General features: G+C 54.7%; 59 protein-coding genes and 1 tRNA gene (1 of these 60 only partly in view). 17 read left to right on the top strand and 43 right to left on the bottom strand.

Translation table 11 applies throughout. From position 1 onward, the window contains the following. From ACMZPQ_RS02400 to ACMZPQ_RS02365, 8 genes are all read right to left on the bottom strand, one after another. Nucleotides 1-57: the start of a hypothetical protein gene (locus ACMZPQ_RS02400; protein WP_154329509.1), read on the bottom strand. The gene continues 534 nt to the left of window position 1, outside the view; only the first 57 of its 591 coding nucleotides appear in the window; it begins with the start codon at nucleotides 55-57; its stop codon lies off the left edge, out of view. A gap of 35 nt (nucleotides 58-92) precedes the next feature. Then, entirely contained in the window at nucleotides 93-557 is a 465-nt protein-coding gene (locus tag ACMZPQ_RS02395) for a hypothetical protein (RefSeq protein WP_154329510.1), read from the bottom strand. Between the two features lie 200 nt (nucleotides 558-757). Beyond that, complete coding sequence (locus tag ACMZPQ_RS02390; protein ID WP_197649825.1) at nucleotides 758-1,261, bottom strand: hypothetical protein; 504 nt, start codon at nucleotides 1,259-1,261, stop codon at nucleotides 758-760. A 77-nt stretch (nucleotides 1,262-1,338) separates the two neighbouring features. Beyond that, entirely contained in the window at nucleotides 1,339-4,374 is a 3,036-nt protein-coding gene (locus tag ACMZPQ_RS02385; RefSeq protein WP_414485991.1) for a TraM recognition domain-containing protein, read from the bottom strand. After that, nucleotides 4,374-4,826: a hypothetical protein gene (locus ACMZPQ_RS02380; RefSeq protein WP_197649823.1), complete on the bottom strand. Its 453-nt coding sequence runs from the start codon at nucleotides 4,824-4,826 to the stop codon at nucleotides 4,374-4,376. Before ACMZPQ_RS02380 ends, ACMZPQ_RS02385 begins: the two co-directional genes overlap by 1 nt. Before the next feature lie 79 nt (nucleotides 4,827-4,905). Then, nucleotides 4,906-5,727 (bottom strand): flagellar basal body-associated FliL family protein, encoded by an 822-nt coding sequence (locus ACMZPQ_RS02375; protein WP_197649822.1) that lies wholly within the window; start codon nucleotides 5,725-5,727, stop codon nucleotides 4,906-4,908. 19 nt (nucleotides 5,728-5,746) lie between these two features. After that, entirely contained in the window at nucleotides 5,747-6,355 is a 609-nt protein-coding gene (locus tag ACMZPQ_RS02370) for a YMGG-like glycine zipper-containing protein (protein WP_197649821.1), read from the bottom strand. Between the two features lie 31 nt (nucleotides 6,356-6,386). Further along, entirely contained in the window at nucleotides 6,387-6,812 is a 426-nt protein-coding gene (locus tag ACMZPQ_RS02365) for a hypothetical protein (protein WP_197649820.1), read from the bottom strand. 383 nt (nucleotides 6,813-7,195) lie between these two features. On the opposite strand from ACMZPQ_RS02365, the gene ACMZPQ_RS02360 reads away from it, so the two are divergent. Then, nucleotides 7,196-8,272 carry an HNH endonuclease signature motif containing protein gene (locus ACMZPQ_RS02360; protein ID WP_414485990.1) on the top strand — a complete coding sequence of 359 codons (1,077 nt, stop codon included), beginning with the start codon at nucleotides 7,196-7,198 and terminating at the stop codon, nucleotides 8,270-8,272. On the opposite strand, the gene ACMZPQ_RS02355 is transcribed toward ACMZPQ_RS02360, so the two are convergent. The 7 genes from ACMZPQ_RS02355 to ACMZPQ_RS02325 form a co-directional block, all read right to left on the bottom strand. Beyond that, nucleotides 8,262-9,020, bottom strand: coding sequence for a DUF4942 domain-containing protein (locus tag ACMZPQ_RS02355; protein ID WP_082746559.1), 759 nt, complete (start codon nucleotides 9,018-9,020; stop codon nucleotides 8,262-8,264). The genes ACMZPQ_RS02360 and ACMZPQ_RS02355 overlap by 11 nt on opposite strands. Nucleotides 9,021-9,086: 66 nt before the next feature. Then, on the bottom strand, nucleotides 9,087-9,410 hold the full coding sequence (locus ACMZPQ_RS02350; protein ID WP_065868166.1) for a hypothetical protein: 324 nt from the start codon (nucleotides 9,408-9,410) through the stop codon (nucleotides 9,087-9,089). Between the two features lie 175 nt (nucleotides 9,411-9,585). Next, on the bottom strand, nucleotides 9,586-10,101 hold the full coding sequence (locus ACMZPQ_RS02345; RefSeq protein ID WP_062167824.1) for a hypothetical protein: 516 nt from the start codon (nucleotides 10,099-10,101) through the stop codon (nucleotides 9,586-9,588). Nucleotides 10,102-10,105: 4 nt separating this feature from the next. After that, a complete protein-coding gene (locus tag ACMZPQ_RS02340) occupies nucleotides 10,106-10,930 on the bottom strand; it encodes an abortive infection family protein (protein WP_180845979.1) in 825 nt (274 codons plus the stop codon). 12 nt (nucleotides 10,931-10,942) lie between these two features. Further along, the gene (locus ACMZPQ_RS02335) at nucleotides 10,943-11,122 is read right to left on the bottom strand and encodes a hypothetical protein (protein WP_154329517.1); all 180 of its coding nucleotides are present in this window, start codon (nucleotides 11,120-11,122) and stop codon (nucleotides 10,943-10,945) included. A 126-nt stretch (nucleotides 11,123-11,248) separates the two neighbouring features. After that, entirely contained in the window at nucleotides 11,249-12,079 is an 831-nt protein-coding gene (locus ACMZPQ_RS02330; protein ID WP_197649817.1) for a hypothetical protein, read from the bottom strand. Between the two features lie 102 nt (nucleotides 12,080-12,181). Next, entirely contained in the window at nucleotides 12,182-12,919 is a 738-nt protein-coding gene (locus ACMZPQ_RS02325) for a hypothetical protein (RefSeq protein ID WP_414485989.1), read from the bottom strand. A 185-nt stretch (nucleotides 12,920-13,104) separates the two neighbouring features. Between ACMZPQ_RS02325 and ACMZPQ_RS02320 the strand changes: the two genes are divergently transcribed. Beyond that, on the top strand, nucleotides 13,105-13,488 hold the full coding sequence (locus tag ACMZPQ_RS02320) for a hypothetical protein (protein ID WP_197649815.1): 384 nt from the start codon (nucleotides 13,105-13,107) through the stop codon (nucleotides 13,486-13,488). Between the two features lie 85 nt (nucleotides 13,489-13,573). Here ACMZPQ_RS02320 and ACMZPQ_RS02315 read toward each other — a convergent pair whose 3' ends face one another. From ACMZPQ_RS02315 to ACMZPQ_RS02305, 3 genes are all read right to left on the bottom strand, one after another. Continuing rightward, nucleotides 13,574-13,927, bottom strand: coding sequence for a hypothetical protein (locus tag ACMZPQ_RS02315; RefSeq protein WP_197649814.1), 354 nt, complete (start codon nucleotides 13,925-13,927; stop codon nucleotides 13,574-13,576). A gap of 13 nt (nucleotides 13,928-13,940) precedes the next feature. Further along, entirely contained in the window at nucleotides 13,941-14,159 is a 219-nt protein-coding gene (locus ACMZPQ_RS02310; protein WP_197649813.1) for a hypothetical protein, read from the bottom strand. 91 nt (nucleotides 14,160-14,250) lie between these two features. After that, nucleotides 14,251-14,484, bottom strand: a complete 234-nt coding sequence (locus tag ACMZPQ_RS02305) for a hypothetical protein (RefSeq protein WP_197649812.1) — start codon at nucleotides 14,482-14,484, stop codon at nucleotides 14,251-14,253. Nucleotides 14,485-14,828: 344 nt separating this feature from the next. Here ACMZPQ_RS02305 and ACMZPQ_RS02300 point away from each other — a divergent pair, with 344 nt between their 5' ends. Beyond that, nucleotides 14,829-16,064 carry a HEPN domain-containing protein gene (locus tag ACMZPQ_RS02300; protein WP_197649811.1) on the top strand — a complete coding sequence of 412 codons (1,236 nt, stop codon included), beginning with the start codon at nucleotides 14,829-14,831 and terminating at the stop codon, nucleotides 16,062-16,064. A 51-nt stretch (nucleotides 16,065-16,115) separates the two neighbouring features. Here the strand turns inward: ACMZPQ_RS02300 and ACMZPQ_RS02295 are convergent, their stop codons facing one another. The 5 genes from ACMZPQ_RS02295 to ACMZPQ_RS02275 form a co-directional block, all read right to left on the bottom strand. Next, nucleotides 16,116-17,012 (bottom strand): ankyrin repeat domain-containing protein, encoded by an 897-nt coding sequence (locus ACMZPQ_RS02295; protein WP_197649810.1) that lies wholly within the window; start codon nucleotides 17,010-17,012, stop codon nucleotides 16,116-16,118. Nucleotides 17,013-17,204: 192 nt separating this feature from the next. Next, the gene (locus ACMZPQ_RS02290; RefSeq protein ID WP_197649807.1) at nucleotides 17,205-18,206 is read right to left on the bottom strand and encodes a hypothetical protein; all 1,002 of its coding nucleotides are present in this window, start codon (nucleotides 18,204-18,206) and stop codon (nucleotides 17,205-17,207) included. A 116-nt stretch (nucleotides 18,207-18,322) separates the two neighbouring features. Beyond that, the gene (locus ACMZPQ_RS02285; protein ID WP_197649806.1) at nucleotides 18,323-18,835 is read right to left on the bottom strand and encodes a hypothetical protein; all 513 of its coding nucleotides are present in this window, start codon (nucleotides 18,833-18,835) and stop codon (nucleotides 18,323-18,325) included. A 384-nt stretch (nucleotides 18,836-19,219) separates the two neighbouring features. Next, entirely contained in the window at nucleotides 19,220-19,810 is a 591-nt protein-coding gene (locus ACMZPQ_RS02280; RefSeq protein WP_197649805.1) for a nucleotide-binding protein, read from the bottom strand. Then, entirely contained in the window at nucleotides 19,807-19,977 is a 171-nt protein-coding gene (locus ACMZPQ_RS02275; protein WP_197649804.1) for a hypothetical protein, read from the bottom strand. Before ACMZPQ_RS02275 ends, ACMZPQ_RS02280 begins: the two co-directional genes overlap by 4 nt. Before the next feature lie 150 nt (nucleotides 19,978-20,127). On the opposite strand from ACMZPQ_RS02275, the gene ACMZPQ_RS02270 reads away from it, so the two are divergent. Continuing rightward, nucleotides 20,128-20,274 (top strand): hypothetical protein, encoded by a 147-nt coding sequence (locus ACMZPQ_RS02270; RefSeq protein ID WP_161771324.1) that lies wholly within the window; start codon nucleotides 20,128-20,130, stop codon nucleotides 20,272-20,274. Nucleotides 20,275-20,750: 476 nt separating this feature from the next. Here ACMZPQ_RS02270 and ACMZPQ_RS02265 read toward each other — a convergent pair whose 3' ends face one another. Then, a complete protein-coding gene (locus ACMZPQ_RS02265; protein WP_414486262.1) occupies nucleotides 20,751-21,671 on the bottom strand; it encodes a hypothetical protein in 921 nt (306 codons plus the stop codon). 491 nt (nucleotides 21,672-22,162) lie between these two features. On the opposite strand from ACMZPQ_RS02265, the gene ACMZPQ_RS02260 reads away from it, so the two are divergent. Both ACMZPQ_RS02260 and ACMZPQ_RS02255 read left to right on the top strand, forming a co-directional pair. Next, a complete protein-coding gene (locus tag ACMZPQ_RS02260) occupies nucleotides 22,163-22,627 on the top strand; it encodes a hypothetical protein (protein WP_197649802.1) in 465 nt (154 codons plus the stop codon). A 33-nt stretch (nucleotides 22,628-22,660) separates the two neighbouring features. After that, nucleotides 22,661-22,900, top strand: a complete 240-nt coding sequence (locus tag ACMZPQ_RS02255) for a hypothetical protein (protein WP_197649801.1) — start codon at nucleotides 22,661-22,663, stop codon at nucleotides 22,898-22,900. Between the two features lie 55 nt (nucleotides 22,901-22,955). Here ACMZPQ_RS02255 and ACMZPQ_RS02250 read toward each other — a convergent pair whose 3' ends face one another. Next, nucleotides 22,956-23,141, bottom strand: a complete 186-nt coding sequence (locus tag ACMZPQ_RS02250; RefSeq protein ID WP_197649800.1) for a hypothetical protein — start codon at nucleotides 23,139-23,141, stop codon at nucleotides 22,956-22,958. A 220-nt stretch (nucleotides 23,142-23,361) separates the two neighbouring features. On the opposite strand from ACMZPQ_RS02250, the gene ACMZPQ_RS02245 reads away from it, so the two are divergent. The 3 genes from ACMZPQ_RS02245 to ACMZPQ_RS02235 are packed head-to-tail and all read left to right on the top strand — an operon-like array spanning nucleotide 23,362 to nucleotide 25,162. Further along, nucleotides 23,362-23,580 carry a hypothetical protein gene (locus ACMZPQ_RS02245; protein ID WP_197649799.1) on the top strand — a complete coding sequence of 73 codons (219 nt, stop codon included), beginning with the start codon at nucleotides 23,362-23,364 and terminating at the stop codon, nucleotides 23,578-23,580. Further along, entirely contained in the window at nucleotides 23,577-24,617 is a 1,041-nt protein-coding gene (locus ACMZPQ_RS02240; protein WP_197649798.1) for an ArdC family protein, read from the top strand. Before ACMZPQ_RS02245 ends, ACMZPQ_RS02240 begins: the two co-directional genes overlap by 4 nt. Beyond that, nucleotides 24,614-25,162, top strand: a complete 549-nt coding sequence (locus ACMZPQ_RS02235) for an ankyrin repeat domain-containing protein (protein WP_197649797.1) — start codon at nucleotides 24,614-24,616, stop codon at nucleotides 25,160-25,162. Before ACMZPQ_RS02240 ends, ACMZPQ_RS02235 begins: the two co-directional genes overlap by 4 nt. Before the next feature lie 19 nt (nucleotides 25,163-25,181). On the opposite strand, the gene ACMZPQ_RS02230 is transcribed toward ACMZPQ_RS02235, so the two are convergent. The 5 genes from ACMZPQ_RS02230 to ACMZPQ_RS02210 form a co-directional block, all read right to left on the bottom strand. Then, entirely contained in the window at nucleotides 25,182-26,519 is a 1,338-nt protein-coding gene (locus tag ACMZPQ_RS02230; protein WP_197649796.1) for an RES family NAD+ phosphorylase, read from the bottom strand. Then, complete coding sequence (locus ACMZPQ_RS02225; protein WP_495495819.1) at nucleotides 26,516-28,363, bottom strand: GmrSD restriction endonuclease domain-containing protein; 1,848 nt, start codon at nucleotides 28,361-28,363, stop codon at nucleotides 26,516-26,518. The genes ACMZPQ_RS02230 and ACMZPQ_RS02225 overlap by 4 nt, the downstream gene beginning before the upstream one ends. 156 nt (nucleotides 28,364-28,519) lie before the next feature. Next, nucleotides 28,520-31,114, bottom strand: a complete 2,595-nt coding sequence (locus tag ACMZPQ_RS02220) for an AAA family ATPase (protein WP_197649794.1) — start codon at nucleotides 31,112-31,114, stop codon at nucleotides 28,520-28,522. Nucleotides 31,115-31,272: 158 nt separating this feature from the next. After that, nucleotides 31,273-31,851, bottom strand: a complete 579-nt coding sequence (locus ACMZPQ_RS02215) for a hypothetical protein (protein WP_197649793.1) — start codon at nucleotides 31,849-31,851, stop codon at nucleotides 31,273-31,275. Between the two features lie 32 nt (nucleotides 31,852-31,883). Continuing rightward, nucleotides 31,884-32,108 (bottom strand): hypothetical protein, encoded by a 225-nt coding sequence (locus ACMZPQ_RS02210; RefSeq protein WP_164084982.1) that lies wholly within the window; start codon nucleotides 32,106-32,108, stop codon nucleotides 31,884-31,886. A gap of 137 nt (nucleotides 32,109-32,245) precedes the next feature. Between ACMZPQ_RS02210 and ACMZPQ_RS02205 the strand changes: the two genes are divergently transcribed. Genes ACMZPQ_RS02205 through ACMZPQ_RS02190 form a run of 4 tightly spaced genes read left to right on the top strand, consistent with a single transcriptional unit; the run spans nucleotide 32,246 to nucleotide 35,681 of the window. Then, a complete protein-coding gene (locus ACMZPQ_RS02205) occupies nucleotides 32,246-32,701 on the top strand; it encodes a LexA family protein (protein ID WP_197649792.1) in 456 nt (151 codons plus the stop codon). Beyond that, nucleotides 32,701-33,585, top strand: coding sequence for a hypothetical protein (locus tag ACMZPQ_RS02200; RefSeq protein ID WP_414486228.1), 885 nt, complete (start codon nucleotides 32,701-32,703; stop codon nucleotides 33,583-33,585). Before ACMZPQ_RS02205 ends, ACMZPQ_RS02200 begins: the two co-directional genes overlap by 1 nt. Nucleotides 33,586-33,587: 2 nt before the next feature. Then, the gene (locus ACMZPQ_RS02195; RefSeq protein WP_164084979.1) at nucleotides 33,588-34,850 is read left to right on the top strand and encodes a Y-family DNA polymerase; all 1,263 of its coding nucleotides are present in this window, start codon (nucleotides 33,588-33,590) and stop codon (nucleotides 34,848-34,850) included. Between the two features lie 51 nt (nucleotides 34,851-34,901). After that, nucleotides 34,902-35,681 carry an NYN domain-containing protein gene (locus ACMZPQ_RS02190; RefSeq protein WP_062167874.1) on the top strand — a complete coding sequence of 260 codons (780 nt, stop codon included), beginning with the start codon at nucleotides 34,902-34,904 and terminating at the stop codon, nucleotides 35,679-35,681. Between the two features lie 97 nt (nucleotides 35,682-35,778). Here ACMZPQ_RS02190 and ACMZPQ_RS02185 read toward each other — a convergent pair whose 3' ends face one another. From ACMZPQ_RS02185 to ACMZPQ_RS02145, 9 genes are all read right to left on the bottom strand, one after another. After that, a complete protein-coding gene (locus ACMZPQ_RS02185; RefSeq protein ID WP_197649790.1) occupies nucleotides 35,779-36,924 on the bottom strand; it encodes a hypothetical protein in 1,146 nt (381 codons plus the stop codon). Nucleotides 36,925-37,958: 1,034 nt separating this feature from the next. Continuing rightward, nucleotides 37,959-38,381 carry a hypothetical protein gene (locus tag ACMZPQ_RS02180; protein ID WP_414486227.1) on the bottom strand — a complete coding sequence of 141 codons (423 nt, stop codon included), beginning with the start codon at nucleotides 38,379-38,381 and terminating at the stop codon, nucleotides 37,959-37,961. Nucleotides 38,382-38,477: 96 nt separating this feature from the next. After that, complete coding sequence (locus tag ACMZPQ_RS02175) at nucleotides 38,478-39,209, bottom strand: hypothetical protein (protein ID WP_197649788.1); 732 nt, start codon at nucleotides 39,207-39,209, stop codon at nucleotides 38,478-38,480. 55 nt (nucleotides 39,210-39,264) lie between these two features. Next, the gene (locus tag ACMZPQ_RS02170; RefSeq protein ID WP_154329545.1) at nucleotides 39,265-42,573 is read right to left on the bottom strand and encodes an Eco57I restriction-modification methylase domain-containing protein; all 3,309 of its coding nucleotides are present in this window, start codon (nucleotides 42,571-42,573) and stop codon (nucleotides 39,265-39,267) included. A 65-nt stretch (nucleotides 42,574-42,638) separates the two neighbouring features. Further along, nucleotides 42,639-43,595: an IS1595 family transposase gene (locus tag ACMZPQ_RS02165; protein ID WP_154329546.1), complete on the bottom strand. Its 957-nt coding sequence runs from the start codon at nucleotides 43,593-43,595 to the stop codon at nucleotides 42,639-42,641. A gap of 130 nt (nucleotides 43,596-43,725) precedes the next feature. After that, nucleotides 43,726-44,100: an H-NS family nucleoid-associated regulatory protein gene (locus ACMZPQ_RS02160; RefSeq protein WP_185805952.1), complete on the bottom strand. Its 375-nt coding sequence runs from the start codon at nucleotides 44,098-44,100 to the stop codon at nucleotides 43,726-43,728. A gap of 103 nt (nucleotides 44,101-44,203) precedes the next feature. Beyond that, on the bottom strand, nucleotides 44,204-45,667 hold the full coding sequence (locus ACMZPQ_RS02155) for a site-specific integrase (RefSeq protein WP_154329694.1): 1,464 nt from the start codon (nucleotides 45,665-45,667) through the stop codon (nucleotides 44,204-44,206). 86 nt (nucleotides 45,668-45,753) lie between these two features. After that, nucleotides 45,754-45,843, bottom strand: a tRNA-Ser gene (locus ACMZPQ_RS02150). A gap of 104 nt (nucleotides 45,844-45,947) precedes the next feature. Continuing rightward, nucleotides 45,948-46,940: a LysR family transcriptional regulator gene (locus tag ACMZPQ_RS02145; protein WP_005410175.1), complete on the bottom strand. Its 993-nt coding sequence runs from the start codon at nucleotides 46,938-46,940 to the stop codon at nucleotides 45,948-45,950. Between the two features lie 127 nt (nucleotides 46,941-47,067). Here ACMZPQ_RS02145 and ACMZPQ_RS02140 point away from each other — a divergent pair, with 127 nt between their 5' ends. Together ACMZPQ_RS02140 and ACMZPQ_RS02135 are read left to right on the top strand one after the other, a co-directional pair. Then, entirely contained in the window at nucleotides 47,068-47,655 is a 588-nt protein-coding gene (locus tag ACMZPQ_RS02140) for an FMN-dependent NADH-azoreductase (RefSeq protein WP_053450174.1), read from the top strand. 137 nt (nucleotides 47,656-47,792) lie between these two features. Then, nucleotides 47,793-48,143 (top strand): SH3 domain-containing protein, encoded by a 351-nt coding sequence (locus ACMZPQ_RS02135; RefSeq protein WP_197581079.1) that lies wholly within the window; start codon nucleotides 47,793-47,795, stop codon nucleotides 48,141-48,143. A 205-nt stretch (nucleotides 48,144-48,348) separates the two neighbouring features. On the opposite strand, the gene serS is transcribed toward ACMZPQ_RS02135, so the two are convergent. Continuing rightward, nucleotides 48,349-49,629 carry a serine--tRNA ligase gene (gene serS / locus ACMZPQ_RS02130; RefSeq protein ID WP_197581082.1) on the bottom strand — a complete coding sequence of 427 codons (1,281 nt, stop codon included), beginning with the start codon at nucleotides 49,627-49,629 and terminating at the stop codon, nucleotides 48,349-48,351. Nucleotides 49,630-49,742: 113 nt separating this feature from the next. Here serS and ACMZPQ_RS02125 point away from each other — a divergent pair, with 113 nt between their 5' ends. Both ACMZPQ_RS02125 and ACMZPQ_RS02120 read left to right on the top strand, forming a co-directional pair. Next, nucleotides 49,743-50,381 carry a TonB family protein gene (locus tag ACMZPQ_RS02125; RefSeq protein WP_197581085.1) on the top strand — a complete coding sequence of 213 codons (639 nt, stop codon included), beginning with the start codon at nucleotides 49,743-49,745 and terminating at the stop codon, nucleotides 50,379-50,381. A gap of 118 nt (nucleotides 50,382-50,499) precedes the next feature. Further along, the gene (locus tag ACMZPQ_RS02120) at nucleotides 50,500-51,072 is read left to right on the top strand and encodes an energy transducer TonB (protein ID WP_197581088.1); all 573 of its coding nucleotides are present in this window, start codon (nucleotides 50,500-50,502) and stop codon (nucleotides 51,070-51,072) included. A gap of 173 nt (nucleotides 51,073-51,245) precedes the next feature. Here ACMZPQ_RS02120 and aroA read toward each other — a convergent pair whose 3' ends face one another. From aroA to serC, 3 genes are all read right to left on the bottom strand, one after another. After that, nucleotides 51,246-52,553 carry a 3-phosphoshikimate 1-carboxyvinyltransferase gene (gene aroA, locus ACMZPQ_RS02115; RefSeq protein ID WP_197581091.1) on the bottom strand — a complete coding sequence of 436 codons (1,308 nt, stop codon included), beginning with the start codon at nucleotides 52,551-52,553 and terminating at the stop codon, nucleotides 51,246-51,248. 78 nt (nucleotides 52,554-52,631) lie between these two features. Further along, complete coding sequence (gene pheA / locus ACMZPQ_RS02110) at nucleotides 52,632-53,831, bottom strand: prephenate dehydratase (RefSeq protein WP_197581094.1); 1,200 nt, start codon at nucleotides 53,829-53,831, stop codon at nucleotides 52,632-52,634. Between the two features lie 51 nt (nucleotides 53,832-53,882). Then, nucleotides 53,883-54,968: a 3-phosphoserine/phosphohydroxythreonine transaminase gene (serC, locus tag ACMZPQ_RS02105; protein ID WP_197581097.1), complete on the bottom strand. Its 1,086-nt coding sequence runs from the start codon at nucleotides 54,966-54,968 to the stop codon at nucleotides 53,883-53,885. Between the last annotated feature and the right edge of the window lie 166 nt (nucleotides 54,969-55,134).

The following is a 55,134-nucleotide window of genomic DNA, read 5'->3' as shown; positions in this document are numbered from 1 at the left end:
GATCAGCCCTTCGTCATAGTCATGACGAAGGATCCCAAAGCCGTCCCAGATGGACACCCTACTCGCATCAATCAATCTACTAAGGAGGTTCCTCATAAGCGCACAGGCTTTTTAACAGCCACTTGAGATTTCGGCACTTCTGCCTCCAACGCCGAGCGATCAATAATCGAGTTCAGATGATCTGATTCGTAGTCAATGTGCTCCGGGTTTACCATCCAATAGATCGGCAAAATCATAGCTTTTGCGGCCTCAGGTGATGCATTTGCGCCATGGTTGAAGGCTTTTATTGCCAGATCAGGGATGTCTTCACTAACTGACTTCCACAACTGGTAGCGATTTTCAGCTGTAAGAACGTCCATGAGATTGCGACCATTACTTAAACGAGCATTTAGGTCCGCTTTGCCGATCAACCTGGTGAGCTCATCAACATATCGAGATGAATCATAGCGATGATCGCCAATCCATTCACTGGGATGATCGAGCATCGACAAGTAATGCTTGAAAGTAAAGGTGCTGATGTCTTCATTTACCGGCATGCCCACCTTGTGCAAGTTCACGGAATTAGCAACATTGACAAGCAAGACTTGCCATGGATTTCCGCGCGCCTGCATTGCAATCAGTTCACGACTAAGAACAGGGATGCGCCTTAATATAGTAATCACTGGATCTCCGAGTATTTGAGTTACCTACAATACAAAGGCCATATCTATTACTTGTCAATTAACTATAAATAAAAAAGGCCCCGAAGGGCCTGTTTTTACATGGACTGTGCTTTGGGCTTTTGCTCCCAAGGTTTTTCAGACTGAGTGATCGTGGGCTTGGCAGTAAATTTCTCCATTTCGCCCTCGACAGGAACGCGTCCCTTCTCACGCATGAATGCATTGAACTGTTCCTCATGTTGCCTGGACTCGTCGATTCGCTCTCTCGTAATGAATTGCCGTTGATAAGCGCTCTCACCTTGGGTTTGACTTTGCTCCTGACTTAGACGACGCATTGCGATACGCGACTCAAAGGAATCTGCCATTTTGGCCTCTACCTTTTCAAGATCGGGTTTGACGTAAGCGCCTTGCATCTCTTTAAGCTTGGATGGATCACTCTCGTTTCTGATCGACTGTCGCGTCTGTTCTATCGAGGCTTTAACACCCTGCCCCATCTCGATCAAATCAGCTTCATATGCCTTACGATGTATATTGAAGACCTGGGGCTGGGGATTGTTGGCGTAGAACGCATTTCGCTTATCCAACTGCTCTTTTAAATTCATATCATCTCCTTTATTGGTGAATAGACAAGTTGTAAGGCAATTCAAGAAAAAGAAAAGGGGGCAAGCCCCCAATTCTTTTACGCAGCCTTGCCATATCCTCTCTTCTCTAGGTAATCATCCACCTCATCAAAGTCCAGGCCAGACACCTCACAGAAGTCTGCCTTGAGAGATCCCGCCCGATTGAGGATGATCAGAGCTCGACCCCGGAATAGATTTTTAGAGAAGTCATCTTCACTCAGCACATCCTCCAACTGCTTGCCTGACGTTTTTTGCAAGCGGAAGCCCTGAATTTGCTTGATCTCTTCATAGCTTGTGAAGCTAACATCGCTATCCATGCTGTTGTTGTGGAAGGTGCTCTTCTCACCGCTCGCGCCAGCATTCTGAATTTTTCCGACGCCCATAAGGCGGAGCTCTTGCATTTCTTTGTAGCGTGGATGGTGCCGGTCATGGAGCGGTGACGCTGCATAGCTTCTAGATTGAGCCAGATAGTTGATGCCAACAGGTGCCGTCTTGAAGTTTGTCAGTCGTTCCTTGCCCAGCAGATTCCGATAATAACCGTAGGTCTCAGGACTCGCAGCGTTGAAGAAACAAACGTTGTTAGAGAAGTTCGCCAAAAATTCTTTTGCTTGACTCTCACCCAGCGCGTTAAAGAAGCTATAAATGTTCTGAGTGTATAGATTGAAGCTAAATCCTTTGCTTCTAGACGTAGAGATCAACTTGCGATCTGATTGACCAACCATCAGGTGGGCTTCATCAAGGAAGTAGTAAATGAAGGACTGACCGATTTCGAGCCAATTGTTGGGACGCATCTTTACGTATCGGAAAACACGCTGCTTCACCAACTCGGCAACCATTTCACCGGCAAATCCATGGATATCGGTGGGAAGATCAACACCTACCCAATCCCCATACAACACACCACGAAGATCAACACCTTTTTCAATAGCCGTCCAGGGCACTCCATGTTCGTTCTTCAAGTGCTCACCACGGAAAAGAGCTTGGATCATCACCGCCAAATTGAAGGTGATGCTGGTGCGCGTCTCCGGGGCCATTGGTGCCCACTCGTTTTCAAAGTAAGCAATGGATCCGGTAATCTGAGCGCTGTTTGTTGCAACGTCCAGGTAGCCTGATTTGATGATTGCTACGAAAGCTCCACGGACATACGCATCGAGCTTTGGCACACCCCCTACAACTCGAATCGCATTCAATTTTTCAATGAATCGCTGATGATTGTCTACGATCCAGTGGCAATCGCGCTCAGTCCGTAGATGAGCCTCAAACAGCCCAATGTTCTTCTCAACTCTTGCAATCGTTTGGTCAAACGCATCACGCTCTTGTGGATACAACGCTCGATCAACTTCGAGACGAATGAGACCCTGCTGCAATTCGCTCAACTGCTTGGCAGAGTTCTCACGGGTGAAGATCTCACTCTTGTAAAGCGCATAGACGATGGTCAATGCATGGTCATAGACCATATTAGCGGCCTTATCCCAGATGCCATTGGCCCCATCTTTGTTCGTGCTCGTGTTTTTGTCTAACGCTTCTTTAATCGATTGCACAAACTCAGACGGATTTAGGTCTTCGCAGAGAGCAAAGTCAATGCCTGGACGAATGGCCTTGTCGATGATCCTACCCATCTCTGCAACAAGCACATTCTTTGCGTCTGCAACCAAGCCGCCAATGCGCGTTTCGATGAACTGCTGTGATTCAAGACACACGTCTTCTGTGACATGCAAGATCGTGGGTCTATTAAGAGGCACGCGCACACGGGCACACTTGACGTCTGCCATTTCTTTGCGAGCAATGTAAGTTTTGCCCGACCCCACCTGTCCCGTTGTCAGCTTATGCTTGGAATTATCGAGCACTGTAAGGCCCATGACGTCACCCGTCGCAGCGTGCCGATAGTCTTTTAGATGTAGGTAACCAGTTGGCTTACCCAATGCAATGAAAGGCGTTTTGTCCTTCATCGCGTCTTTAGCCTGTTGCTCACGAAGATCGCGACGTCGATTCTTATCCGCCAGATCATAGTCACCCATGCTGTTGTCGTTGCCATTTTGGGTCAGAATCACATCGCGATTTAAGTCAAGCCGCTTGATGTAGACCAAAGGACAAAGGCACGCAACTGCATAGACGAAGATGATGTTGACGGGGAAAGGCATATAAAGAAAGACAGCGAGAAAGACTACGAGATAGATTTCAAGCTTTAAAGCACGCTTGAAAGCTAAGATCTTCCCATTCCATCCAGCACCTCCCCAGATGATTGCGTAGAACGCTGCAATAAAAATTGAGATCGACACAAATCCACCTAGTGCTATGCCTGCACCAATAAGGGCGGTGCTTGGGTCACTCAGTGCGTTAGCTGCAAGAGCGTTACCAGCAACCGCTGCCCCGCCTGGTATTCCACTAGCTTTAAGCCTTGCGACACTCAGCAAGAACGGCAAGAACAATGCGAATACCGCTGCGCCGAGAGCCTTTTTGCCACCGTCCTCTTGCTTGATCGATATGAGGTAAGGATAGGCGCACGCCAGGATCGCAAGGCCTGCCAAAGTTCCGAGCATGCCCGGGAGCACCAACCAAGCCATCAAGGCAACGCATGAAATCACCGTTAGCATCCCGAGGAACATGGGCATAACAGAACTTTCTGAGCCCGACAGACTGTCTTGGCTTAGGACATATCCATAAATTTGCTCACCGCTCTTTGTTGTGCTTGTTTCGATTTGTTTGTAGGCCAAATCACGTGGAACTTTGGGAAACCACGGCTTAAATGGCTCTAACACCTTGATGCTGTCGGGAACTCGCCAGTTCTTAACAGCACCCATTTCGAGCCACTCATCATCGCTTGACGGCATGCCTATTCCATCAGCTTGGATGGTTTCGAACTTCGCATACGGAAGATGCCAGGCTTTAACTGCACCCAAGGACTGAACTTCCCGCTCTTCTTCTGGTAAGACATCCTCAAGCAGCCGTCCTGGCAATCGCTCCATGTTGTCGAACGATCCAACAACTTCGTTTGCTTCATAGACAGTCTCTTCCATGATGCGAGATTTGACATCCACGAATCTTTTAAGACCGGGAAGTTTTCCCGCAAACTGCATAAGATCAAAGAGAGTCATCATAATCGGTCTCCATATGCATCTTTCAATGCCTGACGACACGCTTTGGACTCAGGATCTACGCAAGGATTTTCGATTTCTTGATCACTGCTCAGAGCTCTCTTAACCGCGCTTGTGCCCTTTCCCACCAGAACAGCGCTACTGAGCAGCATCAAAAGACCAAAGCAAACAAGGCCACTCGCCAACGTGCTGACCAGCGCAACATAGCGCCTTTGATTACGTCGATAGATATCTGCGAGTTTGCAGTCTTCGCGCCATTGAGGCTTCATGACATCGCGCGGAATTGATGGGATGCGATCTAGATGAGAGTAGTAATACGTTTTTATAACATCGGGGTGTAGAGGACCAAGCTCATCGAATGCGCCAATGAAAAGTCGCCCATGGAAGTGATTCCACTTGGATGCAAATGAAAGCCCGGCCTTTCGACTGAACTGCGTGAGTAGTGACAACATGCAAATCTCCTTAGTTGTTTGAGTTCCTTACCAATAAGCCAAAACAAAAAAACCGCAAGTCCAACTCGCGGTTTTTTCTTCACTCAAGTTGCTTAGCAAATTGGTCTAAGTCATCGCTTGCTTTGTCCACCCAGTCACTTTGTCTTTTCCCAGGTGCATCTGGTTTTACTTTTGGCTCTGATCGTTTTTTAGGAATTACCGAATTGGACGGAGGTGCGTTCAAAGGTTTAGGCCATGAGTCTTCCACCCGGTTCTGCTCTTCCACCGCTGGCAGCGCTGACGTCTCTACCACTTGCTGAATTGACTCAGTGACCTGGACAGAGTCAGGCGACTTTGGAGCCTCACGAATGACAGAAGGCGGCGCAGATCTCTCTGGCCCTAAGTCGTATTCGCGAGGTGGATCTGGTTCCGCCGCACGCTCCTGATGCATCAGGAACCACACCCCGCCCACTGAGAGCATCAAGACTAAAACGATAGATGCCAAGATCACTGGCTTCAACCTGGAACGGCCTTCGACCATAGCTTTGGTCTCTTTGATAGTTCTTCTCTCAGAAGCATGGATGACGGGACACCGCGTTTGGTTGATCTCTAGCCCTCCCTGGTGAGGTTCCCGTGCTTTGACCTCAGGCCGCTTCGACACTTCCTGCTCGGCTCGCTCTTGTGCTCGACCCGCTTTGATTGCCTCAGCCTTGTGCTGTGCTTGATCGATGCCGGCAATCGCTGCTGCTGCAACCGTTTTGGCGAACCGACCAGTGAGCTTGGCTGCGTGTTGAAGCGCCGCCTTTTGATGATCTGAAACTAACTTTGTCTCATCCTGTTCGTTCTTCTGCTCCAACTGAGTTTGAGCAGCATTGGATTGCTCCAACGCTGCTCGCCGGCGTCGTCGTTCAAATTCGCTCATGCTCATTGAACTTCCTCCGTCATTTCAAATCAGGCAAAGGCGAAATCAAAATTCGGTGAGATGGAACCTTCCCGCACTGATTGTCGAGCTTGTGATTTGTCAAAGCACCTCTGCCGTTCAACTCGCCGACAACAGCCAAGCACCCTGCTCCACCTTCCGTTCGAACGGTCAGTTCGTTCTTGGATGACTTCAAGATCGTGCTGAGCTTGTCAAAGAAAGCCTTAGTTTTCTGGTCAGGATTGATCACAGATGCAGGGTCATATTCGACCACCAGGCCCTGAAACTTTTCAACAGCCTTGCCTTCTGCTGAGGTCTCGGTCTTTGTGTCCACCGTTGCTCGCATGCCTGCCAAGCGAGCCGCATTGGCTGCCTCCTGCGCTCTTGCGATCTCTTGCTTGTAAGCCATGCCCCCGCCGATTAGTCCACCCGCAGCGCAACCTTTCATCGCGCCGTCGTTGCCAGCGAAGATCGCGCCTAGTGCCCCACCAGCTACGCAGCCGATGCCCGCCCCTTTAGCGACTGTGCCCTTGTTGATGTCTGAACCTCCACCTGAGAGCTGGTCAAGCGTTGCGCAGCCTGAGAGCATGGTGATCAATGAGGCAGTTATAATTAATTTAGTTTTTTTCATAGATTTCTCCTTAGTTGATGAATGAAATGGGTTAGCGATTTTTCAAAGCCTGACCGATGATGTCGTCGGTCTCGCTAAGGCTCGTATTCGTTTTCGGGTTGAGCGCAACTTCATCCCCACCCAACACTGCCGATAGATTTAAGACAAATGTTTTCGTGAGATCAGTAGACCTTTCGATGTGTCGCTCTGACTGTTGGTTGAATGCACTGACGCCTGCTTTAAAATCGAGCATCAGCTCTCTCCGCGCCTCAACCAATCGCCGCTCTTCCCTATCAGCAAATTCTTTCAGCTCACACATCGCTTTTTCGCTGAATTCCTTGAACAGCTGATCGTTCAACAGTCCATCGACGGCTAGCCGCACGAGCTCATTAACACTTGTTCTTTTGCGAATAGCCATCTCCGCAAGCGACCTCAATTGTTCCCCCTCAAGCAATACATTTCTTTTGATCAGCTTCATAAATTCTCCGTTTGACATAAATTGACCGTAAGGCGATTCGGTGAAATGGCAAGGGGGCTGCTGATAAATACTTAGAGAAAGTTGATAAGGGTGATTGAAGGCATTAAAAAAGCCCCTACTCGGGGGCCTCTTTAAATCCTTACGATGCAAAGCTCTCAAACGCTCTACACAGGGCGCGCGGGGATCAGCGCGGAACACCCAAAGGTGCGTCATGTGTATGATCTAGACTTGTGAAAATGACGATGCCTTTGCCGTTCCGCCAGCCGACGCTTCTGCCTTTTCTTTTCGCTCCTGGTCGTTCTTTTCGATGCTGACTCTTGCGCCGATCTCAATTTCTGCTTCACTGAAATGAGATCAAGCAAGAACGGGAGACGACAAATTTTATGGAGACGACAGACAAAAGTAGGATCGAGCAAGTGAACGAAGCGAAGCAAAGTTCTCTTGATGATCCGATTGCGATTTTCAGCCAAGCCATCTCTGAACTATCAGCTCGACAGTCATTCAATCTGCCAGCAAAGCTTCGCCAGCAGTTGAGATCGATGCAGACCTCCTGCCCCATCTGCGCATGTGACTTCTCCCAGCAATCATCAATCGTCGTTGCTCAGATCGTTCCCGTTGAGCTTGGCGGACCAGACGACTTCTCCAACTGCTTCCTGTGCTGTGAGCGCTGCAATCGAAGGCGCGGCACTTCAGATCTGCTCAGCCTTGGCGAACCGTTCTGCAGCCCAGCTGCTGCCCCACCCCTTCCATCGCACGGCCGCGTCCTGGGCTTTTCCCCAACGGACCTGATGCATAGCCGCTTGGAGCTGTTAGCACGCTCTGCCAACCACTGGACGCCTCACACCCGCAATTCGATGAAGTGCACTGTGCTGAGGCACCTGGCTAAGCGGTGGGCTGAGCCGCGCTTTCGTGTCTTCGCACACCAATCTTCTGACCTGGCCCTGATCGGCTTCGGGGCGCGCTCAGGTGACGCTCAGAGCTTGGGTGCTGCTCGTGTGCTGACCAAGTTTCAGGGTGCCCGCCTAGCGCTGGTGGGAGAAGCCGTGAGCGTCTACCAGGTAGATCCAGGGCGCTTCCTACCCTTGATCTGGTCACTCATCGAGCTCAACGCACTCGTCGTGCCTGTGCCCCTCCCAAGCAATGACGCGGTAGCTCCCGGTAGCGAGTGGCAAGACTTCTGGCCGGACCATGTTCGGTCAGTCGCTGCACTCAGGTCCCGCCTGAGGCCTGGTCATGCCAGCAAGTTCGGTGAGCTCGCCCGCTGCCCTGATGCAACACGCGCGCTATCTAACAAGCCTGACGCACTGCGGAAGCGTCGGAAAAGTGCCGCAAAAGTTGAGACCAACCGCAGCCAGCGGCTCGCTCTCTATCACCAAAATCGGATCAAGGATGCTCTCCAAGACGGCGCTTGCGCCGTCCTGGAGGCTCGGCTAGTAGCACTTCAAGACCTCATAACTTAATTTCGGGAGGCAGTGCATTGGAAAAGACCCTCCCAATCTCATTATTCAATCTTTCTAATAGATCCAGTCGCTTAAACTTGATATGTCCGTTCTTGTTTTTGAATACCTTCAATGAGAAGTAATCATTCCAAGGTGCGTCCTCCCAGCAATTCTGTGTAAGCATCCTAAATGTAGTGATTCGATGATCGAACTCCGGCTTTCCATCAAGTGAGCACATGACCCTTGCCAGATCATCGATAACATTGACACTTGATTGATCAAAGCCACCAGTCCAGTCAGACAACTTAACAATGCACTTTTCCGCGAGATAGTGATGCTCATTGCACTTATAATCACGACTAAGTTCCAAAAAAATATCCCTTAGTCCGTCGTCTCGCATTTGCTCCCGCGATTCATAGTATTCGCGAAAAGTGGCCTCAACATTATCTGAACTGAACTCAGGAACTGGATCATACCCACCCAATCCTCGCGTCCATTCATCGCGCCTTGCATCATTAAGAAACGACCAAAGTCCACTTTGTTCCATCAAGTAGCGCCATGCTGACCGATCAATAGTGTCGATCAGCTCGCTCTCTGTGCGACTGAGATATCGTTTGCCCTCGTGCAATCTCCGATCAAAAAGCTTGCCATCCTTGGCCATTTTTATCGCATCTTCAATTTCATCAAAGCCTCTCCTAATCCTGTTGCAGATCTCGGCCCTGCCTTGGATGTAGCCGGAAAAATCAAGCCCTGGGAGCAACTCATTCATGCTCCCCCCCTTTTTTCAGAGTCAAAATAAGCTTTAGTTCGCCCTTGCAGAAGAGCAGCGGTCGAATTACTCAACATACATGACCTCCTCCAACTCGACAGTCATGGTCATCGACTCCCCAAAAGCATCGTTATCAACTACCGTCACATTGATTTTCACAAGTGCAGTCCCAATTTGGGTATAGAAGGAAAATGAAAGGTCCGCACTCTCATCCGATGTGCATCGAAGCTGCTCAAGAGCTTTCATACTGACAATGATGAAAACCTGCGAATACTCCAACTGAATATCGTCTCCATAAGAATAATTCTGGACCACGTGTGCAAGCTCCACGTCCATCAGAATGTTATTCCTGCCGGTTGAATCAAGTTCACTCAAATTGATGTAGCTCATTAAGCTCTCCACTTATCTGACGCCATGCCAGACTTCGATGAGAACTGTATTTTCATTGGAGGTTTTGGTCCACGTGAAAGGCGTCCCTTTCCATAAATGCTTGTTCAGCATCGGCACCCGGCATAAAAAAGCCCCGCAAAAGCGAGGCTATCAGCTCAGCTGGAAGGCTGAAAAACTACTGTGGCTGCAAATTTCTCGCAGAGATTTGATCAATCCAAGTTGCTTGGGCAATCCCGGCAACTGCTTCAATCGGGCAATCGACATAGCGAACATTGATGTGCTCTGTCCCCTGCTTTTCCAATGTGACCAACCCGAACGGACCATCCACTCCGAAGAGGTGGAAGTCGCCCTGGATAGCACCACACGCTTGGCAACGGTTGACCAGATAGCGCGTGCCCGATCCCTTCGTCGTCGCCATAAGCATCCAGGGCGCAGCTGCTGAGATGTGCTGCGCGGCTGGAAGGTTGATCGACTCCACAAATCTGAGAACGGCTGCGTCTGCGACGGACAGCTCTTCGTCGTCATCAAAGCGCTCAACGAAGCTTGGCACCCAAAGAGCGCTGACCGATGTCGCTGCCACGCATGTCCAGCACTCGTGATCTGTCGTCAGCACTGCAAAACTGGGGCTTAGGATGACTGAGCTGAGCTCCGGCAACGCCGCTAATACTGCTTTTCGGTCTGGTTCGATCATGTCCCTATCTCCCCTTGGCCAGGGCTTTCCGGGCCTGCCAAGTTTCCACCACAAACAGGCACAAAGAATGAGCTGAGTGGACAACAAGACGTGCGTGCCTTGGAGCGACCTTGTAGGCGCGTTTGTGCTGGCCGTGGGCACTGCCCGCATGCGTTCGATAAGCACCGAGGCCATCAATGATAGAGCTTAGCCCCGACAGCACACGCTTCAAGTCATCGTCTTCCAGCTGCTCAGGCGACAGCTTCAAGTGCTTAGCAACGACAACCCACAGGGGCTTCACTGTCTGACTCGTGGGTAGATCCAGGCGCTCAGTAGCGATGTAGTGCTTACAGAGAGCTTCGACAATGGCGCATGCTGCCGTGACGGCAGCAGCCGGATCACTGTCAATGAATCTCACCGCTCGCTCAAACTCTTCCTCCACTTCTGCGACCGAGAAGTCCTTCAAAGCATCGCCGAACGCCTTGCTTGGAGCTGTGACAGAGTGAGCGCCCAGAATGCGGCCGCCAAATCCATAGGACAGTTGATAGCGAGCAAGAATTTCGTTGATTCGCTTGCGAGCAGTGAGCTCTTTGTCGGGGTCCCAGGTCGAGACCTCACCATCCATCAGCGTTTCAATGAGCTTGCCAAGGATCGTGAAGGCCTTAGAGACATCCTCCTTCCCTTCTCTCACAAGCCAATTTTGAACCTTATCAACGCAATTTCCCTCAGGAACATCGCCAGAAGCGCCTGCTTCATAAAGCATCGTCTCCAAGCGTCGGTGACTGTAGTAGTAGGAGCCAACGACATCACCAATGGTGGCAGCCAACGGCTTGGGGAACTCTTTCAGCATGACTTGGTCCGGTCAGTAAGGGGTTGGCATGGCCGATAATGCAGCCTGTCCGTAGAGCATAAATGCAGCGCCGAGCGCATAGATCAGCCATCCATATGCTGGGCGCACAAACGCGACAAGAATCAACCCGAAGATCATCGGGATCGCCGTGATCCCGAGGTAGTAGCCCCAAGTTGACGGAATCGTGCTCACCGAACTTGGCGACTCCTGGAACTCCACAAGTAGCCCGAAGGCGAGCCAAGACGCGAGAGGCCCCAAGAACAGAAGAGCTAGCCCGTGCACGAACCGCGTTCGCCTGCGAATTTTAGACTGTGGCATCTAGAGCACCTGCCGATAGACCACACGCTTGTGCTCGTCGTTGGTGTAGCAGACCAGTGATGTCATCTTGCCAAAGACGCCTATCTTTTCTACGTCCCATTCGTTCTTATATTCCGGATAGGTGTGCAGATGCATGGTGTCTCCCTTGACGAAGTCAGGTCGCTCAAAGGTCACACCGTAAGCCATGGCAATCGGGCCGTAATTTTTAGCTTCCTCTACTGCCACTGGACACCTCGAGGGCAACGCATAGCTTGCGTATTGGGAGGAACGCTTAGCGATCTTACGAACATCTTGTGGGGACATGAGCACCGAATACTCGGTGTCTGTCTTCTTCTCAAACAGTTGGGTCTGTCCGTAGACCTCCCGCCTGTTGACTAGCGGCGCACCCTCGACACTAGCCAGGCGGCAAGCCAATGTGTTCTTCAAGGTGGTGAAATCGTAGTCCGTGCAAAAGCTTGGATCCGCTGTATACGCCCCTTGATCAGCATCATATTTGACCTTCGTCGTGAATTCGAAGAGATAGACTTTGCCGGCATCAATGCCAACAGGTAGAGATAGCTCCGCTTTCCGCTTCTCATAGTCCGCGGTGGTTTCGAACTCGCCTTTTGCCACCTGGTTGCGCGCCCGGATGAGTTCCTGGTAGAACCGGATGGGAGGATTCAAACGAACCGTCTCACCATCGAAGGCTTTGCCTACCCAAGGCTCCTCTGTAATGACAATCGGAGGCTTGTTTGCCACGTGACCGGAGGTTGTTGAAGCCGCGTCCTGCTGACAACCTACAAAAAAGACGCATAGTGCGGCCAGGACGGCCGGTGAAATGGTAGAGCGCACGAACTTCCCCTGTTCCCTTGACGACAACCGCATTGTAAGCGCTACGTGAAGACTAGGGGTGTCAGAAAAATCTGACACTCGGCCGATGCACCGTGTGCTAGCTCAAAGACGACGGGAACTGGTGACTCGCGTTACAGATGCCGGACCAAGACTATGCTGGCTTGCAACGCATTCCTTGAAGCTCGGGGGAATTTCCACTGAGTTTGTCTGGAACTCTTTTTGGGTCAACGTAGACTCATCAGCGCCTTTAGTATGTGAGCACCTTTCCACGACACGCCACTGATCCTCCATGTTCTCGTCATCGTATTCGACTCGATCAAGCCGAAGGTTGCTATCTGAGATGATGTATGAAGTTCCGTTCTCATCTGAAATCACAGCTCCGGCCAGACCAAGATGATAGGCGGTTCGGCCGCGTATGCTCTGCAAATCCCAGGCTGGATCTTCTCCATTGGCATATTCAATAAGCTCATCGTTGCCACTACAGTCGTCAAACTCAATCGCGCATGTCCACAGGTTCTCCCACTGTTCTTTATCGTAATCGAATTCAAGGCAGGCTTTTTCGAACGCAGACCTAATATCTTCCTCTCTAACAATTAACGGGTTTCCATGCCTGTCAGACATGTAGTCAATAGAATTGGTTGGTGATTCATCCAGGTTATGAAGCATATCGGTAGTGAGCATACTCCACTCATCTTTAAGCTCTATTCGATACGTTACGTCACCAAAGTGATCTAGAGCGTTATCAGAAAAGCACAGTCCACGAATGACGTTATCCTTCGTAAAATCATCTAATGGAATTTTGCAAAGATTTTCATTGTCAGTGCAGTGATATAAAAACATGAGATCTCCTAATTATTTGAACAACCTCATTAAAACGCAAAACTATTCTTTAGCAATGGTTTTTAGCGCTTTCTCTCAAGAATTCGCTCGCCATAGGTGGCATCGCAATGAGCGCTCACGGCGGTAGACTGCTGCACATGCAATGAGTGATCTACGCACCTAATTCAGTCCGCCCAGGAGGGCAGATGTCTGTCATTACAATGATCGCGGGTGCTGTCAGCACCGCTTCGCTTATTGCCTTGATCCACTACGTTTGCAGTGCTCACTTCGAGCCTGAGGCGTTCGTTCGCCGCGCCCACATCCAGTCGGGCATGTCACCCCTAAAGTGGACCTACTTTGGCCTGGCGTGGCTGGGACTTGCGATCATGATATATGGAGGCACCCAGAGCGCACTCTTCTGGATGCCGGACGATTGGGGCTGGACAGACGAAGACGGAGATGTGCAGCCACTTAGATCCTACTTCGCGGTTGCGGCAGCAATGCTGCTGACGTTTCCTGCCTTAGGCTTCATCTACCGTGCGGCAGCAGATCGATGGGATGCCATTGAGCGGAAGAAGCCTGGTTCGTGAGCAAGCGACTCGGGCCCGTCTGGGGCGATCATTGATCGCGTGCGAAGCACCCAAGGCGCGGTGGGCCAGCGGCCCATGATCCTGGTCAAGCCGCTCGAAGCTCTCGAGCGAAGTCCATCCTTGATTTGATGAGCTGCCGGACATCCCAGCGCCGGCGTTCCTCTCTCTCTACCAGCCTTTGCTTGACCCTTTCAACAGCGCGCCATTTATGGTCGTCAATCGCTTGGCTCTGCAAGAAAAGTGAGCCTTTTCCTGAAATCAGCACCGTGTCGCGTCCGTAGACATTGACCAGCCCCTTGCGTGCCGCTCTGTCAAAAGCATGATCAAAATCAGATTGAGCATAGCCCGTTAGTTGGTGAAGGAATTCAGCTGGAGAGCAAAGACCAAAGCTCTCTTTAGCTGCAAGGCAAACTTGGACATCAGAAATATAAGCGTTCATGAGATCTCCAGGATTAGACGAATCGGCGGACGGATTTGGTGCCATCGAAGCAGCAGAACTCAACACGAGTCTCTATTTGCGCCTCACTTGTCCGGTTGGTCGTCATCAGTCCTTTGAAGCGCTTCCAATAGATCCCCAGCGAAAGTTTGGGAAGTCCTAAACCGTCTTTTCCGATGCGCTCTCTCAGCTGTTCGGGTGTGGTGATGTCTTTGAGTTTGATTTGAGTGTTCATAAGTGATCTCCTTACCTTGTATTCATTGAAAGGCAGATCGAACTTTTGTCAATAGATGCAGCAATTAAAAAACCGCCTTTCGGCGGTCTTTTTATACATAGCAGTTGAGCTCTCGCTCTGGCTTTTGACCCAATGGCATAAACAGCCCTTTTTCTGTGTAGATCCAAAGCTCTTCGTCTACGACATTTGTAGACGCTGCCTCATCCCAGACAAGCAATTTCTCCTTGATGCTTGCTCCAGTTGAAAGAAAGACTCCCTCTTTGATCGAAATAACTCCGGCCTCACGAGTCTTGCAGATGAGTCTTTGAATTGCGTTGATTTTCATGTGATCTCCTTAATTTGAGTGGATGACTCAAGCAAAAGGCAGATCAAGCTTTTGTCAAGCCTTTAAGGTCGAATTAGCGCCCTTAACTGGGCGGGCTGGGGCTCGCTCAAATCACAGCCAGCTCCTGAGAACGTGGGTGCAGGAAGACCAAGGGCTCTTGCCACCCCATATAAATCATATAGCTCGCAACGCCAGCTCATTGTGCAATCTGTCGTCTTGATATGCACCTGAGTGACGTAATGGCAATGCAACTTATGACGTGGCAAGATACACGCAAATTTCGACTCCAATGTGCATAAAACCCTTAACACTGGATCTCCAAACCGAGCAAAAGGACGTTACAAATGGCTCAAAAAAATAAAAACGAAAACACCGTGGACACTAAAATGCTCTTAGATTCCGCCATGGACTTAATCCATGAGTGCAGCCCGCATGAAGCAGTCCACTCAAAGAAATTTACCATTGATACAAAAAACAATAAAGCGTATTGCGTCAACGATGTCATTTCATTTTACATTTCACTGGACTCAATCTACAGCGGACACAAAAAAATCAGCTCACGATTCAGTCGAGCAACGGCTTTAAAAATCATTGAAAAGGCAATCTTTGATAAAAAAGTCGCGGGAGAGTATTTCTCGGACACCGGCACCGTGGAGCTCCTCAAGGTTTTTACAGATGCTCAGCCAGACGACGTAAAGGTAATTGCCCCGATATCAGGAATAAGGATTGATTCAGAAGGACCACTTGTCATCGGTCCGTTCGAAATTGGACATTCACAATCGCTGAAGTTCCCCATATCAAATGATAATGAATATTACATAAGCTCAGCCATTAAAGACAGCTATGACAATGAAAAATCCATAGCAGTCGCGCATGACGAATTTGAAGAATTTATCAACTTAATTTTCCTCATCGCCGGCAAAAAAGACAATTCAGTATTCATCAAAACTGACCTGCCCTCATACAGAAGCATGTCGCATCAGCAGATGTATGTTGATACAACCTCCTATCAAGTTCATAAGGGAAAAGTAGATTTTCCATGCGCCTCAATTAAAAATAAGATTGTTGAAAAGTTGCCTGTAGACAATGAATTCTTCGCAGCGAATGATAAATTCAATGCCCTATGGGATCTATATAAAAAAAGAAAAAATAAAGAGCGCATTTCCGACTTTGAGTCAAGGATATTGAACTGCTCAATCTCGCTTGGCGAAGCACTTAAAAGTCAAACAGAAAAAAACTCAGTTATCCACACCTGCATTGCCCTAGAGATCTTACTGTCCTACGACGAAGGAAGCCTCTTCCAAAAGAGCATCGGGGATCGACTGGCCGAAACATTCGTTTTCATCGTTGCAAAAGACAAAGAATCAAGAATTCAGATGGGCGCCTTACTAAAACAAGTGTATCGGATGAGGTCCGCTCTTGTTCATGGGGGGAATAAGGAGATTGATCAAAGCTATGTCACAATAATTCAATACTCGAGAGCCGCGATCGCTGAGCTGCTAACGTCCGATAAGTATAAGGACGTTAAGAAAATTGGCGATCTGTACGATATGGTGAAAGCCGCCCAGAACTCCTACTAGCCATATCTTTTGGCCCACTCATTGTTTCTTCCATAATTATGGGAAGACCCGTTAGAGCCGCCGCGCCATGGCGCGCTGGATTTCTTGGCTGCCCCGCCCCTCCGTCATCGCCTGGTCAGTGCACTCATGGAAGCTTGGTGGCATTTTAATTGTGGATGCATTAAGTTCTTCCCTCGAATGCGATGCATCTATCTTTGCCACCGCCTCTCTTATCAATTCTTGCGCGTTCTTATTATCACTTAATGTGTCAACAGCGAGTTGGGTATCAGATAAAGGAATTAACAATTCGACAATCGCCCCATGCCCATTTTTAGCAGCGAAGGCTAGAGCGCTCGACTCCATTACATCAGATACGGAAATGAGCACTTCAACTACTTCCTCATGTCCATTACAAGAAGCCCAGCCCAATGCAGCTGAATTCAGCGCCTTAGGTTCTGAAACTGGAATTAGCATCCCGACAATACTTTTGTGTCCGATCATTGCGGCCGCACGCAGTGCATATGAGCACATGTCTTTTGCATTAGAAAAAGGAATCAGCATTTCGACTACTTCGGCGTGTCCATTAGAAGCCGCACCCCCCAATGCATCTGAATTATCTGCTTTTGGATCTGAAACTGGAATCAGCATCTCAACGATTTCTTTGTGTCCATTTGCCGCAGCGAATCTCAGAGCACTGGAGTCGTGGGACATTGGATCAGAAACGGGGATCAGCATCTCAACGATTTCCGTAAAACCGAGCGATGCTGCACATCGCAACGTTATCGAAGCATTTGCCTTCGGCTTATAAAAAGGAAGTAGCACTTTGACTACTTCCGTGTGACCGTTTTCCACAGCCCATTGCAGAGCAGACGGTCTTTTAACACCCGGATATGGCGCTGGAATAAGTTTCTTGACAGCGTTAATGTCCCCCCGACGTGCGGCCTGGATTAGTTTTTCTGTTTGAGTCATGGCAATCTCCCTTTTGTCCAATAAAAGGCAGATCGAGCATTTGTCAAGCTTTCAGGATCTAATCAGTGCCTCTAAATCAGAGGGTTGGTGCTTACCCGACCGCCAGCACCTGGGAGCGCAGCGCAAGGCGACGGATGGCAGACATAAAAAAGCCCCGGCGAAGGGGCTCTATCTTGAACTTGGGTAGGTGCGTCAGAGCCTTCGTGCTTGGGCTCTCTGAGTTGCCGCCGTGCCCTGGCTCTCAGACTTAGCTTGATTAACGCATTCTCGGAAATCCGGTGGCATTTGAAGTGTTGTTGAATCGAGCTCTTCCCTCGCTTGCTTTGCCAACACACCCTGCATAAGTCCCTCAGCTTTTTCAAATTGCTCTGCTGTCATGTATAACTTGAAAAAGCTGCAATCCAAGTTGGGCCGCATATTCTCTTCGACAAGATCCCATTGATTTGTCAAAAATCCATAAAGCACTTTTAATCTATCATCGGAGCCAGCCACCTCCTCAACCCAGGCCATAACATCTTCCTGGTCGTCATCAGCATTGCATTCAGAAAACTCGAAAATTACATCACCCTTTTCCTCTACATTTGCGTAGGAAAGCAACCATCCTGCCAAGTAGCCCTCGTCGAATTCAAACGCATGACGTATTCCCGTCGAATCAACATTTGGAGCCCAATCTTTTTTTTCAAACGCTTCGATAATTGAATCCACATCTGCGCGAACCTCCTCACTGTTATAATTCAGATGCATGCCCAACAATTCATCTAGAAACACTTTTGATCGCGCATCGTAGAATTCCTGAGTAAAGCTACAATTTTTATTAAAGATTTCCTCAACATCTATCTCGGCCTCAAGAATTGGGTGTGCTTTACATAATATTTCAATTCTTTCGTAATCACCATCGGATGAAAAATCTTTCATCAACCGCTCCAAGTATGAATCCGCCCAATCCCGCTCTTTCAACAGATACGCAAATGTATCGGAATGCATCCCATAGACTGCCGCATCCATAGCGCCTAACAGTTCGTCATCTGTGATCTCATAATTTTCGTGCAAATAGACAAACTTGCTGTGATCTAACGAGGCGCTTAAATTGTAGAGCTTTCCAAATTCATCTCCTTTCAACTTTAATTCATCGATGATTTCGATAAAATCGTTTAGCTCGTAACCTTCAATTAATTCTTTTTCATCAAATCCCATAACCTTCTCCTGGTGAGTGTGTTTTTTCAGTAAAAGGCCGAACGACTTTTTGTCAATACCCAGGAATATAAAAACTTCAACCAATTGCGGCTATCCCGTAAAGGAAACGACGGTCCTCACAACCGCCGCACCTCAACTCGCGCATTTGGAACTGGTGTCGCCAGCTCTATGAAATAGGCTTCCAGGCGCTTAGATGCCGCAAACCAAGCCCTCTCCTGGCAATAGCTCACAGCTTCCCCAGGACAGCAGTGCAGATAGAGAAGCCCCAAGAGGCCCTGATGCTGCTCCTCCGCAGCGATAGCCATGGCTTTGCTGTATTCGCTGGGGCTACCTAGCCCAACGCTCCCTGCCCTCGCCCACTCGATCATCCGCAGGATCAGATCAGGGTCTGTGCCTTGGCGCAGGTGACACCAATGCTCGATGGCCAGCGGGTCAGAGAGTGGATAGAGAACTAGGGCGGCTTGGAGTCGAGCGTTCATTGCTGCGACCGCCAGAGCTTTCGAGTCCTGGACCTTTGGGTCCACCTGGTCCAGCAGCTCACGCAACGTGACCAGGTCACCTGTTCTGGCAGCTTCGATGAACTGGTCTTCCGTTGAGCTACTCAGATGCGTCACCCGCTGATCGAGCACGAGTGACCTTCAAGACCTTCCGCTCGCTCCTCAGCACTTGCGCCCCGTATTCCGCAAGGGCTATCAGCCCGGTGGTCCAAGGCTCGCTAGGGTCTTCCAGGAGCTCCTGGATCGTCGCTTTGAGGCGCGGCGGCACGGTAATCATTGAACGATTTGTGCGAACGCCCTCAGGAGTGCGGTAGTCGCGGAGCCGGGCCGTGCGATGGAGCTGCAACTGGGGTTCTGCTCTTTTCCGACTGTGGACAGCCAGGTCAAAGTAGGACTGCCGGCACTCGTGATCCCCTGGCTCCGGTGCAGACCTGAGCTTGACGTTGACCCGCTTCTTGCTGCGATGTCGGGGCTTGTGGATGACATCCAGGGCAGTGTCGAGGTCTGGAACCTTCCTCATAGATCCGCCCAGGCTCGGCTGTCAAAGCCTCTCACTGCACGCGCAATCGCTTTGATGTCCTGCTGAGCGTGGCTGGCTCTCACCCCAACACGATCAAAGACCGTCTCCCCGTAACCATATGAGGAAGCAAAGATGGCGCGATCCCTCACGATCAGTGCCCCAGCAGGAAGCTGTGCGAAGCGCTGGCGATGCTCTGATCGGTCCGGATTGAAACGGTTGGCCACAATGATGTGAGGCAAGCTTTTCTTGCGCACGAGCTCCATTGTTTTCAAGAACACGACAAAGCTCACTGCATCGAGCAAGGTAGGGATGATGTAGACGTCAGCGTCGGGCAGGAGACCATTCTCAGGAAGCTTTGGGGCGGTGTCGAAGATATGGAAGTCGTGCTGTGCCCGTGACTTCACGACACCCACGGTGAAGGGCGTCTCCCCGGCCAGCCTTGCCCAGGCCAACGATGAGCCCTGGGCATCTAGGTCGGCGACATAGACGCTGGAACATGGGTAAGTGCACTGTAAACAGTGAGCGAGATTGAGAGTGAGAGTCGTGCGCCCTACTCCTCCCTTTCCATCGAGCATGTAGATCTTCATGAGAGCACCGCTTGGACTTGTGATGCGCGCTGACGGTTCCAATGACACATCATTCGTCTATCTCGATCTTTAGCTCGGTTCTTTAAACGCGATGCTCGCTCTTCTTTTTGGTTTAAATGAATCTGATAAAACTTGGTTGTTGTATCGATGTCATATTTAATTTTCATGATGATCTCCAGTTGGGGTTATCCCTAACTTGAATAAAAGGCAGCTCCAACTTTTGTCAACAGTTTTGACTCCAAATACTTGACAAAATTGCGATCAGCCTTTCAATAAATGAAAGGCACTCAAAGCCTCATCATCAAAAGGAGATCATCATGTTCAAATATCTTTTCAACCACGAAAGCCTTTTCATTTCACTAGGCTCGATGGCAACGCTTGCGGCCTTTGCCTTGCTTGGATGCTACGCAGCGCTGTCCGGAATTGGCCGCTTGATCAGTAGTGCCCTGGGAACGGGCGCATGAGACGGCTGATTACATGGCTAGTTCTTATCGCTTGCTTGATGATCGGACTTGACTACTTCTCAGCTAAGGCTATTGGAGGCATTCGAACGATTGAGTCGTCTCTTGCGAGAATTGGATCCAGATAAAGTAAAGGCCACTTAGAGTGGCCTTATTCTTGCCAAATTGGAGATATGGAATTCAAAGATCTCTCTCCAGAAGGGGCCTCAAATTCAGTGCAGAAGCAACAAGCGATTGAGAGACAGAGAACCGCCGACGAACCTCTGCGTAGGGCATAGACGGATGATCCGCAATAAACCTCGCCACCGTAATACGAGTCTCCTTAATTATTTCTCTCCGCATGCAAGCATTAGACTTCGCCGCGATCTGATGCACACGCTGCCTGCTTATTCCAAACATGCGGGCCAGGTCTGAATGTTTCTCCTTTCCATTCTTTAGCCTTGAAACCAATTTCGCTTTCTTGTTCCTAGTCATGCGCTTCATAGTGGGTTGACCCGTTGGTTCCGGGCCTGATCAATAAGATTGCGCTTTCTACCCTGCGCGATCTTCATATCAGCGGATTTGGGAATTAGCACTACCTTTGTCGCGCCCTTCTCAGCTGTCAGCTTGTCGTCGCCGTTAATGGCCCAGGACTTGACCAAAGGATCGTTACCTGTGCTGACAATGGCCATAGACTTCTTAAGCTCGTAACGAAACTTCTTGAGCTCTTTTTCAGAACCACTTAGCACCCGCAACTCATCAACCGAGACAGGATAGATCACTCTGTGAGATGACAAGTAGTCGTGCAGCCAAAGCGCCAATTGATTTTTTCCGAGTGCGACCTTTCTTTCCAAGTCATTGCAGATGACTTCATTGCCAAGCAGATCCATGACCTTCGGGTTGATTTCGATCTCGAAATGGCCTGTCTTCTCGTGACGCAGTGCTCCAACCAGCATCGTTCCAAAATATCGGTGTGTGTCCGTCTGATACCTGACGGTCGCTCCGACAAGATCTTCAAGCCGCTGGAGAATAAGATCTCTGTTCGTGCCACTTCTTGAAGACATGCCAAGCATATCGATGAGACGATCTCCACTGACTCTCACGACGCATGAGCCCTGCTCTCGCGTTAGCAGCAGAATTGATTGCCACACAATCGCGTGCAGCTGATTCAGTCGCGGCCCTTTGTAAGCAATCTTAGTTCCCAAAACGTGATGTGCGGCTATGCTGCCGGACTCAATCCGCTCACCATTAAACCGTGCCGTCCCGAAAAGTGCAGACCTGACAAGTCCCATTGGAACCGGTGCAAGCGCAAGCTGTTTTTTATCTTTCATTTTCATCCCCTTATCTGCTCCAACCACAAATAAGGCGAATATGATTTTTGTCAATAACGAAAGGCTTAAAGAGTGGAGACAGCGCTTCATTGACACTGCGCACTTACGCGGACCTGATGCGCACTTGTGCGGACCAAATGCGCACTTACTCGGACCAAATGCGCACTTGTGCGGACCAAATGCGCAGTTACGCGGACCCAATGCCTCCGAAAGCCTTGGCACATAAGGCTTGCGCTCGCTTAAGGCTTTAAGGTTTAAAGGTTAAAGGGCGCTGCGCGCTTTTTTCGCTATCGCTCAGGGAAAAATCAAAAGCCAAAAGCAAAGCAGTAATTTCTTGTCACCCCTTCCGCCTTTGCCCCCTGGGAGGGGGCGGCGGGTAAGCTGGGGCTATCGCTTCACCTGGCAGCTGCGCTGCGGCTTCGCCCCAATGGGAGTTGAGGGGCCGCTTGGCTCGGCCTGATGATGGGCGATAGCCCGTTCCACAGCCAGCCCCCTGGGGGGCATTGGCGCAGGGGGGTTGAAGTCGGGGGTGATCTACGTTGTGATCTGCTTGCTCGCTTTGAGCAACAAGGGGATCAAGGATGAAATCACACATCGTATTCGCAGGAATTTTGCTGCTGAGCATCGCGCACTCGTCCCATGCCCAGGATCTTGGGAACTTGGCTTTCGACAGGTTCAACAACACGGCCAAGGGCCTGTGCGGCCCAAGCATCATCGAATACACAGGGGTCAATCAAAACCGAACTGATGGCCGCGTTGGCGGATGGAACTACGATGGAGAGGTGACGATGAAGGTCACGTCCGGGCAGAAGGTCATCACCCCGCCCTTGGGTGTAGGAAGAATCACTGCCGTGTGCCTGGGAGAGTCTCGGCCGATCTTGGTGGTCATCGAAGACAAGGCACCTTCCAAGCGATTTTTCAAAGCTTACGACGCGCGGAGTCTCGCCCCAATCAGCGAGAAGGAAGGTTGCAATTTCGTGTGTATGGAAGAAGCTGGCGTCAAGATCCCACCGAAGCTTGCTTCGTTTGATCCGCCGATTGACTGACCATAACGACGCACTCACTCAAGAAGAACGCCCATGTCTTTTTCAGAACACTTGCAATTGAAGGACGGCGAGACGCTTCGCCTCGACAGCTCGCGCGAGACAGGTTTTATGGGGAACGTTGACGTCGACAATTATTCAATCCTGAGCGCCGATGGCGAAGTGGTCGGCAAGGTTGAATACACTGTTGACACTGCCGTCAAAGGCTTGAAGGTGACATACAAGGTCGTCCAGACCGATCTTGAAGGTAAGACTGTCCTGCAAAAATTCTGGTAGAGCATGCCGCGCCGCAGATGAAGAAAGCCCCGGACATCCGGGGCTTTTTTGTTGCTCAGTTCCAGCCGTGGCCAACTCGATCCAGGTCGTAGTCGCGACCAATTTGGTGAGCGGCTTCGAGAGCTGAAAGATCGCCGTAGCGCTGCTTGAACTCGGCTTCTGAGAAGCCGGCTTCGTCGATGCTGATGCCGAACATTCTGGTGAAGTGTTCGTTTGCTTCTTTGAAGAATTTCGTGCTCATCATGTTGCTCCAATTGAGCCAATTGCTCGCGATGAGTCGCAGGGAAGCGGCAAGAACGCATTGCACTGAAGCCGAAACGCAGTGGAGGAGCGCGGGCGCTTGCAATGCGTTTAGCGACCAATCTTTGTCGCTAGCTATTTGCGAATTGGACCAAATAAATTGTGCTAGAAACCCTTGCCAAAAGAGTCAGTTGCCTTAGCCTGGTCAAGAGGAGGCACTTATGACTGATGAAGATCTGTATTTCGAAGAAACGGCGCTCACACCTGATGATATCTATCCACCATTTAGGCGGTTCGTCGCAGAACGGCACGGGGACGGCCTGCTCTTTAGCGTAGCCACAGATCAGACAGAGGTCGAAGGCCATTTTAACGACTTCGAGATCATCGACCTGGTCGATCTGGCTCTCATGCAACACCGCAGCATTTGGATTGGCGCATGAGCAAGACAGACGACTACGCGCGCAAATTTGCTGATCTCGTGATCCGCAGCCTTGAGAGCCAAACAGCACCGTGGATGAAGCCTTGGAAGCCCGGCGAAGTCCCGGCTGGGCCCCACAACGGCGTCACTAATCGTAGCTACCGGGGCGGCAATTTCATGAACTTGCTCATGACACAGCACGAACGCGGCTATCAGTCTGCTGAGTGGTTGACGTTCAAGCAGATTGGGGAAGCCGGTGGCAAAGTGCTCAAGGGCCAGAAAGGCACGTCGATCCAGTTCTGGAAGACGACAGAGCCAAGTGCAGAGCAACTGGCTGAGGATCCAGCGGCAAAGAAGCGCATGCAGGTCTTCTACTTCACAGTCTTCAACCGCGATCAATGCGATGGCTTGCCTGAGCCGAAAGCTCAGCTCCAAGTTCCGGAGCAATGGCGACATGAGAAGTGCGAGCAACTGATGAGCGATTCGGGAGTTCCGTTCAACTTCAATGGCGGTGATAGGGCTTACTACCGTCCTGACATCGACCAGATCTTCATGCCTTCGAAAACTGCGTTTGAAAGCCAGGACGGCTTCTATACAACAGCCCTTCACGAGCTAGGCCACAGCACCGGCCATAAAAATCGGTTGGGGCGTGATCTATCGGGAAAGTTTGGCAGTGAGAGCTACGCTATTGAAGAGCTTCGAGCTGAATTCTTCTCTTTTATGTGCGGCGAACGCTTGGGGATCGGGCACGATCCAGGGCAGCACACGGCCTATATCAAATCATGGATCAAAGTGCTCAAGAACGATCCCAAGGAAATTCTGCGAGCGTGTGCGGATGCAGAGAAGATCTGCAATTTCTTGAAGATCGAGCGATATCAAGAGCTTGAGCAAAACAATGTCCAGGCGCAAGAGCTAACGGGTCAAGAGCGCCGTCAAGGACGGCCGGTGCGTAAGGCAAGGGCGAAAGCTTTCGATCCTCTTGCACCTAAGTCGCTCGACGAACAGATCAACGACATGAAGTCCCGGCGCAGAGCTAAAGAACTGGCGATAACGCTATGACCGAACGGCTGCCACAAATCCATAATTCAGACCGCGAGGAGAGCCGGCAGTGCTACACACAGCCCGGGCATGAACCCCGCCCCAAGCTCTTCGATTTTAGCAACCTCAGCCCTGAATCCCAGGCAATCTATGATGCAAGCCGCGCCGGATCGCGGTTCGATCACCTCATTGATCATGCCTTGCTTCTCGCTCGCATCCGGGGTGACAAAGAACAGCTTGTCTATGCTTCTGAGCCGGATGACACACTCACCGGCACCACCCTACTGGACGCTGTCGAGAACGGGCGCTGGAACGAAGCCAGAGGCCTTATCCGCTCACATGTAGACATCAACGCGACTAACGCGTTTGGACAGACAGCCTTGCACCTGGCTGACGACTCTGGGGTAGTCGATGCCCTGCTCCGCTTTGGGGCGAAGCAAGACATCGTGGACGATTTCGGCAACACGCCGGTGCAAGCGGCTATGGCGCGCGGTGATCACGATGCGCAGCACCTGATGATGAAACACAAGTATCAGACCGGGCACTGCGTAAGCGCGAGAAGATAAGCGGGTGAATGCTCTACCACTATGCTGTTTTTACGTAGGCGACGTCGTGATCTAGCACGCCGAAGTTGACTGCCTGAACCTCGCGCACCACCAACGACGCCAGGTCAACCTCAAGAGTGACTTCACGCGCATCATGCTCGCGCCAATCCACTGCTCTAGCAGGCTCCTTCCCATTCCACTGAATACAGGGCTCAATCCTGCTCCCATCCTCGTCTTCTTCCATCAAATACGCGGTCATTCCTTCTCGATAGATTGACTCTGCTCTTGCAACTCGTGAGGACTTGTGAAACAGCACCACGTTCCTGCCTTGACTCTGGTGACCGTGGGCAGGAACTTGGGCGGACTTAAAGTAGATGCCGTCGAGGTTGAGATCTTTGTTCGTAGCAAGGTAGTCAGCAATGGCCTGAGTGACGATGTAGCCCATACCCTCATCCTCCGGCATGACAGGCATGGTCACCCGATTCGTCAAATCAGAAAGGAAGTGGCAACGTGCAATCTGCTCAAGTGCGCTGGGGTCAAATAAGCTCATGTCAGTGCCAGTGTCCACCATACTCAGCTCATCAAGATCAAGCAGACGCAGCTCGCGGGTGATCTCGAACTCACCGCTTAGCACTTTGCTTCCTACCGGCGGGCGCACCTCTGCCAATGCAATGCTAGCGGTGGTTGCACCGTAGAACACCGATACGCCGGCCACGTTCATCCGCCCCGCTCTGCCCTTCCCTTTTGGGGGCGGGCCTAACTCCAGTGCGGGATGTTCTAGGGCATGTTCGAGTGACTCGTCGCTTTGCAGGACTCTTGCACGATGCAACCTGTGAAGCGGCATCCCTGGACCTGCGAGCTGGATCACCCCTTGTCCATAGTAGGTGTGGTCATCACCTACCGTTCCGAAAACCATCTCTAAGGTTTCCAGGGCATCGGGGTTGAACATCCGAGCCTCATTCTTAAGGCTATCCGACATCCGTCGCCACTGAACACTAATCCTGTCGCCGAGCTCATGTCGCCGGATAAAAAATGGGTCAGGGTTCTCACCAGGATCACATTCATAACCGTCCAGGATGAGCTCCGATAGGTCATTGATAACAGGGTCTGTGGATTGGAGCAGTTCTTCCAGGCAGACGTTCAGAGGGTCTCCGTCGGGCTCGGCACCGTATTCCACCACCTTCTCAGCCAGGCCAGTTGGCTCGTAGAAGTTCTCAAGGACAGTGCCACACCGAGCTGCAATTTCTTCAAGAGTCTGTGTCGGTGCAACCGAACCACAGTAGCTGCACGGCAAGACTGACGCCGCGCTTTTGGCAATGAGGCCCGCTAGATATGTTTCACCGATATGCTTGGGGCAAACACGATTTTCAGCTGTCATGGCGTGCCCTCGGGCATAGGCCACATCCTGACCATCTCGGAGAACAGAACTTCACCGCGAGCACGGACTTCATCTTCGCCCCAGGACTCCATCTTGTGGAAATACTGGGTGAGGTTGAGCTTCGAATACGTCAGCAGCTCCGTCTTCTTCTCGCCCCAGGCCTTGTGCTGGAGACCACTGTTGAACTCGCCCGTGATGAGGGTCAGGTTGCCCAGGGTGTGAATGAGCATGTTGCGCCGCGCAGCGAACTTGATCCTCTCCACATCATCAGTCAATGAAGCAGGAAGCGGCCAGTGCTTCTCCCACGACTGAGGCATGACATGTTCAACCGTGAGATTTGTAGGCATGGTTAGCGCCTCGCTCTTGCCCGACCGGAAACGGTCGTCAAGCGCTTCCAGGACCGTCCTAGACTTCGTGACAGTGCGACTGGTGTAGAGCGGCTTCTCAAACACCGCCACACGCAGCTCATCGTCCGTGGGGAACTTACTGCTATCCCCGACACCACGGATCAGCTGCTCGCTCACGGACCTTGCCGTGAGTTCGCCCGACCTTTCTACTGCCTTGATGAGGTCAACAAAGAATCGGTTGTAGTTCTTCGGTGTGAGATTGACGATCCATCGACGCATCAGGAACGATTCGAGGACTACCAGGATCTTGTTGAACTCAGCTCGGTTGTCCGGCATCAACCGCGCATAGCTGTAGAGCAAGAAGGGGTAGACAGTTGCGGTGTTGATCGCACTCAAGCGACGCAGGAACAGGGCGAGCTCTGGATGATGATCGGGGCTGTAGAATTTCTGGAAGATGTCCCCAAACTTCGCGAGCTGGATGATGTGCTCTGACGGAGTCTTTGGCGTATCAATACCGACCACCGACACTTCGGCCGAGTTCTCAAAGAATCGCTTGTATTCGTTGAACAGATGCGTTGCTCGCACCTCTTCTCTGAGCATCATGCTCAGGTAGTGGTTGATGAAGAGATCGATTCGTGGCCGCTTCAACCGGCCCTGTGTCACCTCCTCACGCCAGTAATCGGAATCGATCCGACGCCAGTGCTTCTCGTGGAGCTTTTCAACGTCTCCCTCCTTAGCCCCTGGCTGCAGGATCGCCTTACGGAACAGGAGGTTCTTGATCAGGTCAGCAGGAAGAAGCGGTTCCCCTCGGTGGTTGAGCGTCTCAAAGATCAGCTGACTCTCATCCCCAGCGGTAAGGTCGATGACTACTAGGAGCAACCCTTCGGTTACGACCTTCCAGATGCACTCGATGCGGTCTTCCGGCTTGGTCTTTGCAAATTCATCGGCACGATCCACATCGACATCATCGCCATTGACCCAAGCAGCAATGTTCGCAGCGAAGAAGAGATAAGCCTCTACCAGTCGGTTTTCAGCCAGTGTCTTGTCAGCCTTGACCAGTGCCCTAACCTCATCGTCAGACGAACATGCATGGATAGCCATGAACGCAGCTCGATCCGCATTTGTGGGGAGAAGCTTGTATTTCTCTACCTCTTCATCGATATCGAGCACACCGTTCTCAACCAACGCGCCAAGTCGATGAGTCTGCTTCTCACTCCCCACCTTCCGGGAGAGGTTGCGTGCAGCCATCAAGAAGAGCTGCAACGTGGTGAAACGCTGCTGGCCATCAATCACCAAACGGGTTTGCACAGCGCCGGACTGGCTGGTTGCCAGCTCAAACACTGCTGCCCCGAGGAAGTGCGGATGGGCACCGCCTTGATAGAGATACCTATCCAAGAGAGCCTCGATGTCCTCCCAGAGCGGCACCCAGTTCGCATCTTGCTTCCATACATATGGACGCTGAAAAAGAGGAACTTGATACTGGACCGAAGGTTCCAAGAGCTTCCTAAGATTTCGCGTGGTCGCTTCCATTATTTATGCTCAACTAGTTGGCGCGTTGCACTCTGTGCATGCCGATCATTGAAAAGCGTAGAGCTAGAACGCAGCCCCGCACCCTAAAGTTGCAGGCCCTTGTTGGGCTGAGAAGATTATCGGTTACTCCTGTAACGCCCTAGCAATCTTGTCGAGCGCAGCGTAGATTTGGCGAACCGTTTGAATTTCAAATTCCTCACGATCCTCTTCGTCATGAGTGCCTTTATTGAAACGAGACCAGACAGACTGGCTGTTCGGGACGTTCAGAATTTCTTGGAATCCCGCACTGAGCTCTGTCATCGCCTGGCCCGTCAGCTGTCCTCGATGTATTCCCTCGTTCAAAGCCTTGATTAGAGCTTGGGTAAGCGCACCGAGCTCTGGCTTGAAAGTTGGCGGCGCGATGGGAAGCTTCAATTGGGCGAGTTCCCTGGATCTACCGCTGATCTTCTTCCAGGTCTTGGCGGTCACGTTTTCGAGGGCTTGGCGACAGAAGGCTAGACACTGTCTTTGGTCACCTTCGTCGAGGAACTGCCGTGCACGCAGGAGGTAGTTCCTACTCGTGCCCCCTTGGACACGCGGTTGATGGTCGCCATCATGATGACTCAGCACATACAAATTAGAGACATCGTTGCCAAGCTGATTCTGGATATCCTTGATGAACTCATTGCCGTGACAGGTGATGATGATCTGCTTGATGTTGAGCCGCTCGTCGCCAAACAGCGTCTTTCGTATGCCGGCTCGATGGTCGGAATCAATTGCGTTGACAGCATCGTCAAAGACCAGCAGCGGTAGTTCCAGCTTGATGTTCTTAGCAAGAAGAATGGCTAGACCAAGGCACCTGAGATGCCCCTCGCTGAGCACATGAAGCGCATCATGCATCCGGGCTGGATCTGCACCGAACGCAACCATAATTTTCTCTCCACCTTTGAGGGGGAGAGATAGTGAGGTGAGCTTGTCCCTTTCGTGATCATCCTCATTGAACGCGTTGTAGAGGTCTAGCGTTAGATCATTGAGGTCCGCCAAGAACTTCCTGGGCAGACCATCAAGATAGGCTCTGATGGCAGCTCTGAATGCCGCATAGCCCGTCCGAATACGCGTTTCGAACGCGTAAGACTCAGCCTCGAGACGCGCGCTTTCAATGAGATCTGAGTTCGCCAGATCGAAGCCTTCGACCAGCGTCTTATCAGCCACCAAGCCAGCTTCGTGCTGAACTATCTTGGCATCAATGACCGCCAGACGTTGAGCGATGTCACTCAGCTTGTCCCTCTCCGAGATCACCTGTTGGCGAGACTCAGCACGCGTGCTCAGTTCCAAATCACCCGCTTCCAAAGCAGCAAGCGCCTTAGAGACGTCACGCACATGGTGTGCCTTCAAGCCGTCTATGTTCCAGTCAGCGCCTTGCCCACTTACGGCCCAACGGACTACGGCGTTGTTTGCTAGAGCTTCGTATCCTGCTTGATCTTTAATTGGGGCAAGATACGCTCGGATCTGGCGCAATAGCTCGTTGCAGCCTTCTTTGAGCGTGCTTGCCTGATCTTCTAACACTGCCAATTCTTGAAGATTCCGCAGCTCATGGTCTGCACGTTCAAACGGATTGGCGACTGCATGAGCCAGGGGCGTCAAGCAGGCTGGACACGCTTCACCAGCCTCAGCTCGGAGCTCCTGGATGGATTGAAAGAGCTTCTTGAACGAGACTTGCCCAGCCAAGTCGGCTAGTTGCCTTCTTACGTTATGCAGCTGTCGCTGGGTCCTCCTTAGTGCAAGAAAGGACGGTCGAACACCACTTACTTTGAGACCAGACTGAGCGGGAATGATCTCATCTGCTGCGGTGATGAGCCCTTGGAGTCGGCTCTGGCCATCATCTGGGTCGATGAGTTCACGGACGCGGTCAATGTTGCATTCAAGCTCCGCAGCGAGTGCGCTTAGCTCGTCAACGAACGCTTTTGACGTTACATCTGCGTCTCGGAGACGCGCTTGAGCAGCGGCAAGGGCAGATGCCTTGCCTTCAAGGAGCAGTTTCTTCGGCGTTTCAAGCAACAATCCGATATCGATTTCAGTGGGAAATTGCTTGACGAAATCGCTAAATTCCTCAAGCCCAAAGAGCGATGCAATGAGCTCCCCAGCCTGGGCTGGCGTGCGTGCAGCGATCCTGGCGAAGCTCTCGATCCGGTTCTTCTCGATGATTGCAAAGCGCAGCAGACCCGGAACAGGTGCAACCGGAACGCCCTCATCGTCACCTTGAGAGAAGAGCACAGGTGCCAAGTATCGACCTTCATGGATGTTGGTGAAATAGCTCCCCAAAGCTCCTGCTCGCTTGAGTGAAGCCTCTTCGACGTCACCAGTCAGCGCATACTCGATAGCCTCACAGAGACTTGTTTTGCCACTTCCGTTAGGACCGTAGAAGAGGGTCACTCGCTTGCTTAGGTCGAAGATCTCCTCTCTTCTGAATCCACGGAACGGCCCAATTTTGAGTGACTTCAAGTCAGACCAAGTAAGGGCATCCTGATCAGCGCGAGCTCCGAGCTCAGGCAGCTGTTCAACTCGGTGCAGGCTTCCCCGGAGCAATTCTGCAACGTTTTGTGACCTACGGCCACCGGCACTTGGGGCGTCAGCGATGCGTTGGAGGTGCACGTGGATGACATGCGCTACACGACGCACCTCGATATCAGCATTCGACGCACCGAGATGCTCTAAAAAATTGAAATATTCTTCGTCCAATGAACTCACACTTCCCCCTGATGCATGGTTTCGCGGCTACTGGTCAATTGACCTGATGTGCATTCTCGTTGTCAATGCACATACGTGCCCGAACATCCAACGACCTGGATCCAGGTCGTTGGTAATGTGACAAGGGCGTTCGGCAAGCTGTGCACTGCTCATTCTTGAATCTTTGCGAGAAGCTCTTTCATCATCGACTCAGTCGCTTCGACATGATTGAACGCCATGAGCGGCGCGAGATCGAGCGAAAGCGCCTGGTTCTTGTCCGCAATTTGGAAAAGTATCCGCGTCACAGCATCGAAGTCAGCGTCGAGCTGCTCCCAACTAATCTTGGCTTCGTCAAAGAGCTCTCGATGCTGCTCGCGTTGGGTCGAATTATGAGAGAAGAGTTTGTTGCGAAAGACACGATATTTGTCGCAGATCTTCGCAGCTTCTGCTTCTAGCTCTGCCGGCACTTCTGTGCCCTCAGCTCGTATCAAGCGAGCAAGCTCCGGGATCGACGCACTTCCGGTGCTGTCTTCCAACACCGCCACCAATCCCACGAACGTAGCGAGCTGGCATGACCAAAGGATGGGCAGCGTAACGTCCTCCAAACCGCTGAGCCGGTCGGTCAGTCGCCTGGGGCTGTCTTCACCCATTGCAAGATTGAGTGCTTTGCTAATCGCGTAAGCCTGCCGTGTTTCTACGAGCCTGGAAGTGATCAGGCGATAGACCACCACAGTCTTCGATTCTTCCATGTCCATACGTGCGCCCCTCTTCCCTAGACCGCCTAGCCCGGCTCATCTTCGCAGGCTATGCCGTGCCTGGTGAGCATGGCACTGATGCGTTGAGCGACCAACACCTGGTGAGCTCCCGCGTTGTCTTCAATGACGTCTGCCAGGCCTGCGAAGGCTGCCCAGAAGTCGCCCGAGCTGGGGTGGGCCTGGATCAGCAAGGGAAGGTCGGTTTCTAGCGCGTTGAGTTGAGCTTCCAGCGTATTCAGGTTGGCAGGCATCGGGCCGGTCCTTCTTCATCAATGACTTATGGAATTTGTTAGTAATTTCACTAACACAGTTCTAAGCTAGCGCCGTAGCAGCATGCTGAGGCCTGTCAGTCTCAGCCCGTGATTCAGCTTTCTCGGACTCTCCCACTATGCACCCCATCGCCCCTCCAAGCCTCCTGGGCGCTTTCAGCCCCTTCGCACCTACCCATGCCCTACCCGTGCTCAGCATGCGCGTGAGCTGTGGCTTCCCAAGCCCTGCGGAGGACTTCTTCGGGGCTGAGGACACGCTATGTCTCAATCAGCACTGCATCAGCAATCCAGTGGCCACGTTCTTTGCCACCGCTGAGGGGGACAGCATGACTGGGCTCGGGATCGACCAGGGCGACACCCTCGTCGTTGATCGCAGCTTGGAACCCAAGCACGGGGACATTGTCCTGGTGCTGTGGGAAGGGGGATTCATGGTCAAACGGCTTGTGATGAGCCGGAATCGCCTGGCGCTCCACTCGGGACACCCGGACCATCCTCCTATCCTGGTGCCCCCAGACATTGAACTGGATGTCTGGGGTGTTGTGACTTGGTCTTTTAAAAAGCAGCTGAGGCGATGATGCGCGAGCGTATTGAGCAGTGGAAGAGCATCTTCCAAACCGACGAGAACAGCATCTGCAAGCAGCTATCCGGAATGGCTTGGGACCTTGCCGTGTTCACCTGCCTAGTGGAAGCCATCGACCAAGCTCCAGATGGCCCTCAAGGCAAGCAGCTAAACGGAGTCATGGTCAGCATGCTTGCCAACGGTTTTTGGCACAGCGCGTTCCTGGGCGTCCGTAAACTGGCTGACAAACATCCCATTGGGGGTGCACGGGGCGTCTGCTCGATTGGAGGCCTCATCGCTGATGCGAAGGCGGCTCGTCAGCTCATCACTAGACGGGTTTTTGTAGAAGAGATTGCCGGCCTCAACTATGACTACGTAGCCACTCGTGCACGGTTCGAAGAGTTCGTTCGCGCTCATCCCGCTGGCACAATCGTCTCCGGCCGGAGGTTCGATGAAGAACTATCGATCCGTAGGCATCTCGAGTTCGACACGCTGAGCGGAACGACCGAGCAAAACAGAACGGCTGATGATGTGATTCGAGAAGACTTCTTTGTTGCGCTGGAACAGCGTATGGCAAGGCTTGAAGGTGTGGTTACGCACACGCACATCGACGTGGCTCATGCGGCTACGGAAGCAAGTCGGGCAGGAAGGCAGTTGGAAAGCTGGCAGCTTACGGATGCAAAAAATGCATTCAGGGACCTTGCGCAAACGGCAGAGATCCTAGGTAGCGCCCTTTGCTATGATGGCATTGGCTCGGTCCTTCCAAGGCCCCAGTTCGATCAGTTTGAGCACATCGAGCAACCACTTTTCAGCGGCGACCCCGCAGTTCTTCACGCGAAGTGGGATGAGCTGTCGGCTGAGATCACTCGATGGCACGATGTGAGCGAGATCAGGCTGTGAGCATGATCGCTCTCCAAGACGGGAACAACTTCTACTGCTCTGTTGAAGCAAGCTTCGATCCGAGGCTTCGCGGTAAGCCTGTGTGTGTGGCAAGCAGCGGGGATGGCTGTGTCATTGCAAGAGATGCACTGAGCAAAAAACTCGGTGTGCCGATGGGTGCCCCAATCCACCAGATCCCACCAGACGTGCGCCGGCAGATCACTTTTCGCTCTGCAAATTTCGCGCTCTACGGTGACATCAGCGCCAGGATTGCGTCGATCTTAAGAGGCCTCTTTCCTGCAATCGAGCAATACAGCATCGATGAAAACTTCATTGACCTGGCAGGCATCCCCTCAAAGGATCACGAGCGTCTCGCAGCAGAAGCGCGAGCCCGAATTTTCAAGTGGACCGGCATTCCCTCATGTGTAGGCATTGGACCGACGAAGACGCTGGCGAAGCTCAGCAACAAGAGGGCCAAGTCCTCCATTTCGGGTGTCGTTACGACGATGCCTGACGACCCTGCCCTGCTCACATACCCAGTTGAGGATGTTTGGGGTGTGGGAAGGAAGCTCACTGCAAGATTGGGTGCGGATGGCATCCTGACGGCTGGCGATCTCGCTGCCACTGACGTAGACACTCTGCGTTCTCGATATGGTGTTGTGCTGGCACGCACGCAGCGGGAGTTGCAGGGCATCTCGTGTGCAGAACTCGAAGAACACGAGCCACAACGCAAGGAAATCATGGTGTCTCGGACATTCGGCAAAGACATCACGTCACAGACCGAGCTGATGCAAGCCATTGCCACTTTCGCACAGCGAGCCTGCGAAAAGCTTCGTTCAAGGCAGCTGCAAGCAGCGGGCGTATGGGTCTTCATCCAGACGAACCCTTTCAAGCAAAATTTTCCGCAATACAATCCATCAAAGTCGTTTCGATTGCTGATGCCGTCTGCTGACACCAGGGAAATTCTGATGGTTGCCCAGGGGCTGGCCAAATCCATGTTCAAACATGGCTACGGCTACAAGAAAGCAGGTGTCAGCTTGCTTGATCTGAGCCACATGGATGTCCAGCAAGGAGACCTGTTCGCCGGGGTCGATCAGCGCAGCAAGGCCATTATGGATGTCATGGACCGGACCAACCAGAAGTTCGGCCGAGGCTCTATGGGCTTTGCTTCCACGGCTTGGCGTCCAAGGGGTAAGACACTTGAGAAGCCCGCCTGGTCCGTAAAACGGGACATGCTCTCCCCCGCTTACACCACTGATTGGAAGCAGCTCATCCGCGTGAGATAGTGCCGGTGCGGCATCGGCAGGATGCCTGGACCCATACAAGGAAGAGCAGGCATGGCACAGCAACAGCAAGATGCAACCGTGGCGGTCATGATCGACTGCGACAACGTGGCCCCAGCAATCATCGACTTTGCACTTCTCATGGCGGCTCAAGCCGGGCGAGTGATCCTTCGCCGTGGGTATGGCAACAAGGCAACACTCAGTAATTCTTGGGAACAAGCGTTGGTCCGTCAGGCGTTCACCCCATGCCTTCAATACCAATACGCTTCCAAGAAGAACACTGCTGACATTGCGCTTGCTCTTGATGCTCAAGAGGCACTGTTCGACAAGCGTGCGGAGGTCTTTTGCTTAGTAACGAGCGACTCGGACTTCGCATATCTCAGCCGCAGGCTGAGGGAACGCGGCGCTACGGTCTTCATTGTGGGCGAAGCAAAGACACCAGATGCACTGCGCAATGCGTGCGACCGGTTCTTCGAATGGAGCCCTGAACAAGCCGCTGCGCAAGCACCTGATGCCGAGACCCCGGAAGCCAAACCTCGGGCCCCAGCCCAACCCAAGCCCAACGCTGCGCCCACCCCGTCTGCCAAGATCAAGCGTAGGCCACGGTTCGTCGTGGAAGCCGTCTCCCTCCTGGCCGCAGGCACGCCTGATGGAAGGGTTAGCGTGAGCGCTCTGAGCCAGTATTTGAAACGTGCCGACTCTGCCTTTTCGCCCAGTGCGTATGGGCATTCTGGGCTTGTAGACATGTTGAAGACCTATGACCTGCTCACCCCTCACTTGGAGGAAGGCGGGCATTGGACAGTGAGTCTCGCTGCTGAGCCTGACGCGGAATAGTCACGAGGTAGGAGCACGGGATCGACTTGCAGCAGCATGCCAGCTGCTCCGTAGACCAACGATGCCTGTGGGGTCGTCGGTCTACACGATGCACCCACTAGCCGTGAAAGTTGATCACAGGTAGGTCTTGCAGATGCTTGATGCTCTCTACCATTTCTTCTGAAAACTGAAAGAACTTGTTGGCATCATGAACTCGATAGCAGAGCTCAAAGAACATGCCATATGAGATCACGTAGCAAGGGATGCTGCGCTCCACCATCAGCACATTGAGGATCTTCGCGTATTCTTCGCTCTCTCGCTCAAAGACTTCTTTGATGATCGTGATCGCAAAGAGCTGCTTCTGGCTGATATCGATTGACTTCTCTTCGCCGTTGAGGGTGTAGCGAAGCGTTCCGTTGCCTGCTTTGATGTAACTTTGTGCACCCCGAACCTGTGCCACGGCTTTCTTGAAAGCGGTCATCGCATTGGTTTGCTTCCGACTGAGCTTCTGCTTTGCGATGCGCTCAACGTTTGGACTGTCCTTGGCTTGGATGATGAGCACTCGATCATCTGTCACCACCAAGACGTCACAAATCTCTTCCTTGTCAGTTGTTCGTAGTGGTCCGTGGTAGAGCTGACTTTGGGGAAAGCACATCGCCAAGCACTTGATGATGTCTTCTTCTTGGAAGTTCCCAGGCTCCTCCCTCTCTAACGTGGAGATGCTGTATCCCTTTGCCCCGTGATGTTGATGGAGCGGATACCGAGCATCCTGGATGGCAAGACTCTCTCCAAAGGGGGCGTGGACAAGCCGGACTGTCAGTGCTTCCTCGTCGTCCTTGCTGGTGCGCAGACCGAACCAGGTAGCGACTCCATGCAGCATGTGCTGAGCCTGGACAAAGTCCGAGCCAAGCAGCCTCAACCCGTCCAGACGGCTCTTGGTAACTTCTGGGACATCAATCTCTGCTTCGTAGACCAAGAACTCTCGCCCATGTTCATCAAAGAAATGAACATTGATCGAAGGGCTGGTCAAGGTCGCCAACAGGTGGCGACTCTCGACGTCATCGAGCAAAGCTGTGCGAATGATCAAAGGTTCATCTTCGTCGTCGAAGAACGCGAAGGCCAAAGCTAGCGTCTCTTTTCCATCAAGGTCCGCAGGACACACATAGACCTTGATGAAGCCACTGATCTTGGCCGCGAGAAGGAACTCTTTTTGAGCCTTGACGATGAGGAACGGATTGCCACCATCAGGATCAGGTGCAGCCATGATGCCGACTGGATAGCTCAGAATCTGGTGGTATAGCTCGGGGTGAAGGACGGTTAGCATAGAGCGAGGATAACGCCCTACCCTCTGCTTGTGTAACAGCGGGATCTAGCGACCGAGCAGCTGTGCGAGAGTGTCTATCACGTCTGCCCAGAAGCCTTTTGTTGCACTAGGCCATCGCAGGGTCTTCGCGATCTTTAAGCTACTCGGCGTCTGCTGGCGTCTGCAATCCACAACGATTCCTGGCGGCTTACCATAGATTTGATGCCCGTGAGTGGCTGCGACATAGCGCCAAGCTTTCTCATGATCTTCGGCTTCAAGCTGAGTGCCTTGAATCGTGGATAGGTGCTGGAACTCGAAAGCGCGTGGCCAACCACCAGCAACCGACTCGTGTTCCTTTTGCCGCCGGGCCATGTCAACGGTCTGACCGATGTAGACCGCCCCACTTCTAAATTTGAGAGCGTATAGATGCCGTTCTCTTGCATGATATTTCTGATCTCGCTTATACCGCACTGAATCTCCTGATTTGCTGAGTTAGACCCAACAAAACAGAAAATCCAGAATTGGCAATGGCTAATGGACGATCAATCGCTGAAAAAAATTAGGATGTGTGTGCGGGAACACACACACCCCGGGTGAGAGGACAAGGAGAAAAGCCCCTCATACCCATCAGAAGAAATTTTCCACAGGCGTCAAGCGTTATCCGCGTGGTTACACATTCACTGCCGAGTAGCGACGTGTCCACGATGCAAAAATTCCTCGAAGCGCGGAGGCGGGAGCGTCCGAAGTTCCTCTACTGTCGCTTTAAGCGAATTATAGTCATCATAAGAGTCTTCGGGACGCGCAACCAAGCATGCCCCGTTGTCAAGCAAGAATTCAATTAGGAATTCCAGGCATGGTCGATCTTCATCTGCGGAACCACTGTGAAGGTAAAGATCCAACAAATCATGAAGCTCATTGTCGCTCTTGAGGTGGAAGAACTCGGCATCCTCAAAATTTGCCCCACTTTTCAACAACAGAGCGACTGCACCAAATTGTTAATACGCCGTATCGACAGGACTGCCAAAGCCAAAATCAGTTCCACTCATGTCATTGATATCAGCGCCATAGTTCAAAAGCAGCTTGATCTGATCAAGCTCTCCAGAGCAAGCAGCGTTCGTCAAAGGCGTGGGAAATTTATGATAGCCGGTATAGCAATCAACGAAAGCACCCTCCTCTAGTGCAACCTTCAACTCTTCGAGCGATCCGGCCGCGATCAACCGTTCACATGCGGCAACGCGCTGCTTTTCTTCGCCCGGAAATTGAGCGATCCACGCCTTGAACTTTGGTATAAGTAGTGTCATCAAGTGACCATTGGCGTCGATCGTGCCACTTTGGTCATAGTATGAGCTCGGGAATTCCCGTGTCTTCGCGCTCTTCTTAGCAAACCATCCACATTGGAGCTCCTTAAATAAGTGCATGTTCTTATCAAAAGGCTCTGCCCAATAAAGTCAATGCTTGAAGATCAAAAAAGCCCCTTTCCAGGGGCTTCGATTGCAGGACATGGGTAGGTGCAATTACCTTTTTGTCGTTGAAGCGTCAAGCTCTGCCCGCTCAGCGAGCGCTTTGCTTTGCGCCTGCTCTCGATCCATCCATAGGAGCTTCTGCCGATGCTTGGCTTCAAGATGCTTGCGGTAGGCCTCTATGTAAGCAGCCTTTTCTTCATGCAACGCCCAGGGCTTCTCAATTGCCTTTTCAGGCGTAAGGGCGACGATACGACATCCAGTCCGTAAGGTGTCTGACAAGAGCTCGTCTGAGACAGAGGTGATCAAGCTATTGCAAAGAACAACGGGCCTACCCGTGATCTTATCTTTGAAGACGATAAAGAGGTTTGGGCTGGGACGAAGATCGAGTCCAGCGCTGCCTTCGATTTCCTCTTCTACCCCGCTCTTTTTCTTTAAGACCGTTGCCCACCATCGCAAGATTTGATCTTTGCGAGCCGTGTGGCTTTTTGACAAGAAGAAAGGATCATCATATTTTTTTCGGGCTTCTCGCAATGCACTGCTGGTGATGCCCAGGAAGAAAGCAGTCATGGATAGTGTGAATAGAGCATCACCGCCCATCCCATGAAGCATCTTGCGCACCGATGCATAATCTTGAGCTGCCTTTATCCTTTTGCGCTCTTCTTTATGTAGGAAGAGCGACTCCAACGCGTTCTTGAAGCCTTCTTCCTCAGCTTTCTCGTTTGTCATTCTTGGCATATAAAAAGGCTCTGTTAGCGTTGGGTGTTGGTTTTCAAACGCACGCAAGAAAAAGGGCTTGATTCCAAGCCCTTTTCAAATCAGATAGTTAGGCCAAAATTCTCTACTTTCCAGGGCGCTTTTTGGCTTTCTTCGCAGCGGATTTCCGTAGCCCAGCCAGCCAGGTTTCCATCAAGGCGTCGGCGTCCTCACGGATCTTATCGACAAGCACGCCTCGCTTCGTTGCGTCTGCTTCCTCGTGGGCAGCCTCGACCTCTCTGGCAAGGTCAACATGGGACTGATTGGCCGGGTCAAACTTCGGCAACCGCATGTGCTTGAAGATGTCGCCGACCTGGATGGCAACATTGTGGCTCTCGACGAACTCAGCCACCGTCGTCGAGTTCAAAATGCCGCACAGGTAGTGGGCTTCTACCTTGTCGTCCATGGCCACAAAGAAAATCTTGTGATCCGGAACATACGGGCGTTTTCCAATCAGTGGGACATCGGCACTACCAGCCACTGCAGCGCTGAACTTGCCGGACATCTCCGCCCAGATGACCTTCCACTTCTTGAAGGTGAAGTCGCCGACATTGTAGATGGCGTAGTAGGGGGCGCCCATTGCCAGCATGCGGCCACGGTAAGTGGAGCGCTGTTCTAGTAGTTCGTTTCCCTTCTTGTTGAAGTGATCAAGATAGCCCTTCGTCTTCTTCAACGACTGGTATTCAAGTTTTGCCTTCTCAAAATCCGCCTTCTTGATCCCCTTGTTGGGAACGATCGCAAACAGTTCTTCGACGGGCTTCAAGTAGCAAGGCTGGAAGTCGGCGGCACCCTTGATTAGTGGATAGAGCCAGTCTGGCTCTATCCACGCCTTACGAGCAGGGCCAATATCTGTTCGTCCGGCTTTCGGCCTGGATTCGATCTGGACAAGTTTGTCGTTCTTGTTCTCGTCGAGAACCCTGACGAAATAGATGCCGTTGAGGTCAACAGTGATCCCCTTGCGACCCTCAACCCAAGGCAATTCTTCCACTTCGGCCATGGGCTGCAAAATGGCAAACCGGCCGGCGGGCAAGATTGCCCATGGTGATCCTCCGCCAGAGATCGGATCGGCGGCCATGTCGGTGCGAACCGTAAGACTCTTTACCTTGTCTAGCGTCAACGCGGGATTGATCGACCGGCTTTCCCGCTTCTTGCGTCCGTGCGTGTCAACCTCGTCCTTTTCCTTGGCGTCCCAAACACAATACGGAACGGGATACTTCGGTGCGCGCTTGGTCTTCTCAAATACGGCCACCGCAGTCTTGTTGGCTGCGTCCGGGAAAGGTTTCAGGGCCTTCAAGTCGTCAACACTGATAGGCACGAGATTGCCTGTCTCATTGATCCGGAAGTTGCGGAACCCAGCCGAGGACGGGTTCTGGAACACAGCCTGGGTGATAACGAACGCCAGTTTGCCGCCATCCTTCAGCCACTTGTCGCCCGTGGTGTAGGTGATCATGGCGGAGATATCCAGCTCGTTGCCACCGTGATGTTTGGTCTTGGAAAAGATGTCGTAGCCTTCGCAAACCGACTTGACGCGATTGCGGTAGGCCTCCGGAAGACTGGACCAGCGCACCCAGGGTGGGTTGCCAACAATGGCGTCGAACTTCCCAGCAGTGGCAGACCAGAAGAAGTTGCGAACGATCCGGAACCAAATGCCATTCCAGTTCTTGCGATGAAGGTTGAGCACCTGATCATAGGTTTCGTGTAGCGGCAGCGCCCATTCCTTTCCTTCTTCGTCCGAGACAAGCCCCGAGGACAGCAGCAATGCCTGGACGGTATGGAACTCCTGGTCTTGCTCGACTTGCTCCCCCATCACTTCAAGCACTTCATCCAAGCGCTCACGATTGAAAGCAAGTGCTGCGGGAAGTTTGATCTTCAGGTTGGCTTCACTACTGCCGATCTCGTATGGCACTACCTTCTGCCCGTCGATTGGATCGGGCGCGGGCGAATAGATGGCGTCCGCGAGCAAAACGGGGATTTCAACCGTGGTGCCTGGCGCTTGCTTGAGTAGATCGGCGATCTCCATCAGGAAGTTGACGCGCGCGGTTTGGACCGCCAGTGGGTTGAGGTCAAACCCCCACACTTCGCTACAAAGTGCTTCGATTGTGGGCAAAACACCAAGGCCTTTGCTCATTGCTTCCTTCTTCTTGCGCCTCAATACCGAAATCAGGAAAGCACCGGACCCGCAGGTGGGATCGAGATAACGCTTACCGAGCCAGTCTCCGTCCTTGACTTGATCAACGGTAAAGTCAACCAGCCAGTCGGGGGTGTAGAACTCGCCCAGACTCTTGCGCAGGGTTTCGGGCACCAGATCTTGGTAGAAGTCGCGCAGCGTATCGCGCTGGCGATCCAGATGATCGGTGCGATACAGGGACAATTTGCCCAGCAGCGCCTTCAACGACTGAACCAAGTTCGCTTGAAAGCGCTTGTCCTTGCCTGCTTCCAGATACCAACTGAAGATGGCTTCTTCGACGAACCCATTGATGTTTGACGCACTGAAAAGTTGACCGCCTTCGATGTCCGTTTCGAGTTTCTGGAGCAACTTGTCTGGCGTGAGCAGGGCGCACATGGCTTCAGCGGGGGCTTTCTCCGCAGCAAGGTTGTGCGCAGAGACGATCTCCGCAGCAAGCAACTTGATCAATAGCGAGTTATAGGAGTGGATAACGAATAGTCGCCCCGACAAACTCTGTTCTGTCGGCCCCGTCCAAGTGAAGTTCAGGGTCTTGTTGATGGCTTCCTTCTGGTCTGTCGTCAGGTCCGCAACCTGACCGTAGAGGCTCTTCCATTCCTCATAAAGCATCTTGATCTTCGAACGCTTGGAATCTTTTAGAGCCGCCGAAAGTGCGTCGGCAAACACTTGCATGACATCGGTTGCCACGGGCGAGCCATGGCCAAAGTCCCGGATGAGGTTCGCGGATTCAACTGCTGGGCGAATGCTGTCCAGGCAAGCGTCAACTACCAGACCAAAGGACTGGATCGAGAACGGCAGGAGGTGGCCGGCGTGGATGGCACCGTCCCGCACCTGGGTAAAGCAGATATGTTCGCCGTCGATGGCAATGCCGATGAAGTCGGCCTCGGGAAGTCCTTGCTGGGCGGCCAACTTCGTGATGTAGGGCAACAAACGCTTGTCTGTTGCCTCAATGAACTTGGCGCTCTTGTCGCTGCCCTTGAATAGCCCTGGGCCTTTGAACTCGATGACCACATTGTTGTAGCTGCTGTCGCGCTTCTGCCGTTCGGCGTCAAAATCAAGACCGGTGGCCTGTTCCAGCGCGCTAACCCAAGCCAGCCGAACTTCCTCTTCCCCATGCCAAGGCTTTCGCCGCTTGCGGTCGATGTCCTTGAACGCCTTCAAGACAGCCGCCGGATCGGCTACGAGTGCGACAACAGGTTTTCCAGCCATGGGGGCTTCTCGGTAGTGAACTCTCATCTTTCTACCGGAAATCTGGCCAGTGTCAATGGCCAGGACTAATCCCCTAGCGCCCCCGTGAGGAACTTGCGAGGTGTCGGGCGGTTTTTCGGCACATCCAAGTAGCGGTGCCAACCCAGATAGTTCGGCAGGTTCTTCGTGGCCACGCCCCGGAACCGAAACATCCAACCCTTCAAGCGGCTGTCGTAAGCGTTGACATTCTGGATGTGGTAGACCTCGCCCTTGCGCTTCTTCTTGGGGTTGGCGGGCACGCAGCGCAGCTCAATCTCCATGGCCTTGGCCAGCGTGCGATAAGCGCTGGCGTTGTCCGAACACAACACAACATCCGTAGCCAGAACGGGAACCAGAGCCTTGCCAATATCCTTGGCCGTGCGCGAGGGGAGCACCTTGGTCAAGGTCTTGCCGGTGGAGCGGTCGCGAGCGACCAGCACGGGGATTTGCTCACGCGACAGGCCTCGCTGGCTGGCGGGTTCGCCACGGTGTTTGGCCGGACGGGGCATGTCCTTTCTCCGGCCCTTGAAACTTTCCTTGAAGAAGGTTTCGTCGGCTTCCACGATCCCAGACAACTCGACAGGGTTCATCTGGCTCATGGCTTCCAGGAACCGATGACGCCAGCGGAAGGCGGTAGGAACACTCACGCCCAACCGTTTCGCCGTCTCGCGAACCGTCATCCCTGCCACCATGCATTTCGCATTGGCGATGTGCTTCTCGCTATGGCGCAACCCGACAAGTGGCGTTCCCGTGATGGGGGAAAAGGTCTTGGCGCAATCGTGGCAGCGAAAGCGCTGGTTGCCCTTATAGCGTCCCCACTTCTGGAAGGAGACGCTACCGCAGTGCGGACAGCCCTTGATGTTTTCCGCACGCTTTTGGAGGACGACGGAGCCTTCCACCTGGCTTTCCCGCGCCTTCAACGCCTGCTTCAACTTCGAGCACTCTTCCGCCGTCAGGTTGCCAATGGCCGGAAGGATCTTTTCAACTCGGGACTTCTTCGGCACTTGCCTTTTCCCAGCCCGCAAAAGGGGCAGGTTGAAAGTCTATCAACTCAACTCACAACCAACACTGAACGCTAACAGAGCATATAAAAAAGCCGACATTGCTGCCGGCTTTCCGAGGTTCAATAAGACATCACGCCTTGTGCGGGTATGCCGGATATTCGTGATCCGGATTCGCCTTCTTCCACTCCTGGAAGGCAATCGGGGTGCGGCCACGACCGCTCCACTTCTCGCCGGTCGGCAGCTCATACTTCGGCTGCACACTGCCCTTTTCCTGAGACTGCTTACCGACCTTCTTCGCTCCGCGAACCTTGTCAGACGGGAAGAACGACTTCAATTCAGCCTTTTGTTCGGCAGTGAAGTGCTGGAAGAACTCAGACATCTTGCCGTGGATGTCTTCAAAGTGCTTTGTTGCCTCGGCAGCGAGCAACTTCTCCTTGTCCTGCTCCAGTTTTTGCAGAGCATCACGAAGTTCTTTCTCTTTCTTCTGAATTTCTGCGTAAGTCATTGCCATTCGTGTGCACTCTTAGGTTGATCAAAGGAATTCGGGATGCATCCTGATCATATCGAACCGGCATAAAACTGGCAACGTTCTGAACTGATCTTTTAGCTCAATCCATTGAGTCCGGACCAAGTCTCAACTTGTAATTTAGCGCCGCAAGGCCGGGCGAGTGATTACCCATACCATTGAGCTTTTCGGCCGCAGTGAAGTCCCTACTGTAGGTCGCATGGTGCTCATCATCGAGCTCGTGACCCACAATTTGAGCGCGAAGTTCAGAAGACACACCAAGTCCTTGCAACTCTTGAATGAAGGTTTTTCTCAACGAATGGAAGCCACGCTTAGCCTTCGGCCAGTCTTTGCCAATGACAGACAAGTGCCGGCTGAATGCCTTGGTGATCCAATTTCCTTGCCCGTTGAGAGCAGTGCCTTTGGCTTGCGGGAACAGGCGCTTATGCCCTGCCGCTCTTCGGCTCTCAACCCAAACAAGAAGGCCTAGTTCAATCAAAGCTGGATGCAGAGGCACTGTGCGAAGACTGACCTCGGTCTTCACCTTCTGATTTTCACCTTCATCCGAAATTCGGATACAAGCCAATTTCCCCTCATTGAACACGTCTGTCACCAGCAACTGGCCCACCTCAGAAGCACGAGCACCGGTGTAGAGCCCGATCAGCGAGGCCCATTTGGCGTTTTGGGAGAGCTTTTCGAAGTTGCTGGGTGAGAAGATCGTCTGGATCTGCTCATGGTCATATGCTTTAAAACCAAGCTTCCTGCGCGCCCGCTTCTCGCGGAGCGAATAGCTAACATGCCCTGTGGCCGGGTTATCGCCCTTCGGGTAGAAGCCTGACGCAATTGACCAATCGAAGAAGCCGCCCTTTCCGCCTACATAGCTTTGTTTATTCGTGAGCGTTGGCGTGGATGCACCGTTGTCGCGAAGGTGCTGATACCAGCGCGCCAGGTCAGGTCGGGACACAGTGTGGAGCTTGGACTTCGGCCCGAGGAATGAAACCAACGATTCCACCGCTGCAAGCTTGATCGTGTAGGTCTTGGGTAGCGTGCGCGGTTTGATGCTTGCAAGCCACGCATCGCGAGCCTTCTCGAGGCTAATGGTTTCGGTGACTTGGGGTCGAGAAGCGTGTGTCCGCCGAACGGGAGTGGGATCAAGAACGCCGATTGCTGCGACTTCCGCAGCATTCGCTTGGGCTTGCGCTTGACGGAAGAGCTTTACGTCTTCCTCGCTATCCATCTGCCACCGCTCTGTGATCGTGCCATCGGCGGCTTGAGTCCGATGCAAAGTGAGATCATTTCGACCTGCACCTTTGCTCAGCCGCTCAACAAGATCTTCCAGATCCTTTTTACCGAACTTCTCCACACTTCTTTCTCGCAGCAAGTCATAGGCCTGAGCATAGCTTGACGCGAGAACGGTTGCGCGCATACGAGCGCAGCTAGTGTCGGCAGTGTTTAGAGCGCGTTTGATGAGCCTGAGACCCACAACTGCGTGTAGATCACCAGGAACACGCTGGCGGAAAGAGAAGTTGCCGGAAGCAGCTCGAACGAGATTGTGAGGGATGCGCATTCGGGAGATGTGTCCCGACTTGTGTCCCATTTAACAATCAATCAAATCATGCAAATAAACATATAAATCAATTACTTGCGATGATATGGCGGAGAGAGTGGGATTCGAACCCACGGAAGGTTTAACCCTTCGCCGGTTTTCAAGACCGGTGCCTTAAACCGCTCGGCCATCTCTCCGTATCGGCCCAGCCTGCTGGCCGGGCGCGTATTCTCGCACGGCCGGGCGATTTGCCCAAGACCGGCGTGGCGCCGGGCGTCGCCCAGCGCTCCCACAACAGGCCTCAGCCCGCGTCCACCGCCAACGCACCCAGTGCACTGGCCTTGATCCGCTCCTTGGCCTTCTCACAGGCACCACCGCAGTCCAGGCGCGAGGCCTCCAGCTGCGGCGGCAGGTGCTCGGCCAGGAAGTCGATGAACACCCGCACCGCCGGCAGCAGGCCGCGGCGCGAGGCGAACACGGCGTGGCACACGCCCTGTGGCAGCGACCAGTCCGGCAGCACCACTTCCAGCTCGCCATTGCGCACCGCATCGGCGCACACGGTTTCCGGCAGCATGGTGATGCCGAAGCCGTCCTTCACCATGCTCTGCAGCAGCGGGAAGTCGAAGCCAGCCACGCGCGGCTGCAGGTCGACCCGGCGCACTTCGCCCTCCGGGCCATGCAGCTCCCAGCGCTGGCGCGCTTCGTCTTCGCTGATGCTGAGGGTGACGTGCTGGGTCAGCTCTTCCGGGTCCTTCGGGCGGCCGGCGCGATCCAGGTACTTCGGGCTGGCCACCAGCAGTTCCTGCACCTGGCCGAAGCTGCGCATCACCAGGCTGCCGTCGTCGTCCAGGCGCGAACGCACGCGCAGGGCCACGTCGTAGCCTTCATTGATGATGTCCACGCGGCGGTTGCTGATGTTCAGCTGCAGGCGCACCTTCGGGTACTGCTCCAGGAACTTGGGCAGCAGCTTGGGCAGCTGCATCTGCGCCAGCGACACCGGCACGCTGGCCCGCACCACGCCGCGCGGTTCCGCGCTGAGGCGGTCCACCACTTCGCGTGCGGCCTGCGCCTCGGCCAGCATGGTCTGCGCGTGGCGGTGCACGCTGGTACCGACGTCGGTGACGGCGAAACGGCGCGTGGAGCGCTGCAGCAGGCGCACGCCCAGGTCGGTTTCCAGCTGGCTGATGCGGCGGCTCAGGCGCGACTTGGGGATGCCCAGTGCGCGCTCGGCGGCGGCGAATCCGCCGTGGTCGACCACCATCGCGAAGTAGTACAGATCATTCAGGTCATGCATGCCCGAGTTCCATATCTAGAACAATACGTGGCATTCAACCACCTTTATCCCGCCTTTGCAACAACCTATCGTTCTCTCCGTCGGCGGGGCCACCCCGCCCCTTCCTCCCAGAACATAGGTGACTGCCATGAAGCTTCTGCATCTCGACGCCAGCGTGCTTGGCGACAACTCCGTGTCCCGCCAACTGTCGGCCGCCGTGGTCGCCCGCTTCACCGGCCAGATCGATGGTCTGCAGGTCGATTATCGCGATCTTGACGCCAATCCGGTACCGCATCTGCGCAGCAGTTCGCTGGCCAAGACCGATGCCGCCGAGGCGACCGATGCTGAACAGGTGATGCAGCAGTTCCTGGACGCCGACATCGTGGTGATCGGCGCGCCGATGTACAACTTCAGCATTCCGTCCACCCTGAAGGCCTGGATCGACCGCGTGGCCGTGGCCGGCCGCACCTTCAAGTACACCGAGAACGGCCCGGTGGGCCTGGCCGGTGGCAAGCGGGTGATCATCGCCAGCAGCCGCGGCGGCATCTACACCGATTCGCCGGCCGACTTCCAGGAGCCGTTCCTGCGCCAGGTGTTCGCCTTCATGGGCATCAACGAGGTCGAGTTCGTGCGCGCCGAAGGCATCGCCTACTCGCCGCAGCACCGTGAAGACGCCATTGCCGGCGCGCTGGCCACCCTGCCGTCGCACGAAGTGGCCGAAGCCGTCGCGGCATAACGCGTTCCAGCGTTCGGCGCCCCTCTCTCCTCGTCTGGGCGCTGAACGCGGGCCGGGATCCCCTCCCCCATCCCGGCCCACCCCGGCGGCCCCGCACTGCGGGGCCGTTTTTTTGGGCGACGCGCTAGGCCGGGGGCATGAACTACATCGTGACGGCTGCGCACCGCAGCGAATTTCCGCACCCGGTCACCCTGCGCCGTGGCCAGGCGCTGGTGGTGGGCGAACGCTATGAAGGCCCGGAGGGCTGGGACGACTGGTTCCTGTGCGAAGCCGAGGGACAGCAGCCCGGTTTCGTGCCGGCGCCGGTGATCGGCCGCGATGCGCAGGGTGGCGCTTTTGCCACGGAGGACTACTGCGCGCGGGAACTGGATGTGGATCCCGGGCAGGTGCTGCGCGGGGAACGCATGCTCAATGGCTGGGCGTGGTGCGTACCGGAAACGGGCGAACCCGGATGGGTGCCGTTGGAGAAGGTGCGGGGTGTGGGGTGATCGCGGGGTTCATCCACGCATGGCGTGGATCTACTCGAGCCTCGTTGGATTCACACCTGACAGCCTTCGGGTCAATTGACACCACGCGCAGATGCCCCGGCATTCGGTAGATCCACGCCATGCGTGGATTCGGTGCCATGCAAGCATGGCACCCACCAGGGCTACAGCAGTGCCATGCAAGCATGGCAACCACCCGATCAGGCAATCAGCCGATGGTTTCCAGGCCGCCCATGTACGGGCGCAGGGCTTCGGGCACGGTGATGCTGCCGTCGGCGTTCTGGTAGTTCTCCATCACCGCGATCATCGCGCGGCCCACCGCCACGCCCGAGCCGTTCAGGGTATGCGCCAGCTCCGGCTTGCCGGTGGCCGGGTTGCGCCAGCGGGCCTGCATGCGGCGGGCCTGGAAGTCACCGCAGTTCGAGCACGAGGAGATCTCGCGGTAGGTCTCCTGCGACGGCAGCCAGACTTCCAGGTCGTAGGTCTTGATCGCTGAAAAGCCCATGTCGCCAGTGCACAGCAGCACCTTGCGGTACGGCAGGCCCAGCTTTTCCAGCACCACTTCGGCGCAGCGGGTCATGCGCTGGTGCTCGGCGTCGCTGTCTTCCGGGCGGCTGATCGAGACCAGCTCGACCTTCTCGAACTGGTGCTGGCGGATCATGCCGCGCACGTCGCGGCCACCGCTGCCGGCCTCGGAACGGAAGCACATCGAGTGGGCGGTCATGCGCAGCGGCAGGCGCTCGGCATCGACGATCTCGTCACGCACGATGTTGGTCAGCGGCACTTCCGAGGTCGGGATCAGGTAACGCGTGGAATCGCCCACGGCGGTCTTGAACAGGTCGTCCTCGAACTTCGGCAGCTGGCTGGTGCCACGCAGCGAATCGGCATTGACCAGCAGCGGCACGTTGGTCTCTTCATAGCCGTGCTCGCCGGTATGCAGGTCGACCATGAACTGGGCCAGCGCACGGTGCAGGCGCGCGATCGGGCCGCGCAGCACGGTGAAACGCGAGCCGGACAGCTTGGCGGCGGTCTCGCCATCGAGCCACTTGTTGCGGGCGCCGAGTTCAACGTGATCCAGCACCTTGAAATCGAACTGGCGCGGGGTGCCCCAGCGCGCCTGCTCGACGTTGTCGTTCTCGTCAGCACCGGCCGGCACGTCATCGGCCGGAATATTCGGGATGCCCATCGAGATCGCATCGATCTTCTCGCGCAGCTCGTCCAGGGCCACTTCCGAGGCCTTCAGCTCGTCGGCGAACGCGGCGACCTCGGCCATGATGGCCGAGACATCCTCGCCCTTGGCCTTGGCCTGGCCGATAGCCTTGGAACGGCTGTTGCGCAGGCTCTGCAGTTCCTGGGTCCGCACCTGGATGCGCTTGCGATCGGCCTCCAGGGACTCCAGGGCAGACACGTCGAGCTCGAAGCCGCGGCTGGTGCGCAGGCGTTCGGCGAGGTCGGCGGGCTGGTGGCGGAGCAGGGCTGGATCAAGCATGGCAGGTGTCGTGGTGGGTATCAGGAACGGGATTATCGCTTGTTATACGGATTTCTGCCGCCCGGTTCATTCCCGCCGTGGCAGAATCGGGGCATTCCGTACTGGTCCGGTCCATGTCTGCACCCCGCTCGTCGTCCGCCAAGTCGTTTACCGTGCATATCCCGCGCAACGCCCTGAAGATCGCCGGCATCGCCTTCGGCGTGGGCGTGCTGCTGTTCGTGGTGGTCTGGCTGACCGGCCGCGACAAGGAGTTCTTCCGCGCCGACCCGGCCGCGCAGACCCCGCAGGAGACCGCCCAGATCGAGCCGTTGCCGGAACCGCTGGCCGCCGCCGCCGGCTCCAGCGACATGCCCGATGCCAAGCCGGCGCCGGTGGAGGAAGACGCGCCGAAGCTGGTGGAAACCGCCCCGCCGCCCCCGGCCCCGCTGCCTGAAACGGCCCCGGCCGCGCCCACCCAGGCCCCGGCCGCCGGTGGCAACAGCCAGCCGATGCCGATCGCCAACCAGTCACCGCCGCCGGCCTACCCCGCCGCCGCATTGCGTGCAGGCGAAACCGGCACCGTGGTGGTGCGGGTGGACGTGGATGCAACCGGCTACCCGAACAACGCCACGGTGATCCAGCGCAGCGGCTCACGCGAGCTCGACCGTGCCGCGACCGATGCCGTGCGCCGCTGGCGCTTCACGCCGGCACAGAGCAACGGGCAGGCCGTACCGGGCAGCATTGAAGTGCCGTTCGACTTCAAGACGCAGTAACTGAACGCTTCCCGGCAGGCAAACTGAACCCTGCCGAAGGCGTTGACGCAACGCTGACACTTCTCGACCGTGGCTCGCGCAACACTCTGCACATCGTCAATGACGTAAGGAGTTTGCGATGACTGCCACCACCCACGAAGACCTTCATTCGCCGCGCCTGCCGCAGGATTCAAGCGAGCAGCACACGCCTACGTCTCCCTGGATGTGGATTGCGCTGATCGTGGCGATGTTTGCTGCGGCGCTGCTGTGGCTGCGTCACTCCAGCCAGGACGAGGTCGCCCCGGCGCCGGTAGGCGAGCGCATGTTGTCGGCCCCCGAGCAGGCGCCCGTGGCCGATGCGACGGCACCGGCGGCACGCCAGGCGGCGCCGGCTTCCAGCCAGCGCAAGGCTGCACCGGTGGTACGTAATCGTGAGGCGCGCCCGCTGGCCAGCAACCGCATGCCCACCTACCCTGCCGCTGCACTTCGTAGTGGCGTGCAGGGCAGCGTGATTGCCAGCCTGAATGTCGATACCCGCGGCAATGTCGCCAATGCTGCGATTGTTTCGCGCAGCGGCGAGCGCAGCCGTGACCTGGATCGTGCGGTGCTCAACACCGTGCAGAACTGGAAGTTCCAGCCGGCCATGCATGAAGGCCGTGCGGTCGCCAGTGTGGTGCGGGTTCCGGTGGACTTCCGCACCGAGCAGCGTTGATCGCGGACGAGGGGTTCGTGATGTTTCGACGGAGGCTTCGGCCTCCGTCTTTTTATGCGAGGAAGCGTGCCAACCAAGGTTGGCACCTACCGGGCGATGTGAGCGTGCCGACCAAGGTTGGCACCTACCGCGCAATGCGACCCGCCGGACGTGGCCCGGGGATGCGGTGCCGATCAGGCCAGATTGAACCCGGCGCTGCGGGCCAGGCCGTCGAAGTCCGGGAAGGACGTGGCGACGTTGGCGATGTCGTTGATGCGCACTTCGCCATCGCTGATCTGGCCGGCAATGGCGAACGCCATGGCAATGCGGTGGTCGCCGTGGCTTTCGATGGTGCCACTGCCCAGGCGCACGCCACCATGCAGGGTGGCGCCATCTTCGGTTTCGTCCACCTGCATGCCCAGCGCGCGCAGGCCGGTGGCCATCGCGGCAAGGCGATCGGATTCCTTCACACGCAGTTCGGCGGCGCCGCTGACCACGGTCTGCCCTTCCGCAGCGGCAGCGGCCACGAACAGTGCCGGGAACTCATCGATCATGTCCGGCACCAGTGCTTCCGGAATGCGCGCACCCTTCAGCGGTGCGTAGCGCACCACCAGATCGGCCACCGGTTCACCGCCCTGCTCGGCCGGATTCTCTTCGGTGATGTCCGCGCCCATCAGGCGCAGTGCATGCAGCAGGCCGGTGCGGCGCGGGTTCAGGCCAACCTGCTTCAGGCGCAGCTCCGAGCCGGGAATGATGCTGGCGGCGACCAGGTAGAACGCAGCAGAGGAGAAGTCGGCCGGCACCACGATGTCGGTGGCACGCAGGCGCTGGCCGCCACGCAGGCGTGCCTTGCCCGGCGAGAATTCGATGTCCACGCCAAATGCGGACAGCATGCGCTCGGTGTAGTCGCGGGTCGGGTGCGGTTCGGTCACCTGGGTTTCGCCCTGCGCATACAGGCCGGCCAGCAGTACCGCCGACTTGATCTGCGCGCTGGCCACCGGCGAGGCGAAATCGATGCCGTGCAGCGACTGGCCGCCATGCACGTGCAGCGGCGGCGTGCCATCGCTTTCGGTGTCGATCCTCGCACCCATCTGCGACAGCGGGCCAGTGACGCGGCGCATCGGACGGCCGGACAAGGATTCGTCGCCGATCAACGTGCAGTCGAATGCCTGGCCAGCCAACAGGCCCGCCAGCAGGCGCATGCCGGTGCCGGCGTTGCCGCAGTCCAGCGGTGCATCCGGAGCTTTCAGGCCATCGATGCCGACGCCGTGCACGATGCGCTGCGACGGGCTGGGCGTTTCGATGCGCACACCCAGCTGGCTGAAGATGCGCGCGGTGGCGCGGGTGTCTTCGCCTTCCAGGAAGCCCTCGATGTGCGAGGTGCCATCGGCCAGCGCGGCGAACATCACCGAGCGGTGCGAGACCGACTTGTCGCCGGGAATGGTCAGGCTGCCCTGCAGCGGCTGGCCCTTGCGGGCAATCCAGTGTTGCGCGTTGCTCATCGTTCAATCATTCCGTAAACGCCGGCAGCGCCGGCGATGCATCACAGGGGGCAGCGGCCGCAGCCGCCACAGCAGCACTCAGGGCACGGCCACCGGATAGGAACCCAGCACCTTGATCTGCGCCGAGTGCGCTTCCAGTTCGGCCAGCGCGGCCTGCATCGGCGCGTCGTCGATATGGCCGGCCAGGTCGATGAAGAAGCCGTATTCCCACTTGCCGTGGTGCGACGGGCGCGACTCGATGCGGTTCATGCTGATGCCGTGGCGGGCGAACGGGCTGAGCACGTCGAACAGCGCACCGGGCTTGTCATGGATGAACACCAGCACCGAGGTGCGGTCGTGGCCGGAGGTCGGGAAGATGTTGCGGCCCACCACCAGGAAGCGGGTGGTGTTGTCGGCGTCGTTCTGGATCGGCTTGGTGACCACCTTCTTCAGGCCGTACACATGGCCGGCGCTCTCGCCACCAATGGCGGCTGCGTCGTCGGCGTTGCGCGCACGGCGCGCGCCTTCGGCGTTGCTCGACACCGGAATCTTCTCGGCCTTCGGCAGGTTGGCGCGCAGCCAGGCCGAGGTCTGCATGAACGACTGCGGGTGTGCGTAGATGCGTTCGATGTCCTCGATGCGGCCGCTGCGCGACATCAGGTACTGCTGCACGCGCAGCTCCACTTCGCCGCAGATCTTCAGGTTCGAGGTCAGGAACATGTCCAGGGTGATCTGGATGGTGCCCTGCCCGGAGTTTTCCACAGGCACCACGCCGAAATCGGCGTTGCCCGCTTCCACTTCCTGGAACACTTCTTCGATGCTGGCCATCGGCAGGCCCAGCGCCGAGCGGCCGAAGTGCTTGAGCACGGCCTGCTGGCTGAAGGTGCCTTCCGGGCCGAGGTAACCGATCTTCAGCGGCTCCTGCTGGGCCAGGCAGGCCGACATGATCTCGCGGTAGACGTGCACCAGCAGTTCGTCGCTGAGCGGGCCTTCGTTGCGGTCCACCACCATGCGCAGCACCTGCGCTTCGCGCTCGGGACGGTAGTAGTCGACGGCGGCGGCGAGCTTGCCCTTGGCCTTGCCCACCTGATGGGCGAAGCGCGCGCGCTCGGCGATCAGGTTCTGGATGTCACGGTCGATCTGGTCGATCTTCGAGCGCACATCGGCCAGCGCCAGCGGCGCCAGGGTCGGTGCCGGGTTCGACGCGGCCTTGGCCTTGCCCTTCGCCTTGGTGGGCGCGCTGTCCTTGGCCGGTTCGGCCTTCTTCAGCGCCTTCTTGCTGGATTTGCTGCTTGCCATCGGAATTCCTTGTTGCGGGGCACGCACCCGACGGTGCGCGCCGTTCAGTGCTCAACCGTGACGCTGCTGGAAATCGGCCATGAAGGCGACCAGCGCCTCGGCCCCGGCCAGCGGCATGGCGTTGTACAGCGAGGCGCGGATGCCACCGACCACCTTGTGACCCTTCAGCGCCAGCAGGCCGGCGGCCTTGGCTTCGGCCACGAAGCGAGCATCGAGGTCAGCATCGGGCAGGAAGAACGGGATGTTCATCCGCGAACGCGCCGCATGCGCGACTTCGTTGCGATAGAAGCCACCGGAGCCGTCGATGGCGCCGTACACCAGGGCGGCCTTGGCGGCGTTGCGCTTGGCGAACTCGGCCACCCCGCCTTCGGCCAGCATCCACTTGAACACCAGCCCGGCCAGGTACCAGTTCCAGGTCGGCGGGGTATTGAGCATCGAATCGCGGGCGACGTGCGAGCGGTAATCGAAGATGTCCGCGCGCGGCTGGCCGCTGCGTTCAAGCAGGTCACGGCGGATGATCATCACTGCGATGCCGACCGGCCCCAGGTTCTTCTGCGCACCGGCATAGATCACGCCGTAGCGGCGCACGTCCAGCGGCTCGCTGGCAATGGAGGAACTGAAATCGGCGATCAACGGGACGTTGCCGGTGTCGGGCACATCACGGAACTCGACGCCGTGGATGGTCTCGTTGGCGGTGATGTGCACATAGGCGGCATCGGGCGAGAGCTGCCAGTCGGCACGCGGCGGCAGCGTGCGGTAGCCATCGGCCTCGCTGCTGGCGGCAATGTTGACGTCCACATACACGCCGGCCTGCTTGACCGCGGTCTTGCCCCAGTGGCCACTGACCACGTAATCGGCACGCTGGCCGGGGGCGGCGAAGTTGAGCGGGATCAGGGCCTGCTGGGTGGTGGCGCCACCGGACAGGAACAGCACCGCATAGTCGTCGGGGATGTCGAGCAGGCGACGCAGGTCGGCCTCGGCCTCGGCCGCCACCGACATGAATTCCGCGCCGCGATGGCTCATTTCCACGATCGAGGCGCCGGACCCGTGCCAGTCCAGCATTTCCGCCTGCGCCTGGCGCAGGACCGATTCCGGCAAGGTTGCAGGGCCGGCACTGAAGTTGAACGCGCGCGTCATGTCACACCTGTGGGGCAAGACCCCTAGTATGCCGCAGTGCACCAGCCTTGCGGCCTAGTGCAGCAAGGGAAATTTGGTTTCATTGGAATCCATTGGCGACACGACGGGGTAGTGCCGGCCGCTGGCCGGCCGTCGCCGCCCTGTATCGCAGAGGTTGCCGGCCAGC

The organism is Stenotrophomonas maltophilia, from assembly GCF_047497515.2.
GTDB lineage: Bacteria > Pseudomonadota > Gammaproteobacteria > Xanthomonadales > Xanthomonadaceae > Stenotrophomonas.
Note: the sequence above shows the minus strand (reverse complement) of the source record. Positions and strands in the feature narration are given on the sequence as shown.

Bases quoted from the DNA above. Each gene is read 5' to 3' on its own strand.
- ACMZPQ_RS02120 (WP_197581088.1), top strand. From the start codon at position 50,500: ATGACTGCCACCACCCACGAAGACCTTCATTCGCCGCGCCTGCCGCAG.
- ACMZPQ_RS02210 (WP_164084982.1), bottom strand. From the start codon at position 32,108: ATGCCTGCCAACCTGAATACGCTGGAAGCTCAACTCAACGCGCTAGAA.
- ACMZPQ_RS02215 (WP_197649793.1), bottom strand. From the start codon at position 31,851: ATGGAAGAATCGAAGACTGTGGTGGTCTATCGCCTGATCACTTCCAGG.
- ACMZPQ_RS02360 (WP_414485990.1), top strand. From the start codon at position 7,196: ATGGAGACGACAGACAAAAGTAGGATCGAGCAAGTGAACGAAGCGAAG.
- ACMZPQ_RS02230 (WP_197649796.1), bottom strand. From the start codon at position 26,519: ATGACAGCTGAAAATCGTGTTTGCCCCAAGCATATCGGTGAAACATAT.
- ACMZPQ_RS02125 (WP_197581085.1), top strand. From the start codon at position 49,743: ATGTCTGCACCCCGCTCGTCGTCCGCCAAGTCGTTTACCGTGCATATC.
- ACMZPQ_RS02370 (WP_197649821.1), bottom strand. From the start codon at position 6,355: ATGAAAAAAACTAAATTAATTATAACTGCCTCATTGATCACCATGCTC.
- ACMZPQ_RS02315 (WP_197649814.1), bottom strand. From the start codon at position 13,927: ATGAACGCTTATATTTCTGATGTCCAAGTTTGCCTTGCAGCTAAAGAG.
- ACMZPQ_RS02135 (WP_197581079.1), top strand. From the start codon at position 47,793: ATGAACTACATCGTGACGGCTGCGCACCGCAGCGAATTTCCGCACCCG.
- ACMZPQ_RS02340 (WP_180845979.1), bottom strand. From the start codon at position 10,930: ATGCTGAAAGAGTTCCCCAAGCCGTTGGCTGCCACCATTGGTGATGTC.
- ACMZPQ_RS02205 (WP_197649792.1), top strand. From the start codon at position 32,246: ATGCACCCCATCGCCCCTCCAAGCCTCCTGGGCGCTTTCAGCCCCTTC.
- ACMZPQ_RS02160 (WP_185805952.1), bottom strand. From the start codon at position 44,100: ATGACTTACGCAGAAATTCAGAAGAAAGAGAAAGAACTTCGTGATGCT.
- ACMZPQ_RS02190 (WP_062167874.1), top strand. From the start codon at position 34,902: ATGGCACAGCAACAGCAAGATGCAACCGTGGCGGTCATGATCGACTGC.
- ACMZPQ_RS02140 (WP_053450174.1), top strand. From the start codon at position 47,068: ATGAAGCTTCTGCATCTCGACGCCAGCGTGCTTGGCGACAACTCCGTG.
- ACMZPQ_RS02280 (WP_197649805.1), bottom strand. From the start codon at position 19,810: ATGAAGATCTACATGCTCGATGGAAAGGGAGGAGTAGGGCGCACGACT.
- ACMZPQ_RS02265 (WP_414486262.1), bottom strand. From the start codon at position 21,671: ATGAAGCGCTGTCTCCACTCTTTAAGCCTTTCGTTATTGACAAAAATC.
- ACMZPQ_RS02375 (WP_197649822.1), bottom strand. From the start codon at position 5,727: ATGAGCGAATTTGAACGACGACGCCGGCGAGCAGCGTTGGAGCAATCC.
- aroA (WP_197581091.1), bottom strand. From the start codon at position 52,553: ATGAGCAACGCGCAACACTGGATTGCCCGCAAGGGCCAGCCGCTGCAG.
- ACMZPQ_RS02200 (WP_414486228.1), top strand. From the start codon at position 32,701: ATGCGCGAGCGTATTGAGCAGTGGAAGAGCATCTTCCAAACCGACGAG.
- ACMZPQ_RS02155 (WP_154329694.1), bottom strand. From the start codon at position 45,667: ATGCGCATCCCTCACAATCTCGTTCGAGCTGCTTCCGGCAACTTCTCT.
- ACMZPQ_RS02295 (WP_197649810.1), bottom strand. From the start codon at position 17,012: ATGACTCAAACAGAAAAACTAATCCAGGCCGCACGTCGGGGGGACATT.
- pheA (WP_197581094.1), bottom strand. From the start codon at position 53,831: ATGGCAAGCAGCAAATCCAGCAAGAAGGCGCTGAAGAAGGCCGAACCG.
- serC (WP_197581097.1), bottom strand. From the start codon at position 54,968: ATGACGCGCGCGTTCAACTTCAGTGCCGGCCCTGCAACCTTGCCGGAA.
- ACMZPQ_RS02310 (WP_197649813.1), bottom strand. From the start codon at position 14,159: ATGAACACTCAAATCAAACTCAAAGACATCACCACACCCGAACAGCTG.
- ACMZPQ_RS02185 (WP_197649790.1), bottom strand. From the start codon at position 36,924: ATGGCTGCACCTGATCCTGATGGTGGCAATCCGTTCCTCATCGTCAAG.
- ACMZPQ_RS02275 (WP_197649804.1), bottom strand. From the start codon at position 19,977: ATGAAAATTAAATATGACATCGATACAACAACCAAGTTTTATCAGATT.
- ACMZPQ_RS02320 (WP_197649815.1), top strand. From the start codon at position 13,105: ATGTCTGTCATTACAATGATCGCGGGTGCTGTCAGCACCGCTTCGCTT.
- ACMZPQ_RS02255 (WP_197649801.1), top strand. From the start codon at position 22,661: ATGTCTTTTTCAGAACACTTGCAATTGAAGGACGGCGAGACGCTTCGC.
- ACMZPQ_RS02350 (WP_065868166.1), bottom strand. From the start codon at position 9,410: ATGAGCTACATCAATTTGAGTGAACTTGATTCAACCGGCAGGAATAAC.
- ACMZPQ_RS02240 (WP_197649798.1), top strand. From the start codon at position 23,577: ATGAGCAAGACAGACGACTACGCGCGCAAATTTGCTGATCTCGTGATC.
- ACMZPQ_RS02305 (WP_197649812.1), bottom strand. From the start codon at position 14,484: ATGAAAATCAACGCAATTCAAAGACTCATCTGCAAGACTCGTGAGGCC.
- ACMZPQ_RS02325 (WP_414485989.1), bottom strand. From the start codon at position 12,919: ATGTTTTTATATCACTGCACTGACAATGAAAATCTTTGCAAAATTCCA.
- ACMZPQ_RS02270 (WP_161771324.1), top strand. From the start codon at position 20,128: ATGTTCAAATATCTTTTCAACCACGAAAGCCTTTTCATTTCACTAGGC.
- ACMZPQ_RS02380 (WP_197649823.1), bottom strand. From the start codon at position 4,826: ATGTTGTCACTACTCACGCAGTTCAGTCGAAAGGCCGGGCTTTCATTT.
- serS (WP_197581082.1), bottom strand. From the start codon at position 49,629: ATGCTTGATCCAGCCCTGCTCCGCCACCAGCCCGCCGACCTCGCCGAA.
- ACMZPQ_RS02195 (WP_164084979.1), top strand. From the start codon at position 33,588: ATGATCGCTCTCCAAGACGGGAACAACTTCTACTGCTCTGTTGAAGCA.
- ACMZPQ_RS02385 (WP_414485991.1), bottom strand. From the start codon at position 4,374: ATGACTCTCTTTGATCTTATGCAGTTTGCGGGAAAACTTCCCGGTCTT.
- ACMZPQ_RS02145 (WP_005410175.1), bottom strand. From the start codon at position 46,940: ATGCATGACCTGAATGATCTGTACTACTTCGCGATGGTGGTCGACCAC.
- ACMZPQ_RS02180 (WP_414486227.1), bottom strand. From the start codon at position 38,381: ATGCACTTATTTAAGGAGCTCCAATGTGGATGGTTTGCTAAGAAGAGC.
- ACMZPQ_RS02245 (WP_197649799.1), top strand. From the start codon at position 23,362: ATGACTGATGAAGATCTGTATTTCGAAGAAACGGCGCTCACACCTGAT.
- ACMZPQ_RS02365 (WP_197649820.1), bottom strand. From the start codon at position 6,812: ATGAAGCTGATCAAAAGAAATGTATTGCTTGAGGGGGAACAATTGAGG.
- ACMZPQ_RS02170 (WP_154329545.1), bottom strand. From the start codon at position 42,573: ATGGCTGGAAAACCTGTTGTCGCACTCGTAGCCGATCCGGCGGCTGTC.
- ACMZPQ_RS02260 (WP_197649802.1), top strand. From the start codon at position 22,163: ATGAAATCACACATCGTATTCGCAGGAATTTTGCTGCTGAGCATCGCG.
- ACMZPQ_RS02355 (WP_082746559.1), bottom strand. From the start codon at position 9,020: ATGAATGAGTTGCTCCCAGGGCTTGATTTTTCCGGCTACATCCAAGGC.
- ACMZPQ_RS02300 (WP_197649811.1), top strand. From the start codon at position 14,829: ATGGCTCAAAAAAATAAAAACGAAAACACCGTGGACACTAAAATGCTC.
- ACMZPQ_RS02390 (WP_197649825.1), bottom strand. From the start codon at position 1,261: ATGAATTTAAAAGAGCAGTTGGATAAGCGAAATGCGTTCTACGCCAAC.
- ACMZPQ_RS02290 (WP_197649807.1), bottom strand. From the start codon at position 18,206: ATGGGATTTGATGAAAAAGAATTAATTGAAGGTTACGAGCTAAACGAT.
- ACMZPQ_RS02235 (WP_197649797.1), top strand. From the start codon at position 24,614: ATGACCGAACGGCTGCCACAAATCCATAATTCAGACCGCGAGGAGAGC.
- ACMZPQ_RS02250 (WP_197649800.1), bottom strand. From the start codon at position 23,141: ATGAGCACGAAATTCTTCAAAGAAGCAAACGAACACTTCACCAGAATG.
- ACMZPQ_RS02345 (WP_062167824.1), bottom strand. From the start codon at position 10,101: ATGATCGAACCAGACCGAAAAGCAGTATTAGCGGCGTTGCCGGAGCTC.